Source organism: Micromonospora sp. NPDC051227 (assembly GCF_044455385.1).
Lineage (GTDB): Bacteria > Actinomycetota > Actinomycetes > Mycobacteriales > Micromonosporaceae > Micromonospora.
In genome coordinates this window covers 114,693-172,363 of record NZ_JBITET010000005.1, presented here as the reverse complement: position 1 = coordinate 172,363, position 57,671 = coordinate 114,693, and the positions used below count along the sequence as shown (strand labels likewise).

41 protein-coding genes and 3 pseudogenes (2 of these 44 cut by a window edge) are annotated in these 57,671 nt (G+C 69.7%); 16 read left to right on the top strand and 28 right to left on the bottom strand.

The genetic code is table 11. The features are described from left to right. Window positions 1–368, bottom strand: the 5' portion of a protein-coding gene (locus tag ACIA47_RS15640; protein WP_203118062.1) for a hypothetical protein. It extends 310 nt beyond the left edge of the window; 368 of the gene's 678 nt are visible here — the first part of the coding sequence; the start codon lies at window positions 366–368; the stop codon falls past the left edge of the window. A gap of 238 nt (window positions 369–606) precedes the next feature. Here ACIA47_RS15640 and ACIA47_RS15635 point away from each other — a divergent pair, with 238 nt between their 5' ends. Beyond that, a complete protein-coding gene (locus tag ACIA47_RS15635) occupies window positions 607–1,290 on the top strand; it encodes a response regulator transcription factor (RefSeq protein WP_396708456.1) in 684 nt (227 codons plus the stop codon). Beyond that, window positions 1,287–2,738: an ATP-binding protein gene (locus tag ACIA47_RS15630; RefSeq protein ID WP_396708454.1), complete on the top strand. Its 1,452-nt coding sequence runs from the start codon at window positions 1,287–1,289 to the stop codon at window positions 2,736–2,738. Before ACIA47_RS15635 ends, ACIA47_RS15630 begins: the two co-directional genes overlap by 4 nt. A 163-nt stretch (window positions 2,739–2,901) precedes the next feature. Here the strand turns inward: ACIA47_RS15630 and ACIA47_RS15625 are convergent, their stop codons facing one another. Then, window positions 2,902–4,971: an MMPL family transporter gene (locus ACIA47_RS15625; protein ID WP_396708801.1), complete on the bottom strand. Its 2,070-nt coding sequence runs from the start codon at window positions 4,969–4,971 to the stop codon at window positions 2,902–2,904. 157 nt (window positions 4,972–5,128) lie between these two features. After that, window positions 5,129–5,488: pseudogene (locus ACIA47_RS15620) on the bottom strand (hypothetical protein). A 304-nt stretch (window positions 5,489–5,792) separates the two neighbouring features. On the opposite strand from ACIA47_RS15620, the gene ACIA47_RS15615 reads away from it, so the two are divergent. From ACIA47_RS15615 to ACIA47_RS15600, 4 genes are read left to right on the top strand one after another with little or no spacing between them, the layout of a single operon-like run. Further along, on the top strand, window positions 5,793–13,922 hold the full coding sequence (locus ACIA47_RS15615) for an RHS repeat-associated core domain-containing protein (protein WP_396708452.1): 8,130 nt from the start codon (window positions 5,793–5,795) through the stop codon (window positions 13,920–13,922). Window positions 13,923–13,937: 15 nt separating this feature from the next. After that, window positions 13,938–14,498 (top strand): phage tail protein, encoded by a 561-nt coding sequence (locus tag ACIA47_RS15610; RefSeq protein WP_396708450.1) that lies wholly within the window; start codon window positions 13,938–13,940, stop codon window positions 14,496–14,498. A 7-nt stretch (window positions 14,499–14,505) separates the two neighbouring features. After that, window positions 14,506–15,111 (top strand): phage tail protein, encoded by a 606-nt coding sequence (locus ACIA47_RS15605; protein ID WP_396708448.1) that lies wholly within the window; start codon window positions 14,506–14,508, stop codon window positions 15,109–15,111. Between the two features lie 10 nt (window positions 15,112–15,121). After that, window positions 15,122–15,715, top strand: a complete 594-nt coding sequence (locus ACIA47_RS15600) for a phage tail protein (protein ID WP_396708446.1) — start codon at window positions 15,122–15,124, stop codon at window positions 15,713–15,715. 218 nt (window positions 15,716–15,933) lie between these two features. Here the strand turns inward: ACIA47_RS15600 and ACIA47_RS15595 are convergent, their stop codons facing one another. Beyond that, window positions 15,934–16,890, bottom strand: a complete 957-nt coding sequence (locus ACIA47_RS15595; protein ID WP_396708444.1) for an EamA family transporter — start codon at window positions 16,888–16,890, stop codon at window positions 15,934–15,936. A gap of 102 nt (window positions 16,891–16,992) precedes the next feature. Between ACIA47_RS15595 and ACIA47_RS15590 the strand changes: the two genes are divergently transcribed. Then, window positions 16,993–17,958: a LysR family transcriptional regulator gene (locus ACIA47_RS15590; protein WP_396708442.1), complete on the top strand. Its 966-nt coding sequence runs from the start codon at window positions 16,993–16,995 to the stop codon at window positions 17,956–17,958. A gap of 154 nt (window positions 17,959–18,112) precedes the next feature. Here ACIA47_RS15590 and ACIA47_RS15585 read toward each other — a convergent pair whose 3' ends face one another. From ACIA47_RS15585 to ACIA47_RS15545, 9 genes are all read right to left on the bottom strand, one after another. Beyond that, window positions 18,113–18,328 (bottom strand): DeoR family transcriptional regulator, encoded by a 216-nt coding sequence (locus ACIA47_RS15585; RefSeq protein WP_396708440.1) that lies wholly within the window; start codon window positions 18,326–18,328, stop codon window positions 18,113–18,115. A 28-nt stretch (window positions 18,329–18,356) separates the two neighbouring features. Continuing rightward, window positions 18,357–18,926 carry an SDR family oxidoreductase gene (locus ACIA47_RS15580; RefSeq protein ID WP_396708799.1) on the bottom strand — a complete coding sequence of 190 codons (570 nt, stop codon included), beginning with the start codon at window positions 18,924–18,926 and terminating at the stop codon, window positions 18,357–18,359. 2 nt (window positions 18,927–18,928) lie between these two features. Then, complete coding sequence (gene iolB, locus ACIA47_RS15575; RefSeq protein WP_396708797.1) at window positions 18,929–19,753, bottom strand: 5-deoxy-glucuronate isomerase; 825 nt, start codon at window positions 19,751–19,753, stop codon at window positions 18,929–18,931. A gap of 35 nt (window positions 19,754–19,788) precedes the next feature. Next, the gene (locus ACIA47_RS15570) at window positions 19,789–20,973 is read right to left on the bottom strand and encodes a glycoside hydrolase family 88 protein (RefSeq protein ID WP_203118089.1); all 1,185 of its coding nucleotides are present in this window, start codon (window positions 20,971–20,973) and stop codon (window positions 19,789–19,791) included. Window positions 20,974–21,061: 88 nt separating this feature from the next. Continuing rightward, entirely contained in the window at window positions 21,062–21,739 is a 678-nt protein-coding gene (locus tag ACIA47_RS15565) for a hypothetical protein (protein ID WP_203118091.1), read from the bottom strand. Window positions 21,740–21,744: 5 nt separating this feature from the next. Next, complete coding sequence (locus ACIA47_RS15560) at window positions 21,745–22,641, bottom strand: carbohydrate ABC transporter permease (RefSeq protein ID WP_357324383.1); 897 nt, start codon at window positions 22,639–22,641, stop codon at window positions 21,745–21,747. Continuing rightward, window positions 22,641–23,504, bottom strand: a complete 864-nt coding sequence (locus tag ACIA47_RS15555) for a carbohydrate ABC transporter permease (RefSeq protein WP_396708437.1) — start codon at window positions 23,502–23,504, stop codon at window positions 22,641–22,643. The genes ACIA47_RS15560 and ACIA47_RS15555 overlap by 1 nt, the downstream gene beginning before the upstream one ends. A gap of 116 nt (window positions 23,505–23,620) precedes the next feature. Further along, window positions 23,621–24,925, bottom strand: coding sequence for an ABC transporter substrate-binding protein (locus tag ACIA47_RS15550; protein ID WP_396708435.1), 1,305 nt, complete (start codon window positions 24,923–24,925; stop codon window positions 23,621–23,623). Continuing rightward, window positions 24,922–26,973 carry a DUF2264 domain-containing protein gene (locus ACIA47_RS15545; protein ID WP_396708795.1) on the bottom strand — a complete coding sequence of 684 codons (2,052 nt, stop codon included), beginning with the start codon at window positions 26,971–26,973 and terminating at the stop codon, window positions 24,922–24,924. The genes ACIA47_RS15550 and ACIA47_RS15545 overlap by 4 nt, the downstream gene beginning before the upstream one ends. A gap of 265 nt (window positions 26,974–27,238) precedes the next feature. Here ACIA47_RS15545 and ACIA47_RS15540 point away from each other — a divergent pair, with 265 nt between their 5' ends. The 3 genes and pseudogenes from ACIA47_RS15540 to ACIA47_RS15530 all read left to right on the top strand — a co-directional run. Beyond that, on the top strand, window positions 27,239–28,489 hold the full coding sequence (locus ACIA47_RS15540) for a hypothetical protein (RefSeq protein WP_396708433.1): 1,251 nt from the start codon (window positions 27,239–27,241) through the stop codon (window positions 28,487–28,489). After that, a complete protein-coding gene (locus ACIA47_RS15535) occupies window positions 28,486–29,622 on the top strand; it encodes a substrate-binding domain-containing protein (RefSeq protein WP_396708431.1) in 1,137 nt (378 codons plus the stop codon). The genes ACIA47_RS15540 and ACIA47_RS15535 overlap by 4 nt, the downstream gene beginning before the upstream one ends. A gap of 163 nt (window positions 29,623–29,785) precedes the next feature. Next, window positions 29,786–30,007, top strand: a pseudogene (locus tag ACIA47_RS15530) (recombinase family protein); the annotation flags it as partial. Window positions 30,008–30,089: 82 nt separating this feature from the next. On the opposite strand, the pseudogene ACIA47_RS15525 reads toward ACIA47_RS15530, so the two are convergent. The 3 genes and pseudogenes from ACIA47_RS15525 to ACIA47_RS15515 all read right to left on the bottom strand — a co-directional run. Beyond that, window positions 30,090–30,179: pseudogene (locus ACIA47_RS15525) on the bottom strand (Na+/H+ antiporter NhaA); the annotation flags it as partial. 187 nt (window positions 30,180–30,366) lie between these two features. Next, on the bottom strand, window positions 30,367–30,969 hold the full coding sequence (locus tag ACIA47_RS15520; RefSeq protein ID WP_396708429.1) for a sigma-70 family RNA polymerase sigma factor: 603 nt from the start codon (window positions 30,967–30,969) through the stop codon (window positions 30,367–30,369). 85 nt (window positions 30,970–31,054) lie between these two features. Beyond that, on the bottom strand, window positions 31,055–31,969 hold the full coding sequence (locus ACIA47_RS15515) for an alpha/beta fold hydrolase (RefSeq protein ID WP_203118104.1): 915 nt from the start codon (window positions 31,967–31,969) through the stop codon (window positions 31,055–31,057). Between the two features lie 295 nt (window positions 31,970–32,264). Here ACIA47_RS15515 and ACIA47_RS15510 point away from each other — a divergent pair, with 295 nt between their 5' ends. Next, on the top strand, window positions 32,265–34,808 hold the full coding sequence (locus tag ACIA47_RS15510) for a LuxR C-terminal-related transcriptional regulator (protein ID WP_396708426.1): 2,544 nt from the start codon (window positions 32,265–32,267) through the stop codon (window positions 34,806–34,808). Between the two features lie 49 nt (window positions 34,809–34,857). Here the strand turns inward: ACIA47_RS15510 and ACIA47_RS15505 are convergent, their stop codons facing one another. From ACIA47_RS15505 to ACIA47_RS15495, 3 genes are all read right to left on the bottom strand, one after another. Next, window positions 34,858–36,372, bottom strand: coding sequence for a dihydrolipoyl dehydrogenase family protein (locus tag ACIA47_RS15505; protein ID WP_396708424.1), 1,515 nt, complete (start codon window positions 36,370–36,372; stop codon window positions 34,858–34,860). Window positions 36,373–36,458: 86 nt separating this feature from the next. Next, on the bottom strand, window positions 36,459–37,016 hold the full coding sequence (gene aroQ / locus ACIA47_RS15500) for a gamma subclass chorismate mutase AroQ (RefSeq protein WP_396708422.1): 558 nt from the start codon (window positions 37,014–37,016) through the stop codon (window positions 36,459–36,461). Between the two features lie 79 nt (window positions 37,017–37,095). Further along, window positions 37,096–37,782: an LLM class flavin-dependent oxidoreductase gene (locus ACIA47_RS15495; protein ID WP_396708420.1), complete on the bottom strand. Its 687-nt coding sequence runs from the start codon at window positions 37,780–37,782 to the stop codon at window positions 37,096–37,098. A 157-nt stretch (window positions 37,783–37,939) separates the two neighbouring features. On the opposite strand from ACIA47_RS15495, the gene ACIA47_RS15490 reads away from it, so the two are divergent. The 4 genes from ACIA47_RS15490 to ACIA47_RS15475 all read left to right on the top strand — a co-directional run bounded on the left by ACIA47_RS15490 (window position 37,940) and on the right by ACIA47_RS15475 (window position 40,982). Further along, window positions 37,940–38,941 carry an SAM-dependent methyltransferase gene (locus ACIA47_RS15490; protein WP_396708418.1) on the top strand — a complete coding sequence of 334 codons (1,002 nt, stop codon included), beginning with the start codon at window positions 37,940–37,942 and terminating at the stop codon, window positions 38,939–38,941. A gap of 80 nt (window positions 38,942–39,021) precedes the next feature. After that, on the top strand, window positions 39,022–39,198 hold the full coding sequence (locus tag ACIA47_RS15485) for a hypothetical protein (RefSeq protein WP_396708416.1): 177 nt from the start codon (window positions 39,022–39,024) through the stop codon (window positions 39,196–39,198). Between the two features lie 216 nt (window positions 39,199–39,414). Next, window positions 39,415–40,248, top strand: coding sequence for a carotenoid biosynthesis protein (locus ACIA47_RS15480; RefSeq protein WP_396708793.1), 834 nt, complete (start codon window positions 39,415–39,417; stop codon window positions 40,246–40,248). Beyond that, window positions 40,140–40,982 carry an alpha/beta hydrolase gene (locus ACIA47_RS15475; protein WP_396708414.1) on the top strand — a complete coding sequence of 281 codons (843 nt, stop codon included), beginning with the start codon at window positions 40,140–40,142 and terminating at the stop codon, window positions 40,980–40,982. The genes ACIA47_RS15480 and ACIA47_RS15475 overlap by 109 nt, the downstream gene beginning before the upstream one ends. Window positions 40,983–41,097: 115 nt before the next feature. On the opposite strand, the gene ACIA47_RS15470 is transcribed toward ACIA47_RS15475, so the two are convergent. From ACIA47_RS15470 to ACIA47_RS15450, 5 genes are all read right to left on the bottom strand, one after another. Further along, window positions 41,098–42,060 carry an alpha/beta fold hydrolase gene (locus ACIA47_RS15470; RefSeq protein ID WP_396708412.1) on the bottom strand — a complete coding sequence of 321 codons (963 nt, stop codon included), beginning with the start codon at window positions 42,058–42,060 and terminating at the stop codon, window positions 41,098–41,100. Window positions 42,061–42,173: 113 nt separating this feature from the next. Beyond that, entirely contained in the window at window positions 42,174–44,951 is a 2,778-nt protein-coding gene (locus ACIA47_RS15465) for a LuxR C-terminal-related transcriptional regulator (protein ID WP_396708410.1), read from the bottom strand. Between the two features lie 510 nt (window positions 44,952–45,461). Continuing rightward, window positions 45,462–46,403: an enediyne biosynthesis protein gene (locus ACIA47_RS15460; protein ID WP_396708791.1), complete on the bottom strand. Its 942-nt coding sequence runs from the start codon at window positions 46,401–46,403 to the stop codon at window positions 45,462–45,464. Between the two features lie 113 nt (window positions 46,404–46,516). After that, window positions 46,517–48,436 carry a CRTAC1 family protein gene (locus tag ACIA47_RS15455; protein ID WP_396708789.1) on the bottom strand — a complete coding sequence of 640 codons (1,920 nt, stop codon included), beginning with the start codon at window positions 48,434–48,436 and terminating at the stop codon, window positions 46,517–46,519. 363 nt (window positions 48,437–48,799) lie between these two features. Continuing rightward, a complete protein-coding gene (locus ACIA47_RS15450; RefSeq protein ID WP_203123880.1) occupies window positions 48,800–49,435 on the bottom strand; it encodes a MerR family transcriptional regulator in 636 nt (211 codons plus the stop codon). 434 nt (window positions 49,436–49,869) lie between these two features. Between ACIA47_RS15450 and ACIA47_RS15445 the strand changes: the two genes are divergently transcribed. Then, window positions 49,870–50,619, top strand: a complete 750-nt coding sequence (locus tag ACIA47_RS15445) for an AraC family transcriptional regulator (protein ID WP_203123882.1) — start codon at window positions 49,870–49,872, stop codon at window positions 50,617–50,619. A gap of 159 nt (window positions 50,620–50,778) precedes the next feature. Here the strand turns inward: ACIA47_RS15445 and ACIA47_RS15440 are convergent, their stop codons facing one another. The 4 genes in view from ACIA47_RS15440 to ACIA47_RS15425 are tightly spaced (at most 9 nt apart) and all read right to left on the bottom strand, a layout consistent with a single transcriptional unit that may run on beyond the window. After that, window positions 50,779–52,140, bottom strand: a complete 1,362-nt coding sequence (locus ACIA47_RS15440) for a cytochrome P450 (protein ID WP_396708408.1) — start codon at window positions 52,138–52,140, stop codon at window positions 50,779–50,781. Beyond that, the gene (locus ACIA47_RS15435; RefSeq protein ID WP_396708406.1) at window positions 52,137–52,676 is read right to left on the bottom strand and encodes a flavin reductase family protein; all 540 of its coding nucleotides are present in this window, start codon (window positions 52,674–52,676) and stop codon (window positions 52,137–52,139) included. Before ACIA47_RS15435 ends, ACIA47_RS15440 begins: the two co-directional genes overlap by 4 nt. Before the next feature lie 9 nt (window positions 52,677–52,685). Further along, window positions 52,686–53,126: an acyl-CoA thioesterase gene (locus ACIA47_RS15430; protein WP_396708404.1), complete on the bottom strand. Its 441-nt coding sequence runs from the start codon at window positions 53,124–53,126 to the stop codon at window positions 52,686–52,688. Between the two features lie 2 nt (window positions 53,127–53,128). After that, window positions 53,129–57,671 carry the 3' portion of a type I polyketide synthase gene (locus ACIA47_RS15425; protein WP_396708402.1) on the bottom strand. The gene runs 1,241 nt beyond the window's last position, so the window shows 4,543 of its 5,784 coding nt (coding positions 1,242–5,784); its start codon lies beyond the right edge, outside the window — the gene reads right to left on this strand; the stop codon is at window positions 53,129–53,131.

Sequence of the window (57,671 nt, the reverse complement as noted above, 5' to 3'; positions counted from 1 at the left end):
GCGAACGGCTCCGCCGCCCGCAGCATGGTCTGTCGCCACTGGCGGGCCTGTTCGGGCCCTGGTTGCCCACCGGTTGGCGGGTCCGCCCGAAGGACGGTGAGAATGGGAGAGATCTCCTCACGAAGGCGGCGGGCCGTTGCCGTCAGCTCGACGATTTGCTGACTGTCGCGCTTCGCGTCGGCCTCGCGTATGTCAGCGACAGCCGACTCGACGCCGTCCGGCCGATTGGCCGTGTAACCGGCGGCACCTCCCACCAGAACAGCCGCGAGCCCAACCGTCGCGACAACGACGGCGACACGTGCCATGCGGCGGCGGCTCGTGTCAGGAGCCGCCAGCGGATAGGAGGGCTTACCGGTACGGCGCGACACGACATCCCCTTGCGTCGATGGAAGCCTGATCGCAGCCTAGCCCTCCCTTCCGATGCCAGTCGATACCCAGCCTGGGTTAGGCAACCGGTGCACCGCGACACGAGGCCGCCGGAAGTGATGTCGCGGCAAAGACGAAGGCACCTGAGCTCGAACTGGCGCTGACAGCACCCTTAATCCTGCCCTCAGGTTGATCGGGGAGGATGAGCGCAAAAGCATCAACTGGAGGGAGCGGGCTGGCGTGCGGATCATGATCGCCGATGACGAGGCGGCCATCCGTGAGTCGCTGGAGCGGGTGCTTCAGGTCGAGGGTTACGGCACTAGCACCGCCGCCAACGGTCTCGCCGTGCTCGACGGGATCAGTGGCGCGGCGCCGGATCTGCTGATCTTAGACGTGATGATGCCCCGCCTCGGCGGGTTGGAGACCTGCCGGCGGCTGCGGGCGGCGGGTCGGGATCTGCCGGTGCTGATGCTGACCGCACGGGATCGGGTCTCCGACCGGGTCGCGGGGCTGGACGCGGGCGCCGACGACTACCTGCCCAAGCCGTTCGCCACCGAGGAGTTGCTGGCCCGGGTCCGGGCTCTGCTGCGCCGCCGCGCGCCGGGCGACGACGAGTCGCAGATCCTGTCGTTCGCCGACGTCCGGCTCGATCCCGACAGGTTCGAGGCGTGGCGGGGTGGGCGGCCGCTGTATCTGACCCGAACCGAGTTCTCCCTGCTACAGGTTCTCGTGCGCAACGCGACCCGGGTATTGACCCGCGACGCGCTGTTCGAAGCGATCTGGGGCTTCGACATGAGCACCACCGCCAACAACCTTCAGGTGTACGTGAGCTATCTGCGCCGCAAGATGGAGGCTGAGGGTGAGCCGCGATTGATCTACACGCTGCGCGGCTTGGGGTACACGCTGCGGGAGACTCCTCCGTGAGCAGGCCCGCCGGCCGGGAACCGCGTCGGCTGACCCGATGGTGGCGCCGGCGGTCCCTGCGGACCAGGCTGACGGTGATCGCGGCGACGGCCATCGCGGTCAGCGTGTTCGTGGCCTTCCAGGTGGCCAGCGAGCTGCTGGACTCGGAGCTGCAGAACAACGCCGAGAATCAGCTACGCGCGGATTGCCGCGTCCTGGCGACGACCGTGGAGCACACCGGTCTGGCGCAGGTCCAGCTACCGCCGTATCCAGGATCCGGTCGGCTGGTGCGGGTCATTCTGCCCGACGGTTCGACCCGCACGCCGGCCGGCCAACCCGCGCTGCCCCCCGTCAGCGGGCACGCCGGGCGCGTGGCGCAGGGCGGGCTGGCCGACCTGATGGAGTCGACCGACAGCGACGAGGACGGCTACCGCATCTACACGCTGCGGGCGGGCGACGGCGCGGTGCAGGTGGCCCGCGTCGCCGACGACAGCCCGATCAACCAGTTCGGGTTGGGCATGTTGCTGATCGGGCTGCTCTGCGTGGCCGGGGGCGCCCTTGTCGGGCGGACCGTGGCGCGGGCCGGGCTGGCACCGATCGACCGGCTGGCCGCTGCCGCGGTTCGTGTCGCGCACACCCGGGATCTCGACGCCGACATCCCGGATGAGGGCGGTGGGGAGATCCGGCGGCTGATCCAGTCGATCAACGACATGCTCGCCGCGCTCCGGGACTCCCGGCGGGCCCAGCGGCTGCTCGCCGAGGACGCCGCCCACGAACTCAAGACCCCGCTCACCAGCCTGCGCCTCAACGTTGAGCTGCTGATCCGGCTGGATCGGCGCGGCACGCTGGACAGCGCACTGCCGGCGGAGAGCCGGACCCGGCTGCTCAACGATCTCGGCGCCCAGGTGGCCGAGTTGAGCACCCTTGCCGCCGAGCTGACCGACCTGGCGCGCGGCGACGTCAGCGACGAGAGCACCGAGCTGCTCGATTTCGCCGACGTGGTGGTGGCCGCCGCGGCCCGGGCGCGTTCCCGCGTGCCCGACATCGAGGTCGCGCTCGACGTGACCTCCGTCTGGGTGAGCGGGCGTCCCGCTGCGCTCCAGCGGGCGGTGCTCAACCTCATCGACAACGCCGGCAAGTGGTCCCCCGCTGACCAGCCGGTCCAGGTCCGGCTCCGTGCCGAGGGCGCGTCGGCGGTCCTGGAGGTCGACGACGCCGGGCCGGGCATCGACGCCGCCGACGTACCGCGGGTGTTCGACCGGTTCTACCGTGCCGACAGCGCCCGGGCGTTGCCCGGATCAGGTCTGGGGCTGTCGATCGTGCAGCGGGTCGTCGACGCCCACGCCGGCCGGGTCACCGTCGCCCGGTCCGCACGCGGTGGCGCGCTGCTGCGGATCATCCTTCCGGCCGCCGCCCCGCCCGCTCGGATCACGCGGCTCACCGCGGGAGTGGACACGGTGGCGCGCTGACCCGCTGCGGCACGGCGCCGGGACCGACACGGCGCGCGGTGCCAGGACCCGCCGCAGCGGGCGGCGCAGGACAAGGGCGGGGGGCACGGTGACGGCCGCCGGGCCATGACAAAGATCCGGGACGGGCAAGAGCCCGTCCCGGATCTCGACTGTGCCGCCGCGCTCACCGTTGCGGCGCGGGCCCCTCCACGAGCGGCCGTTGATCGTCCGGCAGCTCCACCGGTCGGGACAACCGGCTCGGCCACCACATCCGCCGGCCGATCAGCAGGGTGAGGGCGGGCACCAGGACCGACCGCACCAGCAAGGCGTCGAGCAGCACGCCGAAGGCGACCAGGAACCCGACCTCGATCAGCATCACCAGCGGAAGTGAGGCGAGGACCGCGAACGTGGCCGCTAGGACCAGGCCTGCCGAGGTGATGACGCCACCGGTGGCGGAGAGGGCTTTGAGCATGCCCTCTCTGGTGCCGAGGCGCACGGTCTCCTCCCGGGCCCGGCTGGCCAGGAAAATGTTGTAGTCGATGCCGAGCGCCACCAGGAACAGGAATGCCAGCAGCGGCACCGAATAGTCGACGCCCTTGAACCCGAGGATCGTGTCGAAGACGAACACGCTGCCGCCGAAGGCTGCGGCGAATGAGACGATCACAGTCGCCATCAGGACCAGCGGGGCCACGATCGCTCGGAGCAGTAGCCCGAGGACGATCAGGACGACGGTGAGCACCAGCGGAATCACCAGCTTCTCGTCGCGGGTGGTGGTGACCTCGGTGTCGAGGTTCTCCGCGCTCGGCCCGCCGACGATCGCCTCCGCCCCGTTCACCGCGTGCACGGCGGTGCGCACCCGCTTGATGGTGTCGTACTCCGCGGCGGTGTCCGGCGCGTCGGTCGGGAACACGGAGATGTCGGCCCAGCCTCCGCTGATCTGCCCCGGGACGGCCACTGCCACACCGCGAGTGCCCTGGACGATGTCGAGCACCCGCTCCTGGTGCGCCGGCCGCGTGTAGATCGTCATCGGCTGGCCGCCGAGCTCCGGGAAGTGCTGGCGGAGGACGGTGAAGCCGGTGACCGACTCCGGCGCGGACAGGAACTGGTCCTGCTCCCGCAGGGCGCCGGTGTTGCCCGTCAGCCCGATGCAGAGCACGCCGAGGATGCCGAGCGAGCCGAGCGTCGCCACCCACCGGCGGCGGCTGATGGCGGTGCCGAGCCGTCCCCACAGCCCGGGCTTCTCCTGGACGGCCGTGTTAAACCGCGGGATGGCCGGCCAGAAGATCCGCCTGCCGAGCACCACGAGCATCGCCGGGAACAGCGTCAGCATGGCCACCAGCGCGCACAGGATGCCGGCCGCGCCGATCGGGCCCAGCCCGCTGGTGCTGTTCAGGTCGGCGACGAGCAGGCAGAGCAGGCCAGCGATCACGGTGGCCGCGGACGCGATGATGGCCGGCGCCGCGCCGCGTAGCGCGTGGACCATCGCCACCCGGACGTTCTCGTGGTGGTGCAGCGTCTCCCGGTACCGGGCGATGAGCAACAGCGCGTAGTCCGTGCCGACGCCGAATACCAGGATCGTCAGCAGCGCCGAGTTCTGGTCGTTGATCACGATGCCGAAGCCCTTGACGAGCAGGTAGACGGTCGCCATCGCGGTCAGTGCGGCCGCGCCCACAGCCATGAGCGGGATGAACCACAACACCGGGCTGCGGTAGGTGAGGATCAGCAGGAGCGTGACGACGATGACGGTGGTGAGGAAGACCTGCAGGTCGATGCCGTCGAAGACGGCGTCCATGTCGCCGTCGATCGCGGCCGGGCCGGTCACCTTGAGTTCCAGGCCGGCGGGGCGGTCCTTCGCGGCGTCACGCAACGGGCCGACGAGGGTCTCCGCTGCGCCGTAGGTCGTGCTCACGTCGAGGGTGAACATCATCGCCTTGCCGTCGGTGGACAGCCTCGTCGGTGGGCCGTCGTCGTCCTCTTCGCCGGACGCCGCCGTCTTCGTCGGATACCGCTTGGCAAGGGTGTTGTAGTGGCGCTCGACCGTGGCGCGGTCGGCGTCGGTCATGCCGCCGGCGCGGTGGTACACGAAGACGAACGTGTTGTCCTCGCCGCCAGGGAGGCTGTCCTCCAGCACCGCCACCTTGGTGGACTCGGCATTGGCCGGCAGGGTGTCCACGGCTCTGTCGGTGGTGACCGAGCTCAACTTCCCGCTCAGCGGCACCATGACCGCCGCCAGCGCCACCCACAACCCGATCACCAACCATGGCACCCACCGGCCTGCCAAGCGACCGGCGGGCGCTTCCCCGTGCGGCGCTGCCTTGACTGCCATCACTAGCTTCCTCCATACGGGTTACATCACTTATCTGATACCGACTTCGTACCGAGCGAATCTGAGACGACCGTTAATGCGCCGCTCAGGCCGGGTGGCCGAACCAGGTGCCGAGCGCACGCACCAGCGCGGTGGTGTCCAGATCCTGCGCGGTGGGCAAAGCGCAGGCGACGCAGCCGTCGGGCCGGATCAGCTACGCGTCGACGTCCACCCGGTCCGTGCGGGCGGTGACGGTGTTGACCCGTCCGGTCCACGCGGCCGCGGCGTCGCGGACCTCCGCGCTGTCGGCGAGGCCCAGCAGAAGCACACAACCCTCACGCAGCAGGTCCGCGGACCGGATCACCGCGGTGGCGACGTCCGGACCGGGCAGGTGATCACGTGCGGCAGGTAGCTGCCGTTTGCCACCGCCCACCACCAGGTACGACGTGCCGAACGCCGCGTTCATGGTGGTCGGTCAACTCGATGAGCGTCACTCCGGTGGACATGAGGGCGGAACCGCGGGTCCATGACCACCGCATCCCGTCCGGCTGGTCGACGACGAGCAGCACCGCGTCGGATCCGGGCTGTTGGAGGTCGGCCAGCTCACCTCAACCTGATCGCCGCCCGAACGGAGCGGCAAGCCGTACATCCTTTGATGCGCTTTATGGCCTTTGTAACCCTTTGCGAGGTCTGGTCGATATTCTCGGTACCTGCGTCGCCACCCAGTCGACGCGAGTGCAATCGGCTGTCGGCAGACGGGGGTGGCCACGATGGCCGTGGCGCAAGCAGCGGCCGCGCCAGGGGTACGGACGTCGCAGCTGCTCGTCGGTGGTGACGTCGCTGACGTGGTGAACATGTTCCGCGGGGAGGTAAACCTGCCCCTGGACCTGGTTTCGTTGACCGGCCGTGGCGGCTTGGACGTCACCGTCACCGCCTTCTACGGCAGCGGAGTGCACCATTCCGTGCAGCGGTCCAACCTCACCTCACCCACCGGGGTGCTCGGCCTGGGCTGGTCCCTGCCGTACGAACGCGTCGTCGTCGAGTCCCAGACCAGTGGCACGACGGTTGACGACGTGTTCTACCTGATCACCGGCGGCGCTGCGCGACAGCTCGTGCGAGTGGGCGTCGACGGGCCGGCGCAGTGTTTCCAACTTGTCGACCAGCCGTTCTGGCAGATCACCTACCACCCGGACCCCACCTGCCCGGAATCCGAGTACTGGACCATCGTCCGGGAGGACGGCAGCACCTCCACCTACGGGCTGGGGGCGGTGCAGCGCGGCGTGCGGTGGGGCAACTGGATCGGCCCGTCCACACTTGCGGGCGGGATGAGTTTTCCGCTGGCGTGGAACCTCCTGCACATCCGCTCGCTGGCGGGCGACACCGTGTCGTTCGAGTACGACATCGACGACGTGCTGATCGGGGCGAGCCCGCAGGCGCGTTGCACCCGCTCGTGCCGGCTCCGCCAGATCGTCGACGTGTTCGGGCAGACCGTCGACTTCCGTTACCTGTCGAAGGAGCCCTGCGAGACCCCGTCTCCGTACGTGCCGCCGCACGGCGGCCAGAACGCCTACCAGTTCCAGCTCGAGGACCACTACCTCGACCAGATCGTCGTGCGCGACAGCGCCGGCGGCACCGTGCTGACCACGAGGCTGCGCTACGCGCTGCACAACCACTCCCGCCACGCCGACGACAGCCGGTACCTCAAGCGCTATCTCATCGCCGTCGGGCAGGAGCTGGCCGCTGGCGGAGCCCTGCCGGAGCTGGAGTTCGACTACCACCGCGCCGAGGGCACGAACCCGGGCGCGATGTGCGGCGCGCGCACGCCGCAGGGCGGGCAGGCGGGATACGAGTACCGCGCCGCCGAGCTGCCCAACACCGCGCTGCGGGTCGCGATCCAACGACCGGCCGCCGGCGGGACACCCCGGGTCTGGCACGGCCCCACCTACACCGTCCTGACCTGGGAGAACAGCACCACCGGTCAGATCACCACCGGCGTGTACTCCTGGAACGGCAGCTGGTCCGCGCAACAGGACACCCGACGGTGGGCGGCGACGCCCGCAACCCTGCGGGTGCTCACCACCGACGAATTCTTCGCCGTCTGGTACCAGGACGCGCGCAGCGCTCAGTACCGGGTCCACCTGGTCCGCGCGGAGCCGTTCCGCTTCGGCGAGTGGCAACGTGACACGTACCCGGTCACGCTCGATGGGCCGATGGCCGAGCCGGCGGTCAGCGTCGGCGGCGGTTTCGTCGCCGTCGCGGACGCCCAGGCAGGGCAGTTGAAGATCGTCACGTGGGATCCGGTCGAGCGGCGCTGGATCGAGCAGGACTTCGGGCTGAGCGGAGTGGACCGCGTCGCGCTGGCCAGCGGCGCAGGCGTCTGCGTCGCCGTCACCTACGCCGAGCAGAGCCGAACGCTGAGCGTTGCCGTCCATCACTGCGACGCGGAGCGGCACTGGCGGCGCGGAGACACCGTCAGCGAAACCGTCGACATCGACTGGACAGCCACCTCGACCGATCGGCTACTCGCCATCGGCGCGTCCTTCGCCGTGCTCGGCTTCGTGACCACCTTCGACGACGCGGCCGGGACCGTGCGGTACGCCAGCCGATTGGTCACCTGGTCCACGGCATATCGGTTCGGGCAGGTCTTGAAGGTCGACGGCAGCCAGCCCGTGGACGCCCGCAACCCGGTCGGATACGCGACGGTGAACGGGTCGACCGCTGCCAACGGCGAGCACCTGTTCCGCTTCGACGGCGCCCGCTGGCAGCAGGTCGCCTCGACCCGCCCCACCGTCGGCCCCCGCTACACCTACCACTACGCCGCCGACACCGCCTACGCCATCACCGTCCAGGACAGCGGCCAGTGGTCAGCCGAGCTGTACGAGTACGACCCCTACCGCAACGCCTGGCGCACCCCCACCCGGACCAACGGCACCAGCCCTGGGCTGCCCACCCTCGCCGAGGGCTATCGCACGGTCGGCCGCGACCTGCTCTGGCGCACACCAGAGGGCACCTGGAGCACCGTGTACACCCTGCCGTCCGACGCGGACCTGGCGACCCTGACCAACGCCGCGCCGGGCTACCTGAGCTATGAGGACCGCAGCGGCGCGACTCACCTGGTCACGCTCGTCGACGCCGCGGTGCGGGAGTCAGTCGCCCTGCCCGGCGAACGGGTGGTGGTCCACGACCCGCAGCCCGGCCAGATCCTCACCGGCCCGGAGACGGTCGTCACCTACCGTGGCCCTGACTTCGACCACGCCACCAGCCTTGCCCTGTACCGGGTCGTCGACGGCCGGACCGCCACCCGGCTGGTGGCCTACCCGGTGGTCCGCGTCGGCAGCGACACCGGCTACCAGGCCCGGCACACGACGCTGGACTACGACCTCGCCACCGCGACCTACGACCCGTACGGGCTCGTCACCCAGTACGTGACGGTCCGTGCCGCGCCCGACGACGGCGGCCAGGGCTGCGTCGAACGCGTGTTCTTCAACGGGCTCAGCCCGAGCGTGCCCGGCGTGCTCTACCCGGTGTCCGATCAGTACAGCAACGCCCGGGCGTACTTCAGCAAGCTCAACGGGCAACTGTTCCGCACCCGCGCCTTCGACGCCGACGGTCGCCAGGTCAGCGAGAGCGTCAGCTATCCCTACACGTACACGGGTCAGGACAGCGACCTGCGCATCGTCGGTGCCTGGACCAGAGTGCGCAGGCAGACCCAGGCGACCGCCGGAGAGCTCTTCACCGCCGACACGGACCGCGCCGACACCCGCGAGCACGGGGTGCAGGCCGCGTTACTGACGCACTTCACCGCACACGGCGTACCCCTGACCGACCCGGTGGCGGTGCACGAGGAGGTGCCCGACCGGCGCTGGCGGCTCACCGACGCCGACGGCACGAAGTACCAGGTGATCGCCGACGGGACACGGTTCACCGTGTACGGGTGGCTGGTCGACGCCACCGAACATGAGTACAACGACCACGGGCAGCCGTGCCGCGAGATCCGTGACAACACCGACGACCAGGGGGTGCGGCGGCGGCTGCGCCGGGACACGTCCTACGCCTGGCAGACCTATCCGGGCCTGCGCGAGCTCAACTGCCTCGTCCCGACCAGCCAGGTCACCACCAGCGACCTCACGGCGGACGTGGTCACCGCCAGCGAGGTCACCACCTACCGCAACAAGTGGGGGCCCTGGGCGGCCGAGCGAGGCTACCAGTGGTTGGGCGTCGACGATCCGACCTTCCCGGGGTGGGGCTCGGACGCCGAGCCCGGACCGGGCTGGCTCTGCGCCCGCCAGGTCCTCGACGTCACCGAGCGGGCCCAGCCGCTGGCGGCACTGGACGCCAGCGGGCACGTCGCCGCCGCCATCTACGACCGCGAGCTCCGCTTCGCGGTCGCCACCACGGCCAACGCCGACCCCCGACACGGCGAGGTGTGCTGGTACGGCTTCGAGGAGTACGAGGACGACGGCGGCTGGACGCTCACCCCCGCCGGCCTCGACCCGACCGGGTACATCACCGAGGGCCCGGCGCACTCCGGGTCACGGCGACTGGCCATCCCCGGTGACCCCGACTGCGCCATCGGCATCACCAACGAGTTCACCCCGGCCCACGGCGACCGGCCCTATCAACTGTCGTGCTGGATCTGCACCCAGCCGGGGTTCGTCGACGACCCGGATCTCGCCGCGTTGCGCACCACGGTCCGCGACGAGCAGGGCCGCACAGCCGAGATCGTGCTGTCCATCCCCGCCACCGACGACCGTTGGCGCTGGCTGCACCAGCTGATCGACCCGCAGGCGCTCGACCTGGGCGCCATCGCGTCGGTGACACCCACCCTCACCAGCCGCCAGGACCGGCGGTACCTCCTCGTCGACGACCTCGCGTTCGCCCCGGTCACGGCCAGCCTGCAGGCCTCGGTGTACTCCCCGGACGGGCAGGAACTGCGCGCCACGGTGGACATGCTCAGCGACACCCGGCGCATCGGCTACGACCTGCTGACCCGACCCGTGCTGGACGTCGGCTTCGACAACTGGCCGTTGTCGGCCACCGCCGAGTACGTCTGGCGCTGCGCACGCGACACCTTCGACCCCGCGCGGCCGAACGCCACCCTGGTGGCGTCGCTGCGCGGACCCGGCACCTTCACCGACTTCCGGCAGGGCGACCAGTGGCGCGCGCAGTGGCGCGCCGACGCCGGCTGGCAGCAGGAACCGGGCCTGCTGCGCTACGCGCAGGACGGCACCGGCACGCTCGCCCTCACCGAGACGCCCGAGGGCAGCTACCTGCTGCGTCTCGCCCTGGCCGCCGAGCCGGCCGTACGGCGACCGGTGCGGCTCACCCTCGGCGAGTGGTGCGTACGCTGGGCCGACGGCTGCTGGACGCTGCACCGGCCCAACGGTGAGGTGGCGGCCTCGGCACCGGCGGAACCCGGCACCGACCTGATGCTCATCGTCTGGCCACACCGCATGCTCTGGTACGTCGACGGTGAACTGCTGCTCCAGCGGGTCACACCGGACGGCTTCGCCGGTCCGGTGGCCTTCGCCACCGACGGACCGCTGGCGCTGCGATGGATCGCGTTCGGGACCGCCCCGGTGGTCGGGATCTGCTTCACCGACAACGCCGGCCGCCCCCGGCAACTGCACCGCGTCGACGACACCCGCGTGCGGCTGTCGGCCACCGGCTACGACAGCGCCGGCCGGGCGGCGATCACCACCAAGACCATCGAAGTCGACGGTGAGCCGATCGGCTACCGACCCGGCCTGATGACCGACCTGGATCCCGAGACCGGGGCGATGGGCGACTGCGAGCTGACCCGCGCCTACCCCGACGACGGCGGCTACCCGTTCTCCCGCACCCTCTTCGAACCCTCGCCACTGGGCCGACCTGTCGAATCCGGACGGCCCGGCCGCGCGTTCGCCATCGTCGAGTCGATCCCCGTCGGACAGCGGCACACCGCCCGTACCGACTACCGCCTGAACACAGAGCAGCCGCTCCTGCCCAAGCTGCCCGCCGGGCAGTACCCGCTCGAGGTCAGCACCGACCCCGACGGCCGGGTGATGCGGCTGTGGCGCGACCGGTTGGGTCAGACCGTCGCCGTCGCGCAGGGCGACCTGACCGGCGAAGCAGGAAGCTTCGCGCTCGTGCGCAACCACTACGACCCCTACGGCAACCTGGTGCGCAGGGACCAACCCAACGTCACCGACACCCGGGTGCCCGACCGGGACCGCTTCGTCGAACGATTCGAGTACGACTTCGTCGGCAACCCCGTGTCGGTCACCGGACCCGACCTCGACGGCACCGTCAACCACGTCTACGACACCCTCGGGCGGCTGCGGTTCAGTCAGGGCCCGCAGGCCGCCAGCGAGGGCTATCTCAGCTACCGGCGGTACGACAGCCTCAGCCGGCTGGTGGAGCAGGGCACCTGCGTCGCGGCCTGGAATCGCGACGAGCTGCAACGACATGCCGACGACCCCGCCTGGTTGCCCGGCACCGGCACCTGGCTGGCCCGCTACCGCTACGACGGCGACGGCACCGACCCACTGCTGTACGGCCGGCTGTGGCAGACCTGCACCGGCCCCGCCACCGACGACGCGGCATCCGCGCGCAGCACCTACACCTACGACCAACGGGGCCTGGTCACCACCCGCACGATCCACGTCGCCTCCTACGACGACGCCCCGCACACCGTCGCATTGGACCACGACGCCACGGGCGCGGTCACCGCCATCACCTACGACGCCCAGCTCGGGGCGAACGCGTTCACCGCCCGACTCGCCACCGACGGTTTCAACAACCTGGTCTCGGTCACCGGCGAGCACGCCGGCCAGGACACCGACCTGGCCCGGTTCACCTACACCCCCGGCGGCGCGCTGGCCAGCGAGGTGTTCGCTCCCGGGACCCCGGCGGAGCTCACCCGCGCCTACCGCTACACCCCACCCGGATGGCTGACCCGCGTCGAGGACCGCTACCTGACCGAGACCACCGACTACACCAGCGGCGGATACGACGACAGCGGCTGCCACGACGGCCGCGCCGCCCGAACCGGCACCCGCTTCACCGGCGTACGCCAGGATGGCTTCCTGCCCGATGTCACCGTGCGCTACGGCTACGACCCGCTGGGCCGCCTCGCCGTGGCCGACTGCAGCGCGGGTGAGCGGTTCGGGTTGAGCGGACTGACCTACGACGCGAACGGCAACCTGACGACCCGCACCGCCGCCGGCGTGTCCCAGCGCCTGCACTACCGCGACGGCACCAACCGGCTGTGCACCACGCAGGACGACGACGTGGAGAGCGCCCCGTTCGGCTACGACCGGGACGGCAACGTCACCGACGCGCCGCCGCTGAGCGTGCGCGACCTACGCTACGAGGCGGTCTCCGGGCTTCCCACCAGCCTGACCGGGGCCGCTGGGGCGCTCCGCCTGACCCGCGACGCCGACGGCACGCTGCTCCTGCGCACCACCCACGACCGGCAACGGCTCTCCGTACCGGGCCCTGACGCGGCGCCGCTGGCGCTGCACCACGTCGACCCGGACGGGACCCGGCGGTCCGGCTACCTCATCCCGGGACCCGGCGGCATCATCGCCGTCTGGTCACCGCAGGGCACCGCGTACGTCCTGCGCGGCCGGCTCGGCTCGACCCGCGGCGTCTACGACTCGACCGGCCTCATCGGCGCGTTCACCTACCTGCCTGCCGGTGGATTCCTCGGCACCCCAGTGGACCACGGCGCGAGCGCCACCTACCCGTACCTGTTCACCGGCGCCGAGCGCGACCCGGGCACCGGCCTCTACCTCTTCCCACAGCGCCTCTACGACCCGGACACCGGGCGGTTCCTGAGCATGGACCCGGCCGGGCAGTATCCAAGCCCTTACCTCTACGCCGGCGGAGATCCCGTCAACGGCTACGACCCCAGCGGCGGGTTCGCCTGGTCCTGGCCGGCATTCGGCGCTGTCCTGGGAGGCGTCGCCGTCACCCTGGCCGGATTCGCGCTCACGATCGGGACCGCCGGACTCGCCTGGCCGCTCATGGTGGGCGGCACCCTGCTCGGCGGCCTCCTCATCGGCGGCGGGATCGCCAGCGCCGCCTACGGACTGGGCCACGCCAACGCCGAAGGACCGCAGGCGACCTGGAAGGAGTGGGGCATCTCGGTGGGCCTGGGAGCGGCGTTCGGCCTGGCGGCTGCCGGGCTGGGATTCGTGTCGGCGGCGGCCACCACCAGCGTGGCCGCGTCGCTCGGCATCGAGACGTTCATCGGCACCGGACTCGGCGCCCTCGACGGATTCATCAGCAACGGCGTCACCAACCACCTTCAGGGTCAGGATTTCGGCGCCGGCGCTGGCCTGTCGACCGCCCTGGGAGCGCTCGGCGGAGCCGTCGGCGGGGCCCTCGGCGGTGTTCTGGGCCGCGGCAACATGCTGCGCACGCGGATGACGCTGAGCGCCGGTCGTCGGGCACAGGCAGCCGGCGAAGCAGGGGCCGCCTACGTCATGAACTACGACCAGGGCAGCGTCTGGCACACGCAGATCGGCACCCGCGCGCCAGGCGCGGCCACCACCCGGATCAGCGACCTGAACGCCGACCTCGGCAACGTCAAGGCGACCTTCCGCGGTGGGCAGCACACCACGATCAACGTCCGGAACGTGGACTACGAACCCATGAGCGGAAACGGCATCCCCCGCCGCTACGTACGCCGCATCCACCTGCCCGGACAGAACGTGCAGGCCGCCGACGAGTTCGCGCAGAGGAGCGCGGAGGCGGCGGCGGGTCGTTTCTCGGTCTTCACCAACAACTGCACCACCTACGCCAGCGGCGTGCTCCGGGAGGCGGGCCTGCACCCGCCGCTGTGGGTGCGTTCTCCCACGCTGCTGCAACTGTGGGCCACGACCATCGGCGAGCGGATGCCGAACCAAGTGTGAGAAGAGGACTCCTGGATGCCAGCTGACCCGTCACCGGTGCCCATCGGCACCATCACCGCCTTCGCCGGCAGGCTCGACGTCTCGTGGCTGCGGCCGCAGGGCTGGCTCTACTGCGACGGCGCCGAACTGGATGAGGCGGACTATCCCGCCCTGCACGCCGTGATCGGCGGCAACTACGGCGCAGCCAACGGCAGGTTCCACCTCCCGGACCTGCGCGGACGGTTCGCCCGGGGCGTCGACCTCGGCGCCGGGCGGGACCCCTACGCCAACATCCGCGCCCCTTCCGGGCGCGGCGGGCTCGCCGGCAACAATCCCGGTTCCGCCCAGGACTGGTACACCGCCCTGCCGGGCACCGCGTACTCGGTCGACGGCGGTGGGGCTCACTCGCACCCCGTCGAGCACATGCCGGCCGACACGACCGGAGCGGCGGTAGCCGGCAGCCACTACGGGATCTGGCAGGACAGCCGGTGGATCTGGGGCACCGGCGTGCACACCCACTCCGTCGACGGCGGCGGCGACGCCGAGACCCGCCCCATCAACACGTACGTCTACTTCGTCATCAAGTTCGACGGATGAGGTGATCATGACAACCAGCTCACGGACAGAACCGGCCGGGGTGATCGGCGTCGCCGGTGTGCTCGTCGGCACCGTCGTCGGCTACGGCGCCGTCGTCTCCGGCAACGATCCCGCCCCACAGGGGTGGCTGCTGTGCGACGGCAGCGCCGTGTCCCGAACCACGTACGCCTGCCTCTACAGCGTCCTCGGCGACATCCACGGCAGCGGGGACGGCACCAGCACCTTCAACCTGCCCGACTACCGGGGCCGGTTCCAGCGCGGCGTCGACGACGGCAGCGGGCGCGACCCCGACGCCGGCACCCGCACCCCCGCGAACCCCGGAGGTCTCAGCGGCGACCGCGTCGGCTCGGTCCAACCGAGGGCCACCGGCCTGCCAGCTGGCGACTGCCTCGCTACCAATCACAGCGAGGACCACCACCACTGGGTGCCGAACCTGCCGGACGACAACTCCCACCCCTGGGCCGCCGGATCGCATTACGCCGACTGGAACGACGGCAGCCGCAACACCAGCAACAACGGTTGGCACACCCATGGGCTCAGCGGCGGCGACCAGGACAGCTGCCCGGTGAACCTCTACCAGAACTACCTGATCTTTTACGGCACCCCTTCGTGAGGAGCACCAGATGAGTGAGCAGGACCTGCCCGTCGTGCCGACAGGCCACTTCGTCATCGGGGCGGTGCTGGCCTACGGCGCCGGCAACCCACTCGACCAGTACGGGCTGGAAGAGCAGGGTTGGATGTACTGCGACGGGCGGCTGGTCGGCCGCGCCGACTACCCTGATCTCTTCGCGGTGATCGGCACCCTGCACGGCGGTGGGGACGGAACGACCACGTTCAACCTGCCCGACTTCCGCGGCTACCTGTTGCGCGGCGTCGACGACGGCGCGGGGCGTGACCCGGACGCGGGCAGCCGGAGCGAGCCGGCGCCCGGCGGTGCCGCCGGTGACCGCTGCGGCTCCACGCAGAAGCACGCCACCGGCCGGCCCAGACAGGCGTTCACCCTGGACAGCGACGGCGACCACAGCCACGAGGTCTACGGCGTGCCGCAGGACAAGTCGTCCACCCCCATCGCCGGATCGCACCGCGCCATCTGGAACGACAACGGCGGGAACACCGGCTCCGCAGGGTCACACCAGCACTTCATCACCTCCGGCGGCGACGCAGAAACGCGTCCCGACAATGCCTACGTCAACTTCGTCGTCCGCTACCGCGCATGACAGACCTCTCTGTCTCGACAACGGACAGTTGACCTGCCTGGACGGGCGTAACGGTCACCCGCGGACCCCGCCAATTTCTTCAACGCGGGCTCGCTGGAACGCTCCGTCAGCCTGCGGACCGCCGACTACGTCCGACTGGCGCAGCCTTCGGTCCACGCCATCACCGAGCCGGAACCCGGTTTACAGCGGACCGGCGAGCCGCCCTTGTAAGGGGCGGCCTACGGCAGACGCCGCGCCGTGAGGACCGCAACGGCGTCGTCGGTTCCGCCGACCGGCACGGTGGCTTCGGACGACGACGGCGGCGGTAGACGCACCGCACCGACCGCGACTCCGGAGATGACCAGCACGCTGGCCAGGATCGTGACGGCGGTAAGGGGCTCACCCTGGAAGACGGCCGCAGCGCCCAGACCGAACACCGGTATCAGCAACGCGTAGGGGGCCACCGGTGTGGCTCCGTGGATCCGGATCAGGTATCCCCAGATCGCGTAACCTAGCAGCGTCGCGACCCAGGCCACGTACACGGCGGCGACCACACCGGACACCGACAGCGAGCGCAGCGCGGCGAGGTCTTCCTGAACGCCCTCGAAGACGGCCGAAAGGATCAGCAACGGAAGGGGCGGAACCACGCTCACCCAGACCATGAACCGGAACATGTCCGGCGGGTTGGCCTTGCGGGTCGCGATGTTCGCCAGTCCCCAGCAGGCGGCAGCAGCCAGCACCAACAGGAACCCGGCGACCGGCGTCGTCCCACCGAGCCGCGTGCCCACCAGGACGATCCCGGCCATGGCGACGCCCAGGCCGACCAACTGCACCGCCCTGGGCCGCTCGCGCAGCAGCAAAGTGGCGAGAACAATGGTGAACGCCGCCTGACTCTGCAACACCAGGGAAGCAAGTCCGGCGGGCATTCCGACGTGCATCCCGATAAAGAGGAAACTGAACTTCAGCACGCCGAGCACTATTCCGACGATGAGAACCCACCGCCAGGCGACCAGTGGCGAACCGACGAAGAAGACCGCCGGTATCGCGGCGAGGATAAAACGCAGAGCGGAGAAGAGCAGCGGCGGGAAGTCTTGCAGGCCCACATCGATGACAACGAAGTTCACGCCCCAGACCGCCGCGACGAAAACGACCAGCCCGACATGAGTCAGCTTCATCGCGATCTCCTCACCGCACATCCTCCTACCCGGCACGCGCCACCGGACCCGACCCATGATGTCTCATCCGGCGTCGCCGCCAAGGACCCGAAGGCTGACACTTTCTAATGGGAGTTCGTTAGCATGGCTTCACTACACGATCTGGGCCGACTGCGTGCGCTGCACGCCGTGGCGACCTTCGGTTCCATCAGCGGGGCAGCGTCGGCGCTCGGCTACACGCCGTCCGCCGTGTCACAGCAGATCGCCAAGTTGGAGCGGGAGGCCGGCGCCCCCCTTCTCGACCGCGAGGGCCGCCGGGTGGCGCTGACCCCCGCTGGGCAGATCCTCGCGCAGACGGCGGGGGAGGTGCTGGCAGCCCTGGAGCGGGCGGAGACCCGACTGAAACTCCAGCACGGAACGCCGACCGGGCGCCTCACGCTCGCCGCCTTCCCGACGGCCTGCCGGGGACTCCTGCCGGACGTGCTGGTGCAGCTGACCCGCCGGCACCCCGGCCTGGACCTCCGCGTGTCGGAGGTGGACCCCTTCCGCGGCGTCGACCTGGTGGCCGAGGGAGAGGTGGACGTCGCCGTCGTGCACGACTGGCACAACACCCCGCTGGTCCTCCCCGACGGCTTGCGGTGCACCCCCTTGGGCGACGACGTCGCCGACGTGCTCCTGCCGGCCGGGCATCCATTGGCAGGCCGGGACGAGGTCTCCGCCGATGACCTGGTCGCCGAACGGTGGATCAGTCAGCGGCCCGGATCGATGTGTCACGCGTGGCTGCTGCGGACCTTCGCCGAGCGGGGCCGGCAGCCCGACATCACCTGCCAGGTGGACGAGTACCAGTCCCAGGTGTCGTTGGTGGCCGCCGGACTGGGCGTCGCGTTGCTGCCCCGGCTGGGCCGTGGGCTCCTGCCGTCGGAGGTCGTGGCACTGCCGCTGCGGCCAACCAGCTCCCGGCAGATCATGGCCGTGCTGCGGGCGAGCACCAGCGACCGGCCGGCGATCACCGCCGCCCTCGACGCGTTGCACGAAGCATCCGCTGCTCGGACCGCCCACTCTGATTCCCCGAATGTCGCGATGTCCCCACGACATTCGACGACTGGCTGACCAGGAGCCTCTCGGCGATTTCCGATACGTCGAAGTGATGCGCTTGGGCGGGGCCAGTTGCAAACTGCGAGATTGCGACTTGACCACGTGGCACTTCCTCCCCCCATTGCAGGGATCGAAGGGGTTGCCGGACGGGGGCGCAATTGAGGTTCAATCACAAGGCCGCTCGCTGGGTGACGGCGTTGCCGTGAGATGGCAGCGTGGCACCACCGTGGACCTTCGATACGAGACCTTGTTCGGCAAGGGCGGCGATGTCGCGCCGGATAGTGAGCTCGCTGACGCCGAACTCGCGGGCGAAATCGCGAACCCGTACCGCGCCCTGTCCGCGTAGTTCGGCGAGCAGGCGCTTCTGCCGCTGTGCGCTGAACAACCGACCAGTTCCCACGATGCGTATGCTCCTAACGGGCGAGCCAGCCTCCGTCCACCGGAAGGACGGCCCCGTGCACGTACCGGGCGGCGTCGGAGGCGAGGAAGACCGCGGCGCCCATGAGATCCTCGGAGGTGCCCCAGCGGCCGGCCGGGATGCGGTCGCGGATTGCACGTTCCCGATCTGGGTCGGCGCGCAGGGCCGCGGTGTTGTCGGTCGCCTGACACAGGTGGAATACCGCGTCGAGGTCGACGCGCAGCACGGAGTTCCAGTCCTCTGCTGAGTGGGTGACGGCGGCCGCGCGGCGGATGATGCCGGCGTTGTTCACCAGAATGTCGAGACGGCCGAGTCCGGCGGCGGCCGTCTCGACGGCGTCGGCGAGTTCGTCTGGCCCGGCGGCGGCAAGGTCGGCAGGTACAAGGAGGGCCCGCCGACCGAGCTTCTCCACCGCGGCGATCGTTTCGGCGGGGTCGGTGCGGCCCAGCAGGGCGATGTCGGCACCCGCCTGGGCCAGCGCGGTCGCGACGGCCTGACCGATGCCGCGGTTCGCGCCGGTGACGAGGGCGACCCGCCCGTCGAGGCGGAAGGCGTCCACGACCATCGTCACAGGCCCAGGTTGCGCAGGGTCGGGACGGTCTGGCCGACCCAGGCCAGGTCGGCGTCCTCGCGGGCGCCCTGGGTGCGCTGGGTGCCGCCCAGGAACCACAGGAAGTACGTGGTGTAGCCGGGTGCGCTGACGACGGTGTGGTAGCCCTCCGGCATCATCTGCATCACGTGATCCCGGATGGTGACGTTCTCCTCGTATCCGTCGTCGGTGTAGACCCGGCTGATGCCGAACCCGTTCGGCGGGTTGACCCGGTAGTAGTACATCTCCTCGTGCGCCGCCTCGGCGGGCAGGTCGTCGACCCGGTGCCGGTGCGGCGGGTAGGTGCTCCAGTTTCCGGACGGCGTGTAGGTCTCGCCGACGATGAGCCGGCGGGCGGGCAGGTCCGGTTGGCTGACCTCGGTGAGGATCTGGTGGTAGGTCCGACCGAAGTTGGCCGCCCCCCAGCGCCCGCTGGCGACCTGTTCCGGTGCGATGACGTACGGATCGGTGGCCAGGTCGCTGGGGGCGCTGGGCAGGGCGATCTCCACGTCGGTGACCGCCTCCACCATGATGGTGGCGCCCGCTGGAACGTACACCGAATGCGGCTTGCCGGAGAAGACGTCGGCACGCTGGCCGACCTCCGGGAAGCGGTGGTCGGCGACGGTGAAGTTCGCGGTGCCGCCGAGGATGACCGCCAGGATCTCCCGGTCGCCGGACCCGCCGGTCCAGGACTGACCGGCCGACAGCTTCAGGAGGGTGAAGTCCAGTAGCCGGCAGGGGTTGACGGGCAGCGTGTTGTGGCCGTCGACGGCGGGAATGGTGCAGTGGTATCGGTAGTTCATGGTCACCTTTCGAGGATCCGTGGGGTTGGGGCGGGTCACCAGGGACTGGTCCAGCCGGGGATGGTGGCGCGGGTGAGGGCTTCCAGGTAGAAGTAGTCGCCCCAGAGGGTGCCCTCGTCGACGCCGATGCCCTTGGGTTTGTCGTAGACGCCGTGCAGGAGGAGCGCGTTCGAGTCCATCGGGCCACCGGCGGCGTAGTTGTCGACCAGGGAGCGCAGGATTCGGCGGGCCGCATCTCGGTAGCCCTTCGCACGCGCCGCGTCGACGACGCTGCCAGCGAGCTCGGCCAAGCCGCAGGCGGCGATCGCGGCGGCGGAGCTGTCGCGCTCTTCGCCACTGCCGTCGCTGAACTCAAGGTCCCAGTAGCCGACGTGGTCAGCCGGCAACCGTGCGAGAAAGTGGTCCGCGCAGGTTGAGGCGGCGGCAAGCAGCGTGGGGTCACCGGTGTACCGGTGGTTCAGGGTGAAACCGTAGATGCCCCAAGCCTGTCCGCGGGCCCAGCAGGTGTCGTCCCCGTGGCCCTGTTCGGTCTCACCGCGCAGCGGCGCACCGGTCTCCGGGTCCCAGTAGAAGGTGTGGAAGGTGGTGCCGTCCGGACGCAGGATGTGCTCGCGCAGTTGTGCCGTGTGTCGGCGGGCGGCCGTGGCGTAGCGGTCGTCGCCGGTGGTCTGGCTGGCCCAGTAGAGCAGCGGCGTGTTCATCAGGCTGTCGATGATGGTGCGGCCGCGTTGGCGGGGGTCGGCCAGGTCGCCCCAGGCCTGGATGATGCCCGCGGGTTCGAGGAAGCGGGTCATCAGGTGGTCGGCGGCGGCCAGGGCCGCCGTCCGGGCGCGCCGGTCGCCGGTGCGCCGGGCCGGCGTGACGCAGGCGAGGGTGTAGAGGAAACCGAGGTCGTGCGTTTCCAGGTCGATGCCGCCGCGCACCCGGTCGGCAAAGCTGTCCACGTGTGACTGTGCGGCCTGCAGATAGCGCTCGTCAGCGGTCAAGTCGTGAGCGAGCCACAACATGCCGGGCCAGAAGCTGGTGGTCCAGCCGACGTTGGCGCCTTCCGGCTGGCCAGCGGTCGGTGGTCGCAAGGGGTAGCGGTTGGCGACGGTGGTGTCTGCCGGGTACCGCGTGCCGAAGGTGTCGATGTTCGCCTCGATGGTCCGTATCGCGGCGGTCACCGCGGCCGCCATCGCTTCGGCGTCCGGGCTGGGACGGACGTTGGTCGCCGTCATGGATGCTGTTCTCCCTCGTGTGTCCGGTCCGGTGCCGGGCAGGTGTTTCGTCGGCGTCCCGGCTCGATCGCCGGGAGGGCGGAGGTGATCAGGTGCTCCGGGCCGCAGCCGTCGGTGGGTCGAGCGCGGCCCGCAGGCTGTACCGGCTGTTGGACCACACGACGTACAGCAGCGGCGCGGCCGCGACGCCGAGCGCTATCGCGGGACGGGCCGCGAAGAGCTGCGCCAGCAATGCCAGTACCAGCAGTGACGCGGCGGTGAGGTACCAACGGCGCACCGCCAGGTAGGCGCAGGCACGGGCCACGTCGCGCAGCCGCGCGGCGGGCCGTTCGGCGATGGTCACCAGGCCGAGGAGCGTGGTGGCGGCGGTGAGCACGGCGAGCACGGCGAGGATCGGCAGCGTGAGCGCACCCACCCGATGGCCCCACGACGCGTACGCGTCGACGCCGAGGACGACCAGGACCGCGGTGGCCGCGGAAGTCCAGAGGATGGCCCGGCGGGCGGTGACCCGCCAGGTGCCGCCGAACGTGCGTAGCAGGCTGCGAGATCCACCGGACGAGTAGTCGGACATGACTGCGAAGATGCCGCACAGGCCCGGCGCGCACAGCGGGGCGGCCAGCGCGTACAGCGGCCAGGAGCGCGCCGCCTCGGTGGTGAACGTGAGGGCCACCAGTGGCAGGCAGCCGAGCACGAGCAGCAGGTTGCTGACGAGCGCGGTGTAGACGCCGTCGAAGACGGCGGTGATGGTGTGGTGGCGCGAACGCATGGACCTCAACCCTTCAGTCCGGTCGTGGCGATGCCCTCGATGAAGTAGCGCTGGCCGAGCAGGAAGATGACCGCGACGGGCAGCACGGACAGCACGGAGCCCGTCATGATCAGCGCGTACTCGGCGTTGTACTGGGAGATGAAGGTGTTCAGCCCGAGCTGGATGGTGCGCAGCTCCGGACTGCGCAGGTAGATCAGTGGGCCGAGGTAGTCGTTCCAGGTGGTCACGAACGTCAGCAGGGCCAGGCTGGCCAGCGCCGGTCGGGACAGCGGCAGCATGATCCGTCGGTAGATGCCGAACTCGCTGAGCCCGTCCACCCGCGCCGACTCGCTCAGCTCCTCGGGGATCGTCTCGTAGAACTGCTTCATCAGGAACACGCCGAACGCTCCGAACGCCTGTATCGCGACGATCGACCACAGCGTGTTCGACAACTGCAACTTCGACATGAGGATGAACTGCGGGATCATGTACGACTGCCAGGGCACCGCGATCGTCCCGACGTACGCCAGGAAGAGCGCGTTGCGGCCGGGAAAGCGGACCCGGGCGAAGCCGTAGGCGGCGAAGCTGCCGGTCACCACCTGGAGGAGGGTGACGACCATCGACAGCAGCAGCGTGTTCCCCAACCACGTCGTCATGTCCGAGCGCTGCCAGATGTCGAGGTAGTTGCGCCACACCACGGGATCGGGGAGCCAGGTGATCGGGATGGTGAAGACGTCGCTGTTGGTCTTCAACGACGCCACCACCATCCAGTAGAACGGCAGCAGCAGCCCGGCCGCCGCGAGCACGAGGGCGGCGTACCCGACGAGCCGCCAGCCCCGGGACGCGACCCGCCGGCTGGGTGGTCTGCCGCTGCCGGGCACGGTGATGGCCGGGGCGGGCGCGGCGAGGTCGGTCGCGGTCATCAGCTGTTCCTCCGCTTGTTGACCATGAACTGGATGACCGTGATGCTGAAGCAGATGGCGAACAGGACGACGGAGACCGCAGAGGCGTAGCCGAACTGGTTCTCCTCGAAGCTTTTCTGGTAGATGTACTGCGAGAGCACCAGGGTCGACTGGCCAGGTCCGCCGCCGGTCATCACGAGGATGAGGTCGAAGACCTTGAAACTTTCGATGGTGAGCAGCACGGTGACGAAGAAGGTGGTGTGTCGCAGCCCGGGAAGGGTCACGTGCACGAACCGCTGCCACGGTGTGGCGCCGTCGGTCTCGGCCGCCTCGTAGAGCTGGGCCGGGATGGTCTGCAGGCCGGCCAGGAACAGCAGCATGTAGTAGCCCATGTACCGCCAGGTGCCGACGATGATGACCGCCGGCATCGACCAGGTCGACGACGTGGTCCAGCCCGGCGCGTTGTCCACCCCGACGGCGCCGAGCAGAGCGTTGATCGGGCCGTACTCCGGGCTGAACAGCTGGTTCCACACGACCGCGATCGCCACGATCGAGGTGATGTAGGGGAAGAAGGCGACGGTGCGGAAGAACCGTACGCCGCGCAGTTTGCGGTTGAGCAGCAGCGCCAGCCCGAGTGACGCCGCGAGGGTCAGTGGGATGTGGAAGACGGTGTAGTAGACGGTGTTGCGCAGCGCGGTCCAGAAGCTCGCGTCGCCCCACATTCGCCGGAAGTTGGCGGTGCCGGTCCACTCGGCCACCCCGAAGACGTTCCAGTTGGTGAAGGCCACGTAGAACAGCACGACGACGGGTAGCAGGGTGAGCACGGCGAAGCCGACGAAGTTGGGAAGGATGAACGACCAGCCGGCGACCGTGTTGCGCGACACCAGCCGCCGGTTCCTGGGTCTCGTGTGCGGCAATGTTGCCATTGGGAGTCTCCGGGAGCGTTCGGCATGGTGGTGGGACCGGCGTGCGGCTCAGGCGCGCCGGGCCCACCATCAGCTCACTGGTTGAGGACCTCGTTCTTGGCGCGGGCCTGCGCCTCGCTCAGCGCCGCGTCGACGCCCTTGCTGTCGGAGAGGATCGCCGAATGCGTCTCGTTGAGGAGGTTCTGCAGGCCGGCGGTGTGCTTCGACACCGGGTTCTCCGGCTTGACGGTGTGCTTGGCGTAGGCGAACTTCGACAGGTCGTCCTGCGGTACGCCGTCCAGCCCGAACAGCGTCGCGGTGACCGCGTCGGTGACCTGGGCCGGGGTGATGCCGATCCCGGCCAGCGCCTTGGCGGCATCCGGGCCGCCGGCGTACTGGAGGAAAGCCTTGGCCGCGGCGGCCTTCGACTTGTTGATCTTCGGGTTGATCCCCAAGCCGGTCGGGTCGCCGAAGGTGACCGGTGTGGCGGAGTTGCCGGTGGTGGACTTGTCGAACTGCGGCGCCGGTGCGATCCCCCACTGGAACGTGTCGGCGTCACCGCTCTTTCGCTGGTTGAGCAGCGTGGCCACGTACCAGGTGCCCATCAGCAGCATCGCCGACTGCTGCTTGCCGAACTGCGCCTGGTAGGTGAGTTTGTTGGTCTTCGCGGTGCCGAAGGTCGGCTGCGCGCCGGCCGCCTGCAGGTCCAGTGACCGTTCGTAGTACGGCTTCAGGTAGCCGAAGTCCCCGGAGAGCAGGTCCGCGTTGGGGGTCTGGGCGAGCGCGAATCCCTGCACTGTCGACTGGAAGGTGTGCTGGTAGGCGCCGGTCGCGTTCGAGCCTGCCCCCTTCAGCCCGGTGTGCAGCCGCTTCGTCGCGTCGGTGTAGTCGTCCCAGGTCCAGCTGCCGTCCGGTGGCGCCACCTTCGCCTTCGCGAACAGCTCCTTGTTGTAGAACAGCACCCACGAGTCCTGCCGGTACGGCACCGCGTACGTCTTGCCGTCCACCTGGTACGACGCGAGCGCCGGGACCGAGTCGAGACCGGAGGTGGCGTCGGAGACGTCGAGCAGCTGACTACCGCTCTGGTACGTGTAGAAGTTCTTGAGGTTCTTCATGACGTAGACGTCCGGGGCGGTGCCGGCGGCCAGGTCCGTGATCATCTGGGTGTCGTAGTCGTTGCCTGCGGCGTACTCCTTGAGCTCCACCGTCACGTTCGGGTGGGTCGCCTTGAAGCCGTCGGCGAGCGTCTTGAACTCCGGCGTGGAGTCCAGGCTCCAACCCGCCAAGGTGATCGTCACCGGGGCATTGGGGTCGGCCGGCTCGTCCTCGCCGCCACAGCCGGCGAGGACGAGTGTCAGCGCCGTCGCGGCACTGACGGAAGCCAATATTGCGCGCTTCATCCCTTACTCCTTAGGTCAGAGGCCTCGGATGGGCCGCCCGGACTACTACCTGGTTGCTGGAATGCGGATGTGGCCCGCTCAAGGTCCAGTCGGGTCATGGTGTTCGCCCCGTCCGGCCAGACGACCGCAACATGAAAACCGCCGTCGTCCTCGCCCAGCGCGACCCGGCAGCCCTGTCTGACCGCGACCGCGGGATCTCTGGACAGCTCGGCGAGGACGACGACCCACGCACCGGGCTGAACCGAGTGATCTACCCAGGGCACCACCAGCCCACCCGCCATCGGCCCGCCGTCGGGAACGGACGTGGCACCGGCCGTACCACCGCCGTGCACGCCGTCGAGTCGGCTCGTCAAGCCCGCGCCGGTCACGCTGACCGCACCGCCGTCGAAGGCTGCCGTCGCACCACCGGCAACGGCCCAACCACCGATCCGCAGGCGCAACGAGGCTGCGTCAACATCGTCGGCGAGATCGTCGACACGGACCAGACGCAGCTCCCAGGGCCCGTGGACCAGCGAGTACACAGTGAGGCTGCCGGCCGGCCGGAACGTGCCGGCACGGCCACCGCCGTGGTCACGGTGGCCCGGGTCCGGATCAACCCAGTGGGCGAGGGTGCGCGAACCAGCCACACCCACACCATCGCCGTCGACATGCACCGTCAGCAGACGCATGCCGGCACGATGCGTGGCTCTGCCCCTTCGGTCGACGAGGGTGACGGACTGGTCGAGGGGGTTGGCCCAGCCGCTCTCGTCGAGCACCGGGCTGGTCGCGGTGGAGTAGCCGAGCCGGGCGTAGAGCGGCGAGTCACCCACGGAACTTCCCTCGACAGCGTGGTCGGTGCCGTGGTTGATCACCCGGACGATGCCGTCGGCGCGGGTGGCCGAGACCAGCCAACCCGGCGCGCGAACGGCGCGGACGGCGTCCCGCTCCTCGACAGGCAGCGGCTCCTCCGGCACCATCCACACGGGGTGGTCGGCGGGCAGGACGATGCCGAGCAACCCCTTGCTGGCCCAGTACGGCGAGCCGGGCCCAGAGTAGGCCTGGGCCAACCGCGGCCACGGCCCGTGCCAGCCCATGGTGAGCAGACCGCGATCATCGAACGCGCCGCGGTCGACGAAGTGGCGCACGATGCCGGTGGCCGCGCGGCGCAGCTGGCCAAGACTGACCGACGGCACCCCCGCGATCGCGCCGACCCAGAACGGCGCTGCGGCCGCGAACCGGTAGATCAGGCTCCGCCCCTGCACCAGCGGCGACCCATCCGAGCCTACGAGCGCGACCGCGTCACGCAGGTACCGGTCGAGGCCGGCCAGGTCCCGCTCGCGGCGCCCCGCCGCCAGATCCTCCGCTCCGACCATCCGGGCCCACAGCGTCGGATAGACGTGCAGCGCCCAGCCCACGTAATGGTCGTAGGCGCGCTCGGACCCGTCGGACATCCAGCCGTCCGCGCGGGCGAAGCTGTCATGGGTGGCCAGGTCCTCTGCCATCTCGTCCAGTGAGTGCGGCCCGCCCACCGAGCGTAGGAAAGTCTGCACGACCAGCCGGAACCAGACCCAGTTGATCCGCGGGTAGGTGGCATCGCCGACCGCCGGGGCCAGGTAGTCCACCACCCGCTCCCGCACCTCGGATGAGAGACGGTCCCAGATCCACGGACGGGTCAGGTCGAGGACGAGCGCGAGGGAGGCGGCCTCGACCTTCGCCTGGGGGTGCTCGTCCAGCCGCACCCAGCGGTCCGTAGATCTCGGGTCGGTACCGACCGCGATTCCCGCTGCGTAGCGGTCGACGAGCTCGTCGACACCCACTCCGTTCGCGCCGGCGATACGGAAACCGGCCAGCAGAAACGTTCGGGCGAACCCCTCCAGGCCGTCGACGGCCCGTCCGTAGCCCCCTTGCCGGCCAGGAACGACTACCAGAGAGTGGCTGGGCGACGCGAAAGGCCGGACGGCAGCGAGCATGCGGTCAGCCAGCGCCAACCAGTCATCCCGGCTCCAGGTCTTGGCAGCGCGGGCAGCCCACTCGGGCTCGGACCCCGGAGCACCGGTCCCACCAACCATCATCCGCGGTCCTGTCGCATCGATCCGCCTCCAAGAGCGCGTCGGAGCGGTGCGTTGCCCGCGCACGTGACGCGCAGGCAACAGCGAGGTTTCCGAAGTAAAACGCTCACATCAGAACAAGTCAATGCTCTTACCGAACTTCGATGACCACAATGGATCAAAAGGCCACAGGATATCGCCACACCTTGACCGCCGTCTCCTCGAACAGCAAGAAGCGATCTGATACGGTCAGTTTCGCTCACATCTGCTCTACGTGCGAGGAGTCATGGCCGCTGCTGACCGCTTCACCGGCCCACTCGCCTCGGCCTGGCCGGATGTCGGTGTCGCCCGACTCGAATGGCTACTCACGTCCCCCGAGCTGACTCTGCCGGTGCCCCCGGCGCACCATCGCGGCGTCTGGGCCGAACCGCACGTGCACGGTCCTACCCTGGCTGACCTGCGGGCAACCGCCGAGCGCGACCGGACCACCCCATGGCCGACCCCACTGGCCAACCAGTACGCCCGATACCACCGGTACGGCGACCGCGAGACGTATGAGCGGCAGGTCTTCGCCCGGCAGCGGCGGCTCACCCGCGCCTCTCTCATCGCCGCCGTGACCCTCGACAATGGCTGGCTCGACGAGATTGTCGACGGGGTGACACTGCTGTGCGAGCACAGCAGCTGGTGCTGGCCCGCCCACGACGACGCCCGCACCGTGCACGGCACGGTGTTGCCCACCGTGACCGACCCGTACCTCGACCTCGGTGCCGGTGAGGTCGCCGCGCAGCTGGCCTGGATCGACCACCTGCTCGGCGAGCCGCTCGACGTGCGCGCGCCCGGCCTGCGTGCCAGCGTCCGCTACGAGGTAGACCGCCGCGGGCTGACGCCGTTCACCACCCGCCGAGACTGGCACTGGCTCGGCCTCGACGGCGACGTACGCAACTGGAACCCGTGGATCCACGGCAACGTCCTCGTCGCCGCGCTGCGGCTCGTCGACGACCAGACCCGGCGGGCGCAAACGTTCGGCCCGGACCGGTACGGCATCTGGACCATGCAAAGCGCCTGGCACAACGTCCCGCACCCCCGTGCGACGGGTCAGTCACCCGGCCGGGGCTCCACCGCCCGCCATGTCACCCACGTTGCCGACGACATCAGGTCCGCGGCCACCATGGATATTGCCCCCGCGTATCCGAGGTCCGACCTTCGGCACTGGTGGCGCGCCGCGCGGTTTGAGCGTCGCGGCGGACATGTCGAGATCGTCGATACCTGGGCAATCGACCCGGCCGTCGAACCGCCGCCGACCCACGTACACCTGCTCGTCGCCGGTGCCGGCCGGATCCGGCTCAGCTGGCGTCCGGCGTCCGCCCTTTGCGCCGCGACAGTGCGCCCGATCGAGGACCCTATGCTCCTCGACGTGTGGGGAGCGCGGCTGCACCGGCTCGCGATCGACGTCACCGCGTTCGGCCCAAGCGGCGAGCTCGTCCTCACCGTGGAGGAGCTTCCACCGCACGAAGCGCTCCACGGAGGTGCCCCATGACAAAGGACAGTCCCACCGCCGGTATGGCGGAGGCTCGAGGGCCGCTGCAGGTCGCCCGCCGCCAGCAACTGCTCGAGGCGTTGCAACGCGACGGGGCGATGCGCATCTCGGACCTGTCCCAGGCGCTCGGCGCCGCGCCGGTCACCATCCGTCGCGACATCGCGCAGCTCGCCGCCGAAGGCCTGGTCAGCCGGGTTCACGGTGGGGTTGCGCTGATCACGCCGGACGACCCCCCGATCACCGACGAAGCAACCGGTGCCGGCCCCGATGCGCTCGGCGGCCGCACCCTCGGCATGCTGGTGCCTTCGATGGACTATTACTGGCCGGATGTGGCCCGCGGCGCCGAGGAGGCCGCACGCGAGCTCGACATGCGCGTGGTGCTGCGCGGCTCCTCGTACGACACGGAGGACGACAAACCCCAGCTCGCCCGGCTCGTGGAGCGGATGGCCGTCGACGGCCTGATCATCGCCCCACGCATGGACGCACCCACCTCGGAGCGGACCATTGAGTGGCTCGATCAACTCGGCTTTCCCGTCGTCCTGCTGGAACGCACGGCCGCGGTGGGTAGCCATCATGCTGTGATGGAATCGGTGGTCACCGACCATGCGCTCGGCGCGGCCATGGCGGTTCGGCACCTCACCTCCCTCGGGCACCGCAAGGTCGGTCTCGTGGTCGCCGCCAACAGCCCCACCAGCCAGCACGTGAGGCGCGGCTGGCTCGACGCCACCGCGGAGTGCGGCCTGGACCCGAACGCCACAGTCGCGGCTGCGGTGCCGGACGCCCGCGCACCGGAGCGAGACACCGCGCTCGACGCCGTCCTGCGCCAGTGCCAGGTGACCGGCACCACCGCGCTGCTGGTGCATGCCGACCCTGAGGCGATCGCGTTGGTGCAACACTGCGAGGAGCGGCACTTGACCGTGCCCGGCGACGTGTCCATCGTGGCGTACGACGACGAGGTGGCCGAGCTGTTCAGCCCACCGCTGACCGCGGTCCGGCCGCCACGGCGTTCCATTGGCCGCGCCGCCGTGCGACTCGTTGCCGACCGGCTCACCGACCCCGAGCGTCCCGCGCACCGGGTCGTGATCAGCCCGTCCCTGCGCGTACGCGAGTCGACTGCACCGCCGAGGGCATGACGGGCCGCTGGCGTCCCGGACGGGTCGCCGGCCCGGGTCCGCGATCGCACCGCAGCGCGGCCGGGGCCAGCCATCCTAGCCGGCCGGCATCGGACAGCCGGGCTGCCTGGTTCCGCGCGGGCGAGTCCGGCGGCGCTACGGCGCACACCCCGGGCACCGGGTCATGTTCGGTGTGCCCGGGTGTGCCCGTGACAAGTGGGTGGTCTCGAAGGAGATCACCCATCCACCCCTGATCGACGACGAGACCTTCGAGCAAGCTCAAGCCCTACTCACCCGTCGCGGACGAGCCGTCGACCGTCAGGAACGCCAACGCCGCACCCGCAACCCCTACGTCTTCCGGGGGAAGATCTACTGCGCCGTCTGTCAGCGACGCATGCAAGGCCAGTACAACCACGGCGCCTACTACCGCTGCCGCTTCCCCCAGGAATACGCCCTCCAACGAGGTCGAACACCCCCGCAACCCTCACCGGAAGGGCCAGGCGACGCCGCTCTCGCAGGTCGCCCAGATCGAACTCCCCGCGCGCTTCGAGGCCGACGACGAGGAAGAACAGCGTCATCAACTTACCCTCGTGATCGGTCAAATCCGGTGCCAGCCTGGCCGTTCGCGGTCGCCCTTCGCCTCCGCAAATCCACCGGCCAACCCCCTGGCGGGCCCCGGGGGTTGTCGATCGTGGGACACAGGCCGGTGCGCTGGGTCTCGAGGACCAGCAGCGCGAAGGCCATCCAGTGCGGCGTGCCGATTCGTCAGGCGGAGAGAACTGCAGATCTCAGGGAGTTCATCGCGTGGAAGGCCCGCGACTTGGCCGTTCCTATCGGCACGGAAAGAAGTTCGGCGGCATCGCCTGCGCTGCGGCTCTGCAGGTAGATTTCCTCGAACGCTCTGCGGCGCTCGGGGCTCAGCTTGCGGAACGCGTCCAGCATGGATTCGCGGGCCACGACGAAGTCCAGTGGGTCGGCCGGCGAGGAATAGTTCTGCAGTTCACGTTCGCCCTGGAACTCCTGGGGCCGCCGGACGCGCTTGCGCGCCTCGTCCGCCGACACGTTACGAGCGATCGTGAAGAGCCAAGACTGGATGTGGTCCTCGTCGACCGGGACGTCGCCGATGTGCCGCCACACCTTCAACATTGTCTCCTGCAACAGGTCTTCAACGATCTGCGGCCGGTAGGTGTTGATTCGTTTGAGATACCGGAGCAGGACGCCGGAACGTTCCTCGAAGATCTGGCGCAACTTCTCCCCGTCACACCGCCGGAGAGAATTCCGGTCGTCGTCTCGTCGGAGTTGCCCCGACTCTCCGGCGATGTACGGGCTGTCGTCCGGGCCGTCGAGGCGCGGAGCATGAATGGCCATCAATAACTCCTGACAGCGTGGTCAGGTCAGCGGGTGGCCGCCGCCCGCGTGCAGGCACGTCGGGGGGCGGCGGGCCGACTTTGCTTTAGCGAGGAACTCCGGTCGGAGCAGCCTTCTCACTTCCAGGCTTGGTCACGGACAGCCTGCGGCCGAGGAACTCGCGGATGATCGTGGCAACCGCGTCGCCGGCGCTCTCGAGCAGGAAATGGCCGCCCTCGAGCAGGTGGATCTCGGCGTCGGTGGCGTCGGTGGCGAAGGCCCGCGCACCGTCCGGGCCGAAGATCTCGTCACCGCGGCCCCACACCGCCAGCACCGGTACGCCACTGCTGCGCAGGTATTCGTGCAGACGAGGGTAGAGCGGTGGGTTGGTGGCGTAGTCGCGGAACAGGGCAAGCTGGATGTCGTCGTTGCCGGGCCGGCTTAGCAGGGCGTAGTCGTGGTGCCAGGTGTCGGGGCTGATCAGGGTCTCGTCGGGGGTGCCGGTGACGTATTGCCAGCGGGTCACGTCCAGGGTGAGCGCCGCACGGATGGCGGACTCGGTCTCCGGGGTCTGCTCCTTCTGGTAGTTCCAGACCGTCTGCCAGAAGCTCTCGACGAAACCCTCCTCGTACCCGTTGCCGTTCTGCGTGATGATCGCCGTGATCGCCTCGGGATCACGCAGGGCCAGCCGGAATCCGACAGGTGCCCCATAGTCCTGCACGTAGATGGCGTACCGCGTGATGCCGAGTTGCTTAAGCAGCTCGGCGGTGAGGTCGGTCAACGCGTCGAAGGTGTAGCCGAATTCGTCGGCCGCCGGAGCGTCCGACAGCCCGAACCCGAGGTGGTCGGGCGCGATGACGTGATAGTGATCGGCCAGCGCCGGGATCAGGTTGCGGAACATGAACGACGACGTCGGGAACCCGTGCAGGAGGACCACGGTCGGCGCGTCCGCCGGGCCGGCCTCCCGGTAGAACAGTTGACGCCCTGCCACTGAGGCATACCGGTGGTGAACGTTCGGCATGGCTCCTCCTTCTCCGCTGCGGATGGACCGTCAGGACGGCCTTCGACCTGTACGGTTGCGAGCTTGGCTCGGCGAGAGAGGGTTTCGCCTCCGAATCACCACCGGCCGACCCCCGGCCTGATCCCGGGGGTGCCTGTCGAACGTCAGCCGGCGACGGGGCGGGAACGGTATTGGCGTGCCCATTCCAGCCACTTGGTCCTGTTTACGCACTTCCCGGGACAAGGTTGCCAGGTCCGGGGTGCAACCGGTGTCGGACCCGTGACTCGATTCGGCCGACGACGCGCAGGATTGTCCGATGGACATTGACCCCGATGCCACGAGCTTGCCGGCAAGCCCTCGACCGCCCCTGTACGGTCCCGGCGAGGAGGACCGGCTCGATGACCTGAGACGGCGTACCGCGGCCGGTTCCGGCGGTGCAATACGCATCCTCGGGAACCGAGGCAGTGGGAGTTCAGCAGCCCTGGACCAGGTGATCGACCAGGCTGCCACCTTCCGCGTGCTCCGGGTTCGGGCGGTCGCCGCCGAGCAGGAGATCCCCTTTGCGGCCCTGCACCTGCTCTGTGGTGAGCTGCTCGACCACTACGCGTTCCTGTCGGCCACACATCTCGCGACACTGCAGGCCGCGTTCGGCCTGATCGACGAACCCAGGCCCGCCGTCGGCGCGGTCGCTTCCGCCGTGCTCGAGTTGCTCAGCGGCATCGCCGAGGCGCAGCCCGTCTGCGCCGCCGTCGACGACGCCCACTGGCTCGACGAGCCCAGCGCCGAGGTTCTGGCCTTCGTCGCCGCCCAAGCAACCGGGCGAGCGCTGATGATAATCATCGCCGGCTCGCGCCCCCCGCGGCTCGACCCGTTCGGGCAGGTCCCGGCGATGCGCTTGCGGCCGATCGGGCACGGCGAGCTCCGCGGTCAGCCCAGGGCCGTCCTGCCGGGTCTCGTCGACGACGCCGTGGCCGAACGCATGCTGGCAGAGTCCGGCGGAAACCTGTGCGAACTGGTGGAGTCGCTCCGAGGCCACCCGGCGGCGGAGCTGGCCGGTGGATTCGGGATCCCTGGCCCACGTCGCGTCCGTGCGTGCTCGAACGAAGGCTACTGTTCGAGCGCTATCGGTCACCTCACGCCGGTGTCCCGGCGGCTTCTGCTCGCCGCGGCGGCCGACCCGACCGGCGACGTTCTGCTCTTCGAGCGTATGACCGCCGAGCTGGGAGCCGACGGGGAAACCCTCGTCGCGGCCCATCTGGTCGTGGTTGGCGATCATGTAACCTTCGCCTGCCCAGACCTGAGATCGGTCAGCTACCACTCGGCCGCGCCCGCCGAACGGCGACTGATCCACCGCAAGCTCGCAGAGAACACCGCCGGCGATCCGACGCGGCGGTTGTGGCACCTCGGCCTGGCGACCGCCGCCCACGACGACGCTCTCGCCGACGACCTCGAGACCCACGCCGATCTGGCGCAGCCCCGAGGAGGCGCAGCGGCCCGCGCCGCCTTCCTGGAGAGGGCAGCCCTGCTCACCAGCGACCCGACCGGACGCGCCGACCGCGCGCTCGCGGCGTCGGCCGCGATGTACGACTACGGCGACCTCGCTGGCGCCCAGCGGCTCCTGGCACTCGTGACGCCCGAGTCGCAGGACGCCGTCCGCGCCGCTCGGCGGAACTGGCACCGAGCCCGGATCGAGACCGTCCTGCGTACCGGTGAGGGCTCCGCGCGCCAACTGCTGGAGGCGGCCCGGCGACTGCGGCCACTCGACCCGGCCGACGCACGGGAGGCATACCTCGATGCCCTCCTCGCGGCGACGTTCGGCAACGAGCCCACGGGTCACGCGCTGCTGCTCGTCACGGCGACCGAGGCCCGCGCCGCCACCTGGGAACAGCGTCGCCAGCCGGCCGATCAGCTTCTCTTCGGACTCGCCACGCGGGTACTCGACGGCTACGCCCGCTCGGTTGCCCCGCTGCGGGCAGCGATCTCGGCCTTCCGGGAGCCGTCTCTCGACCTGCGGGCGGCACGGTGGCTCGGTCTCGCGGCCCTGCTCGGCGTTGACCTGTGGGACAGCCAGGCGTGGCGAGACCTGGCTCAGCGCTACGCCGCGACCGGACGGAACCCTCGGCTCGACAGCCTGCTCTCGCAGATTCCCGCGAGGGCTCGCCGTCACGACACCGGGATCGCCGCGGCGCTGCACAACGCGGCTGGGCAGTACGACCTGGCCGTCGGGGCGGCTCGCAAGGCGGTGCGGTCGGAGCATCCCGGCTTCACGGGCTGGGCGCTGATCGAGCTGGTCGAGGCGGCGGTCCGTGCGGGCGACGAGCGTCTGGCCGCAGAGACCGCGGTTCAGCTCGCGCAGCGCACCACCCCGGCGGGGAGCGACTGGGCGCTGGGCGTCCAAGCAACCGCCGAGGCGCTGATCGCCAAGGACCAGTACGCGGAGGCTTCATACCGGGAGGCCATCGAGCGGCTCGGCCGCACCGGCCTGCTCTATCGGCTGGCGCGGGCCGAGCTGCTCTACGGCGAATGGTTGCGGCGGCGTAACCGCCGCATCGAAGCCCGGGCTCAGCTTCGCTCCGCGAGTAAGCATTTCGGCGAGGTTGGCGCCGATGCTTTCGTCCAACGGGCCCGCCGGGAACTGCTCGCGACCGGGGAGAACACGCGTAAGCAGACCAACGGGAGCCGACGGCTGACCCCGCAGGAGAACCAGGTCGCATCGCTGGCCCGCGGCGGGTTCAGCAACGCCGAGATCGCAGCACAGTTGGTCATCAGCTCGCGTACGGTCGAGTACCACCTGTACAAGGCCTTCGCCAAACTCGGCGTCAGGTCCCGTGCGAAGCTAGAGCGACTTCGGGATCTCTGAGGCAGGCCCGGCACTCGTGCGGGATCGTGATCCTGGCGTGAACGAGCGGTCAGGCGTCGTTCCCGTCGCGATACGCCTCCAGCAGCCGCAGCCACACCTCACTGACCGTCGGAAATGACGGCACGGCGTGCCACAGCCGGCTGATGGGCACCTGCCCGGCCACGGCGACCGTGGCCGAGTGCAGCAGTTCGGCGACTCCGAGCCCCACGAAGGTCACGCCGAGGACGTGCTCGCTAGCGCTGTCCACGACCATGCGGGCACGGCCCTGGTAGTCGTCGGCGAACAGACGAGCGCCAGCGACGGTTGCCGCCATGTCTACGTCGACGACCCGCACATCATGGCCATTGCGGCGCGCCTGGTCGGCGGCGAGCCCGACCGCCGCAACCTCGGGATCGGTGAAGATGACCTGCGGCAGGGCGTGCACGTCAGCCGTCGCCGCGTGCACACCCCAGGTCGAGGTGTCCAGGGCCTTGCCTGCGGCAACGGACGCGATGGCGTCGCCGACGATGCGGGCCTGGTACTTGCCCTGGTGGGTCAACAGCGCGCGGTGGTTGATGTCACCGATCGCGTACAGCCAGCCGCCATCGACGCCGTGTACCCGGCAGGTGTCGTCCACGTCGAGCCAGGACCCCGGCCTGAGTCCCACCGTTTCGAGGCCGATGTCGCCCGTGAGCGGGACGCGGCCGACGGCGACGAGCACCTCGTCCGCTTCCACCTCGGCCCCATCGTCGAGCACCAGCGTCACGGGACCGGTGGCTGACGGCCGGCGCATCGACGTCACGGTCGTCCCATGTCGGACGTCGACCCCCGCCTTCTGCAGAGCCTCGCCGACCATCTCGCCGGCGAAGGATTCGAGCCGTGGTAGGAGACGCGACTCCCGCGCCAGCAGCGTCACCGCGGACCCGAGGCCCTGCCAGGCGGTGGCCATCTCCACGCCGACCGCGCCGCCACCAATGATCGCCAAGCGGGCGGGTACGGCCGAGGTGTCGGTGGCGGTCCGGTTCGTCCAGACCAACGCCTCGGCGATACCCGGCATGTCCGGGATCGCCGCGCGACTGCCGGTGCAGACCACTACCGCGTGTCGGGCCGTCAGACCGACGATCTGATGCTCTGGGGTTGCGACGGCGACCCGGCGTGGACCGTCGACACGGCCATGGCCACGGAACAGGTCGGCACCGATGTCCTTGACCCACTGCGCCTGCCCGGAGTCGTCCCAACCAGTGACGAAGAGGTCACGACGGCGGAAGACGCCGGCAGCTTCGACGGGCCCTGTGACCGCTTGCCGTGCACCGTCGAGCCGGCGGGCCTCGTCCACCGCCATGACCGGGCGAAGCATCGCCTTGCTCGGGATGCACGCCCAGTAGGAACATTCACCGCCTACGAGCTCCTTCTCGACCATCGCCACGGTGAGGCCAGCTGCCGTGGCGCGCACGGCGACGCTCTGCCCGACGGGACCACCGCCGATGACGATCACATCGTAGGTCCTGTCCGCGGAAGCCTCGACTTCGGAATTTCCCATCGTTCTCGCCTCTCGGTATTGCATAGCCAGGTCAGCTTCGGTCACTGTCGCAGTCGGCCGCGCCGAGCGAGTCCGTATTGGCCCCGGACCGACCCCCGGGAACCCCGGCGAACCACCTGGGGCTGGACGCCTCACCACTCGTGGCAGTTCTGGTCGGAGCTGTCAGATGTCGTGTTCGTGTCGGCCCGTCCCCGGATCCGCCGGAACGCGATGCGCAGGGCCTCCTCGTGCAGGCCACGCAGTGACTCGTGCAGCGTGCCGTCGACGCGGTGCGCCGCCTTCCGGGCGCTCTCAAGTGCCTTCAGCCGCAGAAGCATCTGCCGCGTGATCACGTCGAGTTGCGGACGCACCTCGGACTCGAGATTCGGCCGGCACCGTGGCCGTAGTTCCGGATGATCACTCCACACGGCGTACAGGCGTCGCTGGAGCACTTTGTTGGCCTCGATCTGGGCCCGGAAGAAGCGACGGCTGAGCAACGGGTCGAGTCCGATCTCCCGGGAACGCGCGACGACGTCCGCGAGCAGCCGCTCCTCCCGGGCCTCGTCGTTGATCGGGGTCGTGCTGCCGTACTTGGCGGCGGCAACCTTGTCACCGAGCGCGAGCCGTTCCGCGGCGAGTGCCGTGAGCAGCGACTCCTGCTCGTCCACGTCATCGGCGGACGTCTGGCTGTTCAGGTCTGACCACTCCATGACCGCTCTCACGTTGGCTTCAGCGCCCGGTTCAGCCGCGGGCCTGTGCCTACCGCCACGGTGCACGCCGCCTGCCGTCTCAGCGCAGCAGTGGTATGACCTTCGCGAAGGCGTGCATGTCCTGTTCCAGCACGCTGATGTAGGTGACGCCGAACTGCGCGCGATACCGCAGCAGGCATTCGGCGATGGCGGCCGGCGATCCAACGAGAAAGGCCGGCAGCTTGGCGACCTCGTCAGGCGACCGGCCGGACATGGAGGTGCCCAGCGTCAGATCCACGTCCGAGGCCGTCGTCCCCACACCGGCCACGAACAGGTTCAACTCGATGTCCTGGATGCGCTCCCCCGCTGCGCTACGGACCCAGTCGATGCGATCGGCGAACGCATCCTCCGGCTCGCCCGGCCCGATGTTCGCCAGGATGGAGAAGCTGATGATGTTCGCCTCGTGAGCTGCCAACTCGAGCATGCGCCTGCCGCCTCCCGCGATCATGATCGGCGGAACCGGTAAATCGGGTTCCGCCGTCAAGCGTTCGCGGACGTCGGCCAACACCTCGGCCAGTCGACTCACCCGGGCACCCGGCGTACCGAAGGACTTGCCGACCGCGGCGAACTCCGCCTCGACGTAGCCCGCACCGATGCCGAACTCGAAACGGCGCTCGGTCAGGCGATGGACGTCGGCGACGTTCTGGGCCAGGTAGGCCGGCTCCGCCACCCCCGCATTGATGACATAGGTCCCGAGACGCAGGCCCCCCACGTCAGCAGCGGCCATCAAGGCGGGGAGGATCCTCTGTCCGGATCTGTCACGCTGGCGGCGTCCGCCAGAATCCGCGTCCGTGATCGCCCGGGGTTCGGTACGGGTCGTTCCCCGGCAGACGCGGAGACCGAGGTCACGAGAACTCGTCCCGGTGTCCGCCGTGATGTCAGGCATGAACACGACGCCGACCGACAGGGTCGAACTAATCGGCGAGGCCCGCAATCGTCTGGCCGCGTGGTCGGAGGGTGCGCAGGCACTGTCTCTGCTCTCGTCGGTCCACCGACTGGGGTGGACGCAGTTCCTGCGGGAGCCACGATCCTTCGCCGAGCTGCTCCGTCACAGCGCCATTCCACCGCAGCGGTTGCGCGACGGCCTCGACGCGCTTGTCAGCCTCAAGGTCGTCGCGCAGACCGGTGACGAGTTCCGACTGACCGCCCCGTTCGCCGAGATGCTGACACCCGACGGACTTCTCTACCTTGGCGACAAGCTCGACGAGGCCCGCCTGATGGCCCGGCTGGTGGGCGAAGCGGCCGAGGCCGACGGGCTGCCCACGCTCAGCAGCGACGACGCGGTGACGGTAGCCCGAGGTGCCACGTTCCAAGCCACCGAGGTGGGCCGGGCGGTCTTCCGCGAGACGCTGAACGACGTGCCGGAGTACGCCGACGCCGTTGGACGGGGCCGGGTGCTGGACGTCGGCTGCGGCGTGGCCAGCGGGCTACTCACCACGGCAGCGCTCTTCCCCACAATCTACGGCCTGGGCCTCGAACTGGTGCCGGCGGTGGCGGCGGAAGCCGCACGGCGTGCGGCGGCTCAAGGGGTGGCCGACCGCATCGAGATCCGCGCGGCGGATGCCCGTCACTTCGACGAGACCGGGGCCTACAACGCGTGTTTCTGGGCTCAACCGTTCTTCAGCGCCGACGCACGCCTACCCACCCTCAGGGCGATCCACCGTGCGCTCGCCCCCGGCGGGATCCTGCTGGAACAGGAGCTGGACAAGCCGACCGACGCCGCACACCCACCGGCGTTCGCGCTGCGTCGCATGGTGTTCCAGGGCTGGGATGCTCCGTTCGCGTCGACAGCCGAGCATCTCGCCGTCGAGGCCCAGGCGGCGGGCTTCACTCTGGTGCGCATCGCCACGACGAACCTCGGCCGCATGGTCGTCCTGCGCCGTTAGACCCCGCTGGGTTGGTGGAGGGCCCAGTCGGACATCGACCTCGCGGTTTCCCGCCGCCCCGATTCGGAAAGGATCTTGTCATGACCATTTGGAGCAGGCTCAAGGACCGGCGAAACAGGCAGCTCCAGCAGCGGCGCCAGGAGGCGTACCTGCGGGCATCCGCAGGAGGAGCCACGCCGGAAGAGGCTCGCAAGGCTGCGGACCGGGCGGAGAGAAGCGGGACGAACGCCGCCATCATCGGCTCGATCAACAGTTGACACCGACGACCATGACGCGCAGCCCGAACGCGACGGGCTGCGCGTCGTCATCCTCTGAATCGCGTCACGCGAGCCCGCCTCTGTGATCTCTCGCACCGGGAGAACTTCGCCCCTGGCGGCTCGTATCTGGTGGTTGTGAATGCTCAAATCCACGACATCGGGACCGAGGATCGGCGCGAACCCTCGCGGCGCCCCGCCCGGACAGTCCTCGCAGTGATGTGGTTCGCCGTCGGCGTGGACGCGATCGCGAACCTGATCCCCTTGCCGCTGGCGGGCTCGGTGGTGACCGTGGTGAGCCTGCTGATGGAGCTGACGTTCGCGCTGTCACACGGAGCAGTGGCCTACCGATGGCGAGGGATTCTGGTCTTTCTCATGCTGGCGCTGGTGGTCAGCAACGTCATCGAGGACATCGGCGTGCTGACCGGCGTGCCGTTCGGCCACTACCACTACACCGATGAGCTGGGTGCCAAGCTGTTCGAGGTACCCGTGCTGATCGGGCCGGCCTATTTCGCTGTCGGTTACATGGCCTGGTCCATTGCGACCATCCTGTTCCGTCCGGTGCACCGGGGCAGCCCTGTCGTCGCAGTCATCGGCACGCCTCTCGTCGCCTCCTTCGCCATGGTGGCCTGGGATCTGGCCCTGGACCCGTCGTCGTCGACCCTGCGCGGACGCTGGGAGTGGGAGGACGGCGGCGGCTATTTCGGGGTACCGCTCACGAACTTCCTCGGCTGGAGCCTGACCGTCTACGTCTTCTACCAGCTCTTCGCGCTGTATCTGCGCCGGTGGGGACCCGAGGCCGACAGTCTCGAACGGTTGCGCGGCGGCTACCTGGCGCTGCCGATCGTCGCCTACGTCGTAGTGGCCGGCGACTACGTCGTCAACTGGCTGACCGGCGGCCACGACGGTGTGCCGGCACACGTCCTGGACGCCACCGGACACCTGTGGCGCTCCACGGACGTCTACGAAAGCTCGGCTCTTTCCGCCATCTACGGGATGGGCTTCCTGGCCCTGCTGGCCGCTCTCCGGCTGGCCGACAAGAACCGCTTTTAGGCGGTCCCATCTCCAACAAGAGGAGTTCCACCTTGTCCAGCTCTACCGTCCGTCCGTCGTTCCTGCTCGTCCACGGCGGCTATCACACCGCGTCCTCCTGGTCGCCGGTGCGAGACATCCTCGCCGCCGACGGTTGGGAGTCCGAGGCGATCAGCATGCCCAGCGCGGGCGAGCAGCCCACCGCGGGCCTGTACGACGATGCCGAGGCGCTGGCCGCGAGGCTGCAGCGGATCCACGGCCCGGTCGTGGTGGTCGGTCACTCCCACGCCGGCCTGACCATCACCCAACTCGGCAGTGAACACCCGAACCTCGTCCGCCTGATCTACGTCGCCGCCTTCATGCCGGCCGAAGGCGTCTCCGCCGCGACGGCCTTCGGCATCCCGGTGCCTGACGACCCCAGCGGCCTCGCGCCGCGCGAGGCGTACGGGAATCCGCGAGAGACGTTCTACTCGGATCTCTCGGACGTCGACGCCAAGACGGCCATCGATCAGCTTGTCGACCAGAGCCTGCTGTCGTGTGTGCAGCCGACGACGCGGGCGGCCTGGCGCAAGGTCCCCTCGACCTACGTGATCTGCACCGAGGACAAGCAGTTCCCAGTCTCTCTGCAGGAGCAGTATGCGGCGCAGACGACGGATGTCGTGCGGATCCCGACGGGTCACTCGCCGATGCTGTCGACGCCGGACCGGGTCGTGGACATCCTGACATCTCGTGCAGGCGAAGCCTTCCGGAACTAGGAATGCGAGCCGACTGACCGGCCGAACGAACCGGGCAACGAGACAGCCCGCATCAAGGATGTCATTGCCGGTCCGGCCGTTCTACGGCCGGACCGGTCAGTGCCAGAGTGGGCTGTCAGAGGGCTGCGAGAAACTGCAGGAGCAGCCGGTTGACCTCGTGCGGGCGTTCCTGCTGAATCCAGTGGCCGCAGCCGGGCAGGAAGATGGGCTCGGCGAACTGGTCGTGCCGACGGGGAAGGGTCTGCACGTAATCGCGGAGCCCGCGGAACGCCAATACCGGATCCAGGTCGCCCGAGATGAACTGCGCGGGCATCGGCAAGCGAATCCCGTCGAAGGCAGCGGTGAGCTCCCAGTTGCGGTCGAGGTTGCGATACCAGTTGAATGCTCCGGTGAAGCCGTCCTTGAACTGGGCGGCGTAAATCTCCAAGTCCTGTTCGGTCAGCCATCCCGGCAGCGCCGTGCTGTGCTCCGGGTCGATAGCCTCCAGCAGCCCACCGCCCAGGGGGACCAGCATGTCCCGGGGCGCCTGGTTCGCCGGGTTGTCCCCGCTCACGCCGTAGAAGGTGCGACGCAGGCTCGTCATCGGGTCGCGGCCGAACTCTTCATCCGCGACGCCAGGCTCCTCGATGTAGTTCACGTAGAACCGCCCGTGGTGCATCGCGCGCATGGTGGTCAGCTGTCCACCCTCTCCCCGCAGATAAGGGGGAACACTCAGCCCCACCACCCCCCGGACCAGGTCAGGACGCATAAGGGCGAGGTTCCACGCGACAGTGGCGCCCCAGTCGTGGCCGACCAGCACGGCATCATCGGCGTTCAGCTCTCGCATGAGGCCGGTGATGTCGGCAACCAGATGCATGATCGAATAAGCCTCGACCGCCGCCGGATGCGAGCTGCTGCCATAGCCACGTTGCTCGGGAGCGACCACCCGATAGCCGGCTTCGACCAACGGACGAATCTGGTGCCGCCACGAGTGAGCCGACTCCGGAAAGCCGTGCAGCAGTAAGACGAGGGGCCCGTCACCCGCCTCCAATATCCTGAGATCGATACCGTTGGTCGCGACGAAACGACGCTGTGACATGCAACTCCAGTTGTGCTTCGTGGTCGGCGACCCGAGTCGGCAGAGTTTTGCCGAGCGCGACCAGGTGCCCCGAGCTGCCCCGCGCCTCGGGCAGTGCCACCGCCGTCCTGGTGTCAGCGACGCAATTGACGCCGTGAGGTTATGCCCAGCTTGGCGAAGATCTTACTCAGATGCCACTCGACCGTCCGTGGACTGATAAACAGACGGGTTCCGATCTCCGCGTTCGACAGCCCTTCACGGGCAAGCTTGACGATGTGGGTCTCCTGTGGCGTCAGCGGGCCGGTGTCGTTACTCGGCCGCTGACGGACGTTCAACCCCAGCCGATGAGCGGCTGAGGCGGCGAACGCCTCCATACCCATCGCGGTGAACATGTCGTAGGCCGTCCGAAGCTGGTCGCGGCCGTCGTCGCGTCGACCCAGCTCCCACAACCACTCACCGTAGTAGAGGTGGGCGCGTGCCGTCAGCGGTCGAATCCTCGTACGGTTGAGCCGCTCGATCGCCTCGACGTACGAGTCCTCCGCCCTCGCACTGTTGGTCAGGATGGCGCGGCAGCACGCCTCCATACCGAGCGCCCAGTCGGTGCCGCATGCCTGCGTCGAGATCGACAGCCGCTCCAATGCGTCGGCCCCGAATGCGGGCTGTCCGCTGCGGGCAGCGGCGATGACCAGCTCGACGAGCGGTGCTCCGGTCAACACCCCAGGTTCCAGGCTCGACTGAATCGTCAACTGAGCTGCGCTCAGCGCCTCACCGAACCGGCCCACGCCGTTGTAGAGCAGCGCCTGGGCCCAGCCGACTATCGCCGGGGCGAGCCCTTCACCGCGGCGGCGGGCGTCGGCGGTGCTGACAGCAGCCAATTCGAGGGTCCGCGCCTCGTCACCGTGCCACGCGGCGAGCAGCAGAGCCATGTAGCTCGGCACTGGAATCCCGGTTCCGTCCGCTACATCGTCGAGTTCCATGATCAGTACGGATGCCTCGGACAGGTCGCCGGCGAACAGGTGCATGAGAATGCGTGTCGTCAGCGCCAAGGGTAGATCGGCCAACGCCCCGCTCTCGCGCGCCCGCCGGACGTAGCTGCCAGTTAGCGCGTCTGCCGCATCGTCCTCGCAGAGGTCCGTAGCGATCGAGCAGGCGAACCACATCCACCGAAGGCCCTCCTCGTTCGCCAGATCCGGGTTCTGGAACGCCTTCAGCGCCTCCCTCATCTTCGGCACAGCAGCCGCGAAGCCCGCGGTGTACCGCACCGCGAGACCGTCCAGGAGGAGGTCCGACGGCCGCGCTGGCGATGTGGCAACCGGTGCAGCAGCGGCCGCCCGGGCCACATCTCCCAGGGTGCCGCTGCTGCCGGAGTCTGACGCGTACCAGGCCGCGCGTAACGCGTCGAGGTATGTGCTCCGGGCGAGACCGACGTCCAGCGGCTCGAGCCGCGAAGCCGCCTTGAGGAAGAGGTCCGCCGTTTCGCGACCTCGGTCGACCGTGAAGGCGATGTCGGCCCGCAGGAGATCCGCGCGTGCCCGGTCAAGCTCGGATGAATGGTCGGCCTCGGCCAGGGCGAGCAGGCGCAGCGCGACGTCCGGAGCGCCACCCACATGTCGGGCCTGCGCCGCCGCCAACAGCCGCGAAGCCCTTCGGGTCGGATCCGGGGTCAGTTCCGCGGCTCGTTCCAGGAACGCTCCGGCCGCCGCGAACCCGCCGCGGGTCTGCGCCCGAGCCGCGGATGTCTGCAACTCAGTCGCTACATCCTCGTCGGGTCCTGCGGCTGCCTGCGCCCGGTGCCAGGCTCGCCGGTCCGGATCCGTGCTGGTCACCATAGTGTCGGCGAGCGCCGCATGTGCCTGACGCCTCTCCGTTTCACTGGCGGTTCGGTAGACCGCCGAACGCAGCAGGGGATGCCGAAACCGGACCCCAAGGCCGAAATCCACGAATTCCGCAACGGACCAAGAGGCAGCGAGATGACTCTCGACGGGCACGCCCATACGGGTTAGAGCGCCCCATACCAACACGGGATCCCCGAGGGGTTCGACCGCGGCGACCAGGAGCAACGTTCGGGCGTCCGGAGGAAGTGCGGCGATCTGCCGCCGGAAGCTCTCCTCGATGCGGCGAGGCAGAGCGCTGTGGCTGAAGATTCCGAAGCCGCCGCTCAGCTCAGCCGTAGTGAAGCCACGGGGCAGTTCGGTGAGCGCCAAGGGATTGCCGTGGCATTCGGCGATGATGCGGTCGAGCACCCTCTCGTCGACTCGCCCGAGAAACGTGGAGGCGAGCAACGCCCGCGAATCCTCGTCGGACAGGCCGGTGACGGTCATGACCGGCAAGCCCTTCAGCTCCGGCATGTCGTCGGTGTCGAGGTCACCGCGCACCGCGAAGATCATGATCAGCGACTCGGTCCTCAGCCGCCGGGCAACGAACCCGAGGACCTGGGCCGAAGCCTGGTCCAGCCACTGGGCGTCGTCAACGATGCACACGACCGGCTGTTCGTCGGCAAAGCCAGCAAGAAGGCCAAGTACTCCCAGACCAACCATGAACAGGTCCGGTGCCTCGCCAGCGCTCAAACCAAACGCGGTGCTCAGCGCACGGCCCTGCTGAGCCGGCAGCCGCGCAAGGCGATCCAGAACCGGCGCGCAGATCTGATGCAGGCCGGCAAACGCGAGCTCGCTTTCGGCCTCCACTCCGGCGGCCTGGACGACCCGGCAATCCCCGGCCTGGGCCAGGGCGTAATCCAGTAGCGCGGTCTTGCCGATTCCCGCCTCACCACGAAGTACGAGGGACCCGCTGACTCCGACACGCCCACCAGCGAGGAGTTGATCGAGCGCCGCACGCTCGACGCTCCTATCCAACAGCACGTTGCGCCGTCTTCGCCTGCTCATGGCCGCATCGTGGCCGTCCTGGGGAAACATCGCCATAAACCCTAGCCGGGGACGTAGCCGCTGAGCAGGCGCGGTGGCCAACCCCCACCGACAATCCCCAGTTCGATTACCCGGGGTCGTCTTCAGCGGGTTCGCCCCAGTGCGGTGGTCGGTGTCCGGCGTAGGAGCGAGCCACCCCGCCCGTAGTCGAAGTGGCATTCCACCGAGGCGAGGGTGGCGCAGCCGGTGGGCGGCGACCCACGGCAACTGCCGGCTGCTGCGTTTCCATAGCAGGTCGCCCAGCGGACTGTCTGTCCGACTCGACCATGAAGATCCTTCGTATAACCAAGCAACCGGCCCACACCGCACTGGTCAGCGAGCAGGACTTCGTCGCCACCCAGGCCGTCCGCTCCCACCGAAGCGCCCACGACGGCACCACGGGTGGTCCCCATGTTGCTGCACCATGATCGCGCTTCGGCCATCGCGTCAGTGCGACAGGAGGACGCACGTGGGCGGCGGCCCCAATGGGGCCGCCGCCCAGGTGTCGCAGGTACCTCCGGGTCAGGCCGGCGCCGGCTGCGGCGCGGCTGAGGACGCCGACTCCGCCCGCCGCCCGCGCAGGTGCCGGCCCCACCAGTACAGGCCGCGGAGCAGGCAGACGATCGTCACGGCGAAGAACAGGGTGTAGACCACGTTGAACGCCATGAGGATGCCGTACACGGCGGCGACGCTCGCACCGAACATGAATTGATCTCGGCCCTTCGTCGGCGTCGTACCAGGGTCGGTGATCATGTAGTTGGTGAACAGCACGAAGGCGACCCCGGTCATCGGGACCAACGCGCCCCACAGTGCCACGTCCCAGATGAAATGGCGTGCCAGCGCCTGGATGACGAAGCCACCGAGCCAGCCGACGATCAGCGGGATCTTGCGGGTCAGCATCGCGTTGAGCACGGTGCCGGCGGTGATGATGATCAGCGGCACCATCAACCGGATCGAGTCCGGCACGTTCTCGGTGAACTGGTAGGGCGGGGCGATGTTCACCCACGAGAACGTGAGCAGCGTGATGGTGATGCCGAAGTTCGACGGGTTCATGAAGTGACGCATCCGCCCCTTGATCGGGGCGCGGAGGACCGTCTTCTGCCCGATCGCGACGACCACCGCGAAGGCGATCGGCCAGAACCGGTCGTTGGCGTAGAGAAGCATGTTCGCGGCCAGCGCGGTGATGTGGGTGGGCAGCAGGAAGGTGTACATGCCCCACACCCCGTTGCCGCGGTACGCCGGACGACGCCGCTGTGCCCAGGCGGTGACCTGCTCGATGACGATCTCGGCGGTGTAGCCGATCGCCAGCGCGAACAACGGCCACGTCCAGGGCTGCTCGAAGCCGAGCACCGTGTAGCCGAGAATGTTGAAGACGCTCATCGAGAGCGCGAAGTTGCGCAGCGCCAGATAGCGGGGGTCGCGGCGATCGATGCGCGGGGGTACGCCATCGGGCGGGGCGCCCATTCCGGTGACCGTTGCTCCGGAGGCTTGGCCGGTGACCGGCGCCGGACTGGCCGGGACGGTGCTGCTGGCGTCGTCCCTGGTGGACGACGGGGCGCTACGTACGCTGGTCATGCCTACCTCACCTCCTGAGCGACATCCGTGAGCACGACGTCGTGCCAACCGGCGGTCAGCTGTGTGGTCTGGTGGTGCGCCGTGCCGTCGACCGCGCGCCAGCTGATCTCGGCCTCGACCGGCCCGTCACCGGCGGCGCCCAGGCCGAAGAACACGTCGAAACTCCGCTTGCCGGAGTGCCCAGAGCCGCCGTCGAGTTGGGCGAGCTGGGTACGACCGTCCGCGGTGCGGATGCGGACCTGCGCGCCGTACGCGGGGCTACCGGGACCGTCGCCGCCGCCGTCGGCGGGACGGTGCAGCCGCAGTCCGAGGAAGTTGCCCTGGCCGGCGTTCTCGTTGCGGTAGAAGACGGGGGCGCCCCACTGGCGGGCCACGGCGAAGTCCTGCGCACCGTTGCCGTCGGTGTCGGCCACCGCCACGCCCCGGCTGGGCGTGTCGTCGGTCATGCCGAGTTCGGCGCTGATGTTGGCGTAGCGCCCGTTGTCCTCGCGGACCCAGAAGGCGAAGGGTTGCGAGCCGGCGATGTCGTCACCGGGTTCGGCGTTGGGCCACATGTGCGGCTCGGCGAGCATGAGATCGTTGCTCATGGCCAGCTCCTGGAGCCAGGACCACCGGTTGATGTTGCCCTTGACGAATCCCGTGGCCTGCACCACCGACAGCCGGCCGCTGTTGTCGAAGTCCGCCATCTTGCTGTCCCAGCCCCAACCGACCCACGCCATGTTGAGGTCGGCGGCCTTGTTGTCGAAGATCGCCTCGCCCCGGTCGAGCCGGCGGCGGGCGTCCTCGGTGCTGGTGGCGTTGTTGCGCCAGACGAAGTTGCTCTCCTCCAGGCCCCAGGAGGTGGTGATGTTGCTGACGAACATGTCGAACCGGCCGCTGCCCTCGAGGTCGGCGAAGTCGATGGACATGCCCTTGAAGGAATCTTGCCCGACCACCATGGACTTCGGGGTGAACGGTCCACGCCGCCCCTCGGTCAGGCTGAACCGGATCCGGCCCGGGGTGGAGTCGTTGCGGAACAGGTGGTCGTGGCCGAAGTCGTTGGCGAGGTACAGCTCGGGGAGCAGGTCACCGTCGAGGTCGGCCGAGCCCGCGCCGAGCGTCCACCCGGTCGCCGCGGCCGGGGGCACGGCGGCGTCCTGCTCGACGTAGCTGACCGTGGGCCGGGCGCCAATGGTCGCGGCGGTCCAGCGCAGCAGGTGGGCGCCGCCGCCGTTCGTCGCGCGGGACAGCGAGTGGTTCATGGTGACGTTGGGCTGACCGGCGGGGTCGAGCACCTGACTGTCCGGGAAGTAGTTGAACACACCGATGTCCGGATGGCCGTCACCGTCGAAGTCGGCGATGGAGACCGCGTTGGTGTTCCAGAGCTTGCCCTGGTAGGCCCCGTTCGGCCCCGGCGTGGTGGGCACCAGCTCGGTCGGCTGGAAGGTCTGTGGGGACAGTGTCGCCGCGGCGCCCGTCCGGTGGAGGAAGACCACTGGCGTCCGTGCCCAGTAGTAGACCAGCAGGTCGGTGAGCCCGTCACCGTTGAAGTCACCGGGCGCGCAGCCCATCGGCGCCATCGCGGCGTGGGTGGGCAGTGGGGCGGGATCGAGGACGAAGGGCGCGTACCGGGGCGGCTGGCCCGGCACCGGGGCGGGCGTCACCACGGTGCTGTCGCTGCGGGCGTCGACCAGGCACAGGTCGTTGGGGGCCTGGTCGCCGTCGATGTCGTTGACCGCGATGGCCGCGCCGACGGAGGAGATCCAGGACCGAATGTGCTCGTATGCCGGGTTCACCTGCCGGACGGTGCGCTGGGGCAGGCCCGGCGGCAGGGCGATGGGCAGCTCGGTGAACCGGAACCTGGCGGCAAGCGACGAGCGTTCCTCGGCCGATGCGGCGGGCAGCCGTGCGACGACGAACAGCCCGGCCACCAAGGCGAGCACGAAGATTGCGGGGAGCGCACGACGGAATGCGCCCGATGGTTTCGGTGTCAATTTTCCTCCCAGACGTGGTGTCGCCCGCGTCCGCCTCCCGGTCGGCGCGGCAATCACTCACCGTTGCCGATACATATTGTCCATCGTCAATGGGTGAGGTACCGCATCCGACAGAGAACGAACCTGCGCTGAGCAGTTGACGTCCAGAGCTCGACTCGGTCTGAAATTACCGTCGACGCCTGCTCTTTCTAGTCGCCGCAGCCGACGCCAATACTCTGCCGCAGCATCATTTGCCGGTTATCCACATCCTGCTGCAGCCGACCAGAGAAGTCTTCTTGGAACTTGCTCCATGAGCGCCGGCCGTGCGCCGGATCAGCCTGCGGCGTCGGGCAGCCGGACCAGCACCTGCTGCTCGTGGGCCATCCGGCGCAGCGCTGCCGAGGCGACGTCGAGCAGCACTCCCCGCACGACCGCCGCGCCGCGGTCCGGTTCCCCGCCGTCGCTGACCAGCAGGTCGAGCTCGGCGTCGGCGAGCGCCGCGGCGGCCTTCGCGTACGGCTGCAGGAAGGCCAGGTCGGACTCGCAGCCCAGGGTGCGCAGCGCCGCGAGCACGTGCACCAGGGTGGTCGCGCCGCTGGAGTCGTCGAGGGGGCGCCAGGCCAGCTGCTCCATCAGGCGGTCGACCTGGTCCCGGGCCTGCGCCACGCTGTCCGGGCAGGGCGGTTCGAGCGGTGGCCGGGAGATCGTGCGGTCGAGCATCCGGTAGACGGCCGCCAGGGGCAGCCGCTCGTCCTCGATGACCTGGATGAGCTTGCGCACCGACGACAGGTCCAGGCCGCCCACCGTGGTGAACGTGCGGATCAGCCAGATGCGCCGGAGATGGCGCTCGCCGTATTCAGCCTGGTTGCGGGCCTTGGGATACCCCGGCGGCAGCAGCTCCTCCCGCAGGTAGTACTTGATGGTGGGAATCGACACTCCAGTGCGCCGACTGAGCTCGGAGATACGCACAGCCCCCCCAGGTCGCTGGCGGTTCGGTCTACCGGTCGTAGATCAACCAGCAATCGAAGTATGACGGCCCCTTCCCCGGACAACCCTGGGGTGTGAGCTCCGTCACAGTCTGCGGTCGTCGCGCTACTCTCCGGTCACCACAGTGACGGCGGTCACTGACCGGCAAAAGGCGAGGCCACGCCGACAGCCGCGCGAGGCGGACGCCGCCCGACATCGATAAATATGGACAGCGGCACTTTCTACTACTCCGCAAGGCTCAATAAGCAGGCCCCGTCACGCGGCGATAAGCTCCGATTGCGGCACGTGTTGCGAGCCTTTTTTACGTTGGTTAGCATCGATCGCTGTAGCGGGTAATCCCCTCCGGTCAATCCGCACCGGTGGCCTAAAAAGCTGGCCATCGCAAGTCGCGCAGGCTTCTCATGCGGGGAGAGCAAATGCACAGCAGCACCGAAAGAGCAGTGGAGCGAGTAATTGACACCATGTTCGAGAATCTTTCGGAGCAATTGACGGTGGATGACATGGCAAGGGCCGCCATGTTCAGTAAGTTCCACTTCACCAGGGTCTTTCAGCGCGTCACCGGCATCTCGCCCGGACGATTCCTCTCGGCGATCCGGCTCCAGGAGGCCAAGCGCCTGCTGATCACCACCAGGCTCAACGTCGCGGACATCAGCCTGCGGGTGGGCTACAACAGCGTGGGGACTTTCAGCACCAGGTTCACCCGCAGCGTCGGGCTTTCCCCCACGAACTACCGCCGGATGGGCGGCTACGCCCCCCGGATCCCCACGCAGAACCGCGGCGCCTCGCAGAACCGGATCGGCGGTACCGTGTACGGACCACCCGAGGGCGGCCCCGACGGGCTGATCTTCATGGGCCTGTTCCCCCACCGCATCCCGGAAGGGACCCCGCTGCGCTGCACCATCCTGCGGGAGCCCGGCGAGTACGTCTTCGACTCCGTACCCGACGGCACGTGGTACGTGCTCTGCCACTCGGTGGGCGGCGAGCCGCTCGGCCTGCAACAGAAGAACGTCACCGTCGCCACGGTCGGTCCGATCACCCTACGCGGGCGCAGCAGCGTCTCCGCGCACGTCCACCTGAAGGCCGCCTGCAAGCTGGATCCTCCGGTCCTGCTGGCACTCCTGGACAGTCGTAAGGCCGCGCTGGAGCGGCTGGTCAGCCGGGTCTGAACCCTGCGGTGGTGTGGTGGCACCCGGCCGGTCCGGCGCCGGACCGGCCGGGTGCCGCCCCACCACGCGCTCCTCCTGGGTCCCCCCGCCACGACGGCCGTCAGGACAGCGGCGCGTGCCCTGAACCCGCGCCACACCGGCCGTCGTTGTCGTCGTGGCTCACTCCGGCCGGCGCACCGCCATCGGCAGTCCGCCGTGGATGCGCAGCGAGAGCATCGGCTCCGGCCGCACCCGCTGCCCGGGCGGGACGACCAGTCGCAGCTCCCGCATCACCATGGCCAGGACGAACACCGCCTCCATCATGCCCAGGTTGCTGCCCACGCAGAAGCGGGGCCCGGCGCCGAACGGGATGTAGGCGTACCGCGGTCGCTCGGCGCCGTGCCCCGACCCGAACCGGTCGGGGTCGAACCGCTCCGGCTCCGGCCAGAAGCGCGGATGCCGGTGCAGCGTGTACGGGCACACCAGGATGTCCGCTCCGGCCGGCACATGAAAGCCGCCCACCTCGTCGTCCTCGCGGGCCTTGCGGGGAAGGATCCACACTGGCGGGTACAGCCGGATCGCCTCCTGCACGACCGTCGCGGTGTAGGTGAGCCGGTGCAGGTCGTCGTAGACCGGCAGGCGGTCGCCCAACACCTCCCGGGCCTCCTCCCGCAGCCGCCGCGCCACCTCGGGGTGCCTGTCGATCAGGTACAAACTCCAGCCCAGCGTGCTCGCGGTGGTCTCGTGGCCGGCGAGCAGCAGCGTGACCAACTCGTCGCGCAGCCGCTGCCGCCCGACCCGCGGGTCGGCCTCGGCGCGGGTCGAGACGATCAGCCGGGACAGCACGTCGTCCGACTCGTCCGCCTCCCCGCCCCGGCTCTCGACCAGACTGTCGACCACCCGTTGCAGGTGCCGGCGGGCCCGCCGGAACCGCAGCTGGCGGGGTAGCGGCACCCAGGTGGGCACGGCGCTGAGGGTGGTCAGCTCGAACATGGCCTGGTCCTGCACCGCGGCGAACGAGTCGTCGACGTCGGCAAAGCTGCTCAGGTCCGAATCGAGCAGGGTGCGGCCGAGCACCCCGAGCGTCAGCGCGGTCATCTCCTCGAGGACGTCGACCGGCGCGCCGCCGATCCGCCCCGAGAGCCGCCGGACCAGCCCGGCGGCCTCCTCGCCGACCACCCCGGCGTAGTCGGCCAACCGCCGGTTCTGAAAGGCCGGCTGGATCACCCGGCGCTGCTTGCGCCACAGCTCGCCCTCGCTGGTGAGCAGCCCGTCGCCCAGCGCCCGCCGGGCGTGCACCAGGCCGATGCCCTTCTCGTAGTTGGCGTTGTTGTCGGCCAGTACGTGCTTGGCGTGGTCGGGATGGTTGAAGAAGTACAGCTGCTTCGGGCCGACCGGCAGCCGTGCGGCGTCGCCGTAGCGCGCCGCGGCCGAGGTCATCATGCCCAGCCTGTCCCGGCTCATGGCCAGCAGGAGTCCCGGACCGGCCAGGGCCGAGGGCCCCGGCGGCCGGCGTCGGCCTCGCTCGCGTACATCGGTCATGCCGCACCGCTCCGTTCCCGCCCGATTTGCCGGAACCGCCCGGAGAGGAACAGCAACGCGTCCGCGTCCGCGCTGCGTTCCAGGGAGACCAGGTGGCCCAGGAAGATGGTGTGGTCGCCGCCGTCGTAGCTGCGCCACAACCGGCACTCGAAATGAGCCGCCGCGCCGGCGATCAGTGGCACTCCCGTGTGCCGGCCGGTCAGACACGGCACCGCGTCGAACTGTGCGCTGCCCATCGGGCGGCGCCGGTCGGCGAAGTACCGGGCCACGTCCTCCTGGTCAGCCGCCAGCACGGAGACACCGAAGTACTCGGCCTCGACGAGGCAGGTGTGCATGATCGCCCGGCGATCGACGCAGACCAGCACCAGCGCCGGATCGAGTGACACGGTGGTGAAGGAGTTCGCCGTCATGCCGTGCGGAGCCGTGCTGCCGACGGTGACCACGGTCACGCCGGTGGCGAAGGCGCCGAAGGCACAACGCAGGGTGTCCGGATCGATGACCCCGGCAGGGGCCGTCCGCGCGCTGTCCACGCTCACCTCCCGACCTCAGACCCGGGCCGACCGGGCGTACGGTGCGAGGGCGTACGCGAGTGCCTCGGGCACCCGGGCCGGCGCGGTGCGAGTGTTCGGCCCGCGCATGCACGCCACCCGCTGCCGGCCCCGCGCCACCAGCGTCTCGCCATTGGCCTGGTCCAGCCGCACGTAGTCGAAGCTGAACTCGATCTGCGTCTGCGCGAGCTCCACCAGGCGCATCCGGATGGACAACTCGTCGAACGCCGTAATCTCGGCGAAGAACTCGCAGTCCACCCGCAGCGTGAACAGCTTGAGGTCGTGCCGCAGGTCGGCCAGCACCTCGGGCGCCCGTTCCTTCAGAAACATCTCCCGGCAGCGGCCCTGCCAACGCAGGTAGTTGACGTAGTACACGTTGCCGACCAGATTGGTCTCCTCGAAACCCACCGTGTGCAGGTACTCGAAGTACTTGTCCATGTTCAGCCACGTCCTTCCGTGAGGATCGCGAAGACCACCGGCTCCGGCACATCGTGGAGCGTCGTGGCGAGGGTGGCGATGCGCAGGTCGCCCGAGGAGAAGACGGCCCACCCGGCCCGGTCGGCGGGTTCGAGCCCGAGCGGCGCGAGACTGGTGTGGCCGGCCTTGTGCAGGCACTCCATCGCGGCCCAGACTCGGGCGGCGGCGGTCTCCGGCGACTCGCCGTCCGTCTCGGCCACCGCCCTCGCCAGGTCGGCGTGCCGGCCCAGCAGCGACGCCCACACGTGCACCGGGCGCGGGTTCACCCGGACCACGTCGCAGCCGGGCGCACCGATGACGCAGAGGGTGAGTCCGGCGTCGTGGGCCGCGGAGACCAGGGTGCCCTCGCGCAGCTCGGGACGGCCGTCGGGGCGGTAGCCGATTTCGGCCGGGCGACCGAGGGCGCGGCCGGCAGCGAGCGCCGTCGCCGCACGGCGCCGGCGGAGGTGCTCGCCCTGCGGCGCCTCCGGCGCCGCCGGGAGTACCGGGTCGGGTTCGACCGCGACCGCCACCGAAGCGGGCAGCAGGTCGCCGAGCGTGCGCTCCAGGTAGGGGCCGAGCAGCGGGGCCACCCAGGGGCCGCGGCCGTCACGCTTGCGAACGGCCCGCAGCCGCAGCCCGGACCACCGCTCGATGACCGTCCCCACGTCGTCGTGGAGGGTGATGTCGTAGACGTAGGTGTCGCCGTCCCGGCTGCGCTCCCTCGCCCGGTAGCGCAGCGTGCCCGCCTCGGCGAGACGCTCGCCCGCCGGCCAGAGCCGTTCGATGGCCGCCGGCAGCAGCGTGGCGTCCGGCACGCAGACCTGGTTGCCGTGCATCAGCGCGTCCCGTACGCCCGGGTCGCCGAGCAGCAGGGTGGCCGGCAGGTACGCCGCGAACCAGTCGGTGGACGGCACCGCCGCCACCTCCGCGTCCACGTGCCGCGCGGCGGCCCGGTGGTAGCGGCGCAGCCGCTGGAACCGGTCGCCCTGGAACAGGGTGTCGCCGTACAGGTCGACGGCGGGGTCCAGGTCAACCGGCGGCAGACCGGCGACGGCCTGCTCGTCGGCTTCCGCCGCGGGGGCCGGCTCGCCGGAGAACCGGATCGTGGCGGCGAAGTGGATCGCGGCGAAGTTGGTCTCCGCGCTGCGGATCACCACGTCGACCCGGTCGTCGTCGACGACGAGGGCGGCGATCCGGATCGTGGTGCTGCCGTCCGGGGGCACCACGATGGGTCGGACGAAGCGGGCGTCCTCGATGACCGGCGAGACGCCGCCGCTCACCGCCGTGGCGACCTGGGCCATCGCCTCCATGCCGAACACGGCCGGGAACAGCAGGTTCCCGTCGAGCTGGTGGTCGGCCAGGTAGAAGTCGGTGGCCGAGGTGAGGTCGACCTCGCTGACCAGCTCGACGCCGTGGTAGCGCACCGGGGTCCGGTCCACGAAGCGCAGCAGCGGCAGCTCAGGGCTGTCCCGGTGGATGGTGTCGACCCCCTCGGCCCGACCGGCGACCACCACGGTCGGCGGTGCCTGGGGGTCGGCGAGCAGCCGACGCAGCAGCGTGAGCCCCTGGTCGATGCTGACCGGGCTGATCCCCTCCCGGCTGAGGATCTCCACCACGGACAGCTTCTCGCCCATGCCGACGCCGGACCAGACCGACCATTCCAGGCAGAGCACCCGGCACTCGGGATGCTGCCGGCCGAACTCCTCGGTCAGGTCGGTGAGCCACTCGTTGGCGACCGCGTAGTGCGCCTCGCCGCGCAGCCCGGCCCGACCGATGATGCTGCCGAAGGTGACCAGCAGCCGCAGCCGTTCGGGCCGCACCGCCGCCAGCACCGCCGTAAGGCCGTCCACCTTCGGGGCGAAGGTCCGCCGCAGCGCGGCGTCGTCCACCTGGGCGAGGGCCATCGGCTCGTTGCGCCCGGCGCCATGCAGCACGGCGGTCACCTCGCCGAGGTCCGCGCGGATCCGGTCCACCGCGGCCCGCACCTGGGCGGCGTCGCCGACGTCGGCTCGCTGGTAGGAGACCTGGAGGCCGGCGTCAGCCATCCGGCGGAGGTTCGCCGCCAACTCCTCGTCGCCGGCCGGATCGCTGCGGCCGAGCACGGCCAGCCGGGCCCCGCTGTCGACGGCCAGGGCAAGGGCGCACTCCGCGGTAATCCCCTTGCCACCGCCGGTCACCAGCAGAACGTCGGTGTCGTCCAGCGGCGCGGTGGGGGCCGCGGGCCGTACCGGCATGGCGCGCAGCGTCGGGACGCGGCGCCGCCCGTCGTCGTCGTAGTAGATCTCGCTGTGCTCGACCGTGGCGGCCACGTCGGCGACCACCCGGTCCACCGCCTCGAGGACAGCGGGCGTGTGCACGATCGTGGTGCGCAGGTGCGGCGCCTCCAGCCGCAGCGTCCGGGCCAGGCCGGCCGCGCCACGCCCGTGCTGTACCAGGACAAACCGGGTGCCGGGGGCGGCGGTCGCGACGGACTGCGCCGCGCGCAGCGCGATCCGCACGTGCCGTTCCTCGCACCGGTCGGGCAGGCAGACCAGGACGCCGCCGCCGAGGGCACCGCGGCTCAGCGCCGCCCGCAGCGGCTCGGCCAGCGCGTGGCCGGGGTCGGCGTGCAGGTCCCAGTGGCCGTGCACCTCCGGGGCCGGTCGGGCCGGACAGGGTGTCTCGTCGAGATCGATCCGCCAGGCCCGGGCCCAGTCACCGACACCCTCGACGGTCGGTCCCGGCCCGACGCCGCCACCGGTCCCGGCCAGCTCCCGCAGCGATTCGGCGAGCTGCTCCACCGTCGCGGTGGCGAAGTTGGTCGGAGTCTGCGCGGGCGGCACACCGAGCAGTTGGGCGGCCTGGTTGACGATCTGGCCGACGGTGATCGAGCTGAGGTGCAGGTCGTCGAGGAGATGACTCTGCCCGTGGACCATCTCCAGCGGCAGCTCGGCCCGCTCGGCCGCGAGCCGCCGCAGCATGTCCACACCGGACTCGTCACTCGGCTTCACCCCGTCGGGTGCGACCGGCCCGGCGGCTGGCCGACTGGTGGCGGCTGGCAGGTTCAGGACGGGCGCCGCCTCGCACGGGCTGGCGAAGAAGCTGAATTCCTGACCGACCCGCAGGGGACGGACCAGCCGGCCGTGGAACAGGGCCGCGCCGACGCCGGCGACGCCGAGCACGTACGCCGCGGCGACCACCCGCAGCAGCCCGGTCAACGACTCGTCGTCGGTGTTCATCGCCACCGTCGGCACGTCGGTGCTGGCGGAAGCCAGCCCGGACAGCACCCGCCCCGGTCCGACCTCGACGAACAGGTCGACCTCCTTGGCCGCCAGAGCGACCGCCTGGGCGAACAGCACCGGGTCGGTGATCTGCCGGTGCAGCAGCGCGGCGACGTCGGTTTCCGGGGCCAGCGCCTCACCGGTCACCGTCGAGATGACCCGTTGGCCGACCGCCGCGAAGCGCTGCCCGGACAGGGCGTCGCGGAAGGCATCCGCCGCCGGCGCCACCAGCGGGGAATGAAAGGCATGCGACACCGCGAGCCGGCTGACCGACAGACCCTTCTCGGTGGCGCGCCGGGTGGCCTCCTCGATGTCGGCGGCACTCCCGGCGATCACGGTGTGCTCCGGACCGTTGTATCCGGCGATCACCACCGCCAGTCCTGCGGTCAGGTCGGTGACCAGCTCGGGCGCGGCGCCGATATTGGCCATCGTGCCAGAGGCGCTCAGCCGGCTCATCGTCCTCCCGCGCAGCGCCGCGGTACGCAGCAGCGAGGACCGGTCCAGCACTCCCGCCCAGTGCAGGGCGGAGATCTCCCCCAGGCTGTGCCCCACGGCCACGCTGGCCTTGATGCCGAGCAGGGACAGCACCCGCAGTCCCGCCAGTGAGCCGGTGACGATGCGAGGCTGGGCGACCTCGGTGGCGATGGCCGACCCCCCGCTCGGCAGGTCGGCGAGCTGGTAGATCTCCTCCACCTCGGCGAACCGGCGCCGCAACGCCCCGCCGGAGGTGCCGCGGCCGGAGCCCTGCCCGGGGAAGAGGAAGCCCACGCGGCGGGGGCCGCCGGCGTGGCCGAGGAAGCACCGTCCGTCGCTGCTGAACAGCTCGGTCTCGTCGGCGTCGAGGGCCTGGCAGAGGCGGCGCAGCTGTCGCTCCGCGTCCTCCGGTGAGCTGGCCACGACGGCAGCGCGGTGCGGCAGGTGCCGGAGCTCCGCGTGCAGGGTGGCGGCCAGGTCGCCCAGCTCGGCGTACGACACCTGGGGGACGAAGTCGAGCAGCCGGGCCAGCCGCTCCCGCAGTTCCTGGGGACTGCCGCCGTCGATCAGCAGCAACTCGACGTCCTGGGCCGAGGAGGCGAGCGCCTGTGTCCGGCTGTCCAACCGCTCGTGCCGCACCGCTGGGGCGCCGTCGAGCACGATGTGGGTGTTTATGCCCCCGAAGCCCATCGCGGTGACGCCCGCCCGGACCGGCTCGTCCGCCGGCCAGGGCTCCGCCTTGCGCAGCGCGCGCAGCGTCGCCGCCTCCTCGGCCAGCAGCTCATGCGGG

What these genes read in the sequence shown, in the direction of transcription:
- ACIA47_RS15615 (WP_396708452.1), top strand. Translation starts at nt 5,793, where the DNA reads ATGGCCGTGGCGCAAGCAGCGGCCGCGCCAGGGGTACGGACGTCGCAG.
- ACIA47_RS15610 (WP_396708450.1), top strand. Translation starts at nt 13,938, where the DNA reads ATGCCAGCTGACCCGTCACCGGTGCCCATCGGCACCATCACCGCCTTC.
- ACIA47_RS15605 (WP_396708448.1), top strand. Translation starts at nt 14,506, where the DNA reads ATGACAACCAGCTCACGGACAGAACCGGCCGGGGTGATCGGCGTCGCC.
- ACIA47_RS15600 (WP_396708446.1), top strand. Translation starts at nt 15,122, where the DNA reads ATGAGTGAGCAGGACCTGCCCGTCGTGCCGACAGGCCACTTCGTCATC.
- ACIA47_RS15595 (WP_396708444.1), bottom strand. Translation starts at nt 16,890, where the DNA reads ATGTGCGGTGAGGAGATCGCGATGAAGCTGACTCATGTCGGGCTGGTC.
- ACIA47_RS15590 (WP_396708442.1), top strand. Translation starts at nt 16,993, where the DNA reads ATGGCTTCACTACACGATCTGGGCCGACTGCGTGCGCTGCACGCCGTG.
- ACIA47_RS15580 (WP_396708799.1), bottom strand. Translation starts at nt 18,926, where the DNA reads ATGGTCGTGGACGCCTTCCGCCTCGACGGGCGGGTCGCCCTCGTCACC.
- iolB (WP_396708797.1), bottom strand. Translation starts at nt 19,753, where the DNA reads ATGAACTACCGATACCACTGCACCATTCCCGCCGTCGACGGCCACAAC.
- ACIA47_RS15570 (WP_203118089.1), bottom strand. Translation starts at nt 20,973, where the DNA reads ATGACGGCGACCAACGTCCGTCCCAGCCCGGACGCCGAAGCGATGGCG.
- ACIA47_RS15565 (WP_203118091.1), bottom strand. Translation starts at nt 21,739, where the DNA reads ATGCGTTCGCGCCACCACACCATCACCGCCGTCTTCGACGGCGTCTAC.
- ACIA47_RS15560 (WP_357324383.1), bottom strand. Translation starts at nt 22,641, where the DNA reads ATGACCGCGACCGACCTCGCCGCGCCCGCCCCGGCCATCACCGTGCCC.
- ACIA47_RS15550 (WP_396708435.1), bottom strand. Translation starts at nt 24,925, where the DNA reads ATGAAGCGCGCAATATTGGCTTCCGTCAGTGCCGCGACGGCGCTGACA.
- ACIA47_RS15545 (WP_396708795.1), bottom strand. Translation starts at nt 26,973, where the DNA reads ATGGTTGGTGGGACCGGTGCTCCGGGGTCCGAGCCCGAGTGGGCTGCC.
- ACIA47_RS15540 (WP_396708433.1), top strand. Translation starts at nt 27,239, where the DNA reads ATGGCCGCTGCTGACCGCTTCACCGGCCCACTCGCCTCGGCCTGGCCG.
- ACIA47_RS15535 (WP_396708431.1), top strand. Translation starts at nt 28,486, where the DNA reads ATGACAAAGGACAGTCCCACCGCCGGTATGGCGGAGGCTCGAGGGCCG.
- ACIA47_RS15520 (WP_396708429.1), bottom strand. Translation starts at nt 30,969, where the DNA reads ATGGCCATTCATGCTCCGCGCCTCGACGGCCCGGACGACAGCCCGTAC.
- ACIA47_RS15515 (WP_203118104.1), bottom strand. Translation starts at nt 31,969, where the DNA reads ATGCCGAACGTTCACCACCGGTATGCCTCAGTGGCAGGGCGTCAACTG.
- ACIA47_RS15510 (WP_396708426.1), top strand. Translation starts at nt 32,265, where the DNA reads ATGGACATTGACCCCGATGCCACGAGCTTGCCGGCAAGCCCTCGACCG.
- aroQ (WP_396708422.1), bottom strand. Translation starts at nt 37,016, where the DNA reads ATGGAGTGGTCAGACCTGAACAGCCAGACGTCCGCCGATGACGTGGAC.
- ACIA47_RS15495 (WP_396708420.1), bottom strand. Translation starts at nt 37,782, where the DNA reads ATGGCCGCTGCTGACGTGGGGGGCCTGCGTCTCGGGACCTATGTCATC.
- ACIA47_RS15490 (WP_396708418.1), top strand. Translation starts at nt 37,940, where the DNA reads ATGAACACGACGCCGACCGACAGGGTCGAACTAATCGGCGAGGCCCGC.
- ACIA47_RS15485 (WP_396708416.1), top strand. Translation starts at nt 39,022, where the DNA reads ATGACCATTTGGAGCAGGCTCAAGGACCGGCGAAACAGGCAGCTCCAG.
- ACIA47_RS15480 (WP_396708793.1), top strand. Translation starts at nt 39,415, where the DNA reads ATGTGGTTCGCCGTCGGCGTGGACGCGATCGCGAACCTGATCCCCTTG.
- ACIA47_RS15470 (WP_396708412.1), bottom strand. Translation starts at nt 42,060, where the DNA reads ATGTCACAGCGTCGTTTCGTCGCGACCAACGGTATCGATCTCAGGATA.
- ACIA47_RS15465 (WP_396708410.1), bottom strand. Translation starts at nt 44,951, where the DNA reads ATGTTTCCCCAGGACGGCCACGATGCGGCCATGAGCAGGCGAAGACGG.
- ACIA47_RS15460 (WP_396708791.1), bottom strand. Translation starts at nt 46,403, where the DNA reads ATGGGCGCCCCGCCCGATGGCGTACCCCCGCGCATCGATCGCCGCGAC.
- ACIA47_RS15445 (WP_203123882.1), top strand. Translation starts at nt 49,870, where the DNA reads ATGCACAGCAGCACCGAAAGAGCAGTGGAGCGAGTAATTGACACCATG.
- ACIA47_RS15440 (WP_396708408.1), bottom strand. Translation starts at nt 52,140, where the DNA reads ATGACCGATGTACGCGAGCGAGGCCGACGCCGGCCGCCGGGGCCCTCG.
- ACIA47_RS15430 (WP_396708404.1), bottom strand. Translation starts at nt 53,126, where the DNA reads ATGGACAAGTACTTCGAGTACCTGCACACGGTGGGTTTCGAGGAGACC.